General features: G+C 68.5%; 52 protein-coding genes (2 of these 52 only partly in view). 23 read left to right on the top strand and 29 right to left on the bottom strand.

Going from position 1 to position 56,241, the window contains the following annotated elements:
• The 3 genes from IB228_RS17170 to IB228_RS17160 form a co-directional block, all read right to left on the bottom strand.
• Window positions 1-1,215, bottom strand: partial view of a pitrilysin family protein gene (locus IB228_RS17170; RefSeq protein WP_192199313.1) — the 5' portion only. 159 nt of this gene lie to the left of the window's left edge; 1,215 of the gene's 1,374 nt are visible here — the first part of the coding sequence; its start codon is at window positions 1,213-1,215; its stop codon lies off the left edge, out of view.
• Window positions 1,216-1,302: 87 nt separating this feature from the next.
• Window positions 1,303-1,728, bottom strand: a complete 426-nt coding sequence (locus tag IB228_RS17165; protein ID WP_183638337.1) for a GNAT family N-acetyltransferase — start codon at window positions 1,726-1,728, stop codon at window positions 1,303-1,305.
• Window positions 1,712-3,049 (bottom strand): dicarboxylate/amino acid:cation symporter, encoded by a 1,338-nt coding sequence (locus tag IB228_RS17160; RefSeq protein ID WP_192199312.1) that lies wholly within the window; start codon window positions 3,047-3,049, stop codon window positions 1,712-1,714. Before IB228_RS17160 ends, IB228_RS17165 begins: the two co-directional genes overlap by 17 nt.
• Window positions 3,050-3,189: 140 nt before the next feature.
• Here IB228_RS17160 and IB228_RS17155 point away from each other — a divergent pair, with 140 nt between their 5' ends.
• Window positions 3,190-4,893 (top strand): alkaline phosphatase, encoded by a 1,704-nt coding sequence (locus tag IB228_RS17155; RefSeq protein WP_192199311.1) that lies wholly within the window; start codon window positions 3,190-3,192, stop codon window positions 4,891-4,893.
• A 412-nt stretch (window positions 4,894-5,305) separates the two neighbouring features.
• Here IB228_RS17155 and IB228_RS17150 read toward each other — a convergent pair whose 3' ends face one another.
• Complete coding sequence (locus IB228_RS17150; protein ID WP_328805089.1) at window positions 5,306-5,767, bottom strand: CopD family protein; 462 nt, start codon at window positions 5,765-5,767, stop codon at window positions 5,306-5,308.
• 144 nt (window positions 5,768-5,911) lie between these two features.
• On the opposite strand from IB228_RS17150, the gene IB228_RS17145 reads away from it, so the two are divergent.
• Window positions 5,912-6,508: a class I SAM-dependent methyltransferase gene (locus IB228_RS17145; protein ID WP_183638349.1), complete on the top strand. Its 597-nt coding sequence runs from the start codon at window positions 5,912-5,914 to the stop codon at window positions 6,506-6,508.
• Between the two features lie 80 nt (window positions 6,509-6,588).
• Window positions 6,589-7,839 (top strand): polyhydroxyalkanoate depolymerase, encoded by a 1,251-nt coding sequence (gene phaZ / locus IB228_RS17140; RefSeq protein ID WP_183638352.1) that lies wholly within the window; start codon window positions 6,589-6,591, stop codon window positions 7,837-7,839.
• A gap of 66 nt (window positions 7,840-7,905) precedes the next feature.
• Here the strand turns inward: phaZ and IB228_RS17135 are convergent, their stop codons facing one another.
• Window positions 7,906-8,124 carry a DUF6289 family protein gene (locus IB228_RS17135; RefSeq protein WP_183638355.1) on the bottom strand — a complete coding sequence of 73 codons (219 nt, stop codon included), beginning with the start codon at window positions 8,122-8,124 and terminating at the stop codon, window positions 7,906-7,908.
• 431 nt (window positions 8,125-8,555) lie between these two features.
• Between IB228_RS17135 and IB228_RS17130 the strand changes: the two genes are divergently transcribed.
• The 5 genes from IB228_RS17130 (at window position 8,556) to IB228_RS17110 (ending at window position 17,068) form a co-directional block, all read left to right on the top strand.
• A complete protein-coding gene (locus IB228_RS17130; protein ID WP_183638358.1) occupies window positions 8,556-9,131 on the top strand; it encodes an RNA polymerase sigma factor in 576 nt (191 codons plus the stop codon).
• Window positions 9,128-10,219 carry a FecR domain-containing protein gene (locus IB228_RS17125; RefSeq protein WP_192199310.1) on the top strand — a complete coding sequence of 364 codons (1,092 nt, stop codon included), beginning with the start codon at window positions 9,128-9,130 and terminating at the stop codon, window positions 10,217-10,219. Before IB228_RS17130 ends, IB228_RS17125 begins: the two co-directional genes overlap by 4 nt.
• Window positions 10,220-10,234: 15 nt before the next feature.
• Complete coding sequence (locus tag IB228_RS17120; protein ID WP_192199309.1) at window positions 10,235-12,601, top strand: TonB-dependent receptor; 2,367 nt, start codon at window positions 10,235-10,237, stop codon at window positions 12,599-12,601.
• A 136-nt stretch (window positions 12,602-12,737) separates the two neighbouring features.
• On the top strand, window positions 12,738-14,876 hold the full coding sequence (locus IB228_RS17115) for a TonB-dependent receptor (protein ID WP_192199308.1): 2,139 nt from the start codon (window positions 12,738-12,740) through the stop codon (window positions 14,874-14,876).
• A gap of 47 nt (window positions 14,877-14,923) precedes the next feature.
• Window positions 14,924-17,068, top strand: coding sequence for a prolyl oligopeptidase family serine peptidase (locus IB228_RS17110; protein ID WP_192199307.1), 2,145 nt, complete (start codon window positions 14,924-14,926; stop codon window positions 17,066-17,068).
• Between the two features lie 83 nt (window positions 17,069-17,151).
• Here IB228_RS17110 and IB228_RS17105 read toward each other — a convergent pair whose 3' ends face one another.
• The 4 genes from IB228_RS17105 to dmeF form a co-directional block, all read right to left on the bottom strand.
• Window positions 17,152-18,063 carry a sensor domain-containing protein gene (locus IB228_RS17105; RefSeq protein ID WP_183638371.1) on the bottom strand — a complete coding sequence of 304 codons (912 nt, stop codon included), beginning with the start codon at window positions 18,061-18,063 and terminating at the stop codon, window positions 17,152-17,154.
• Complete coding sequence (locus IB228_RS17100) at window positions 18,060-18,422, bottom strand: PadR family transcriptional regulator (RefSeq protein WP_183638373.1); 363 nt, start codon at window positions 18,420-18,422, stop codon at window positions 18,060-18,062. The genes IB228_RS17105 and IB228_RS17100 overlap by 4 nt, the downstream gene beginning before the upstream one ends.
• Window positions 18,423-18,567: 145 nt before the next feature.
• Window positions 18,568-18,885: a hypothetical protein gene (locus IB228_RS17095; protein WP_192199306.1), complete on the bottom strand. Its 318-nt coding sequence runs from the start codon at window positions 18,883-18,885 to the stop codon at window positions 18,568-18,570.
• Between the two features lie 128 nt (window positions 18,886-19,013).
• Window positions 19,014-20,033, bottom strand: a complete 1,020-nt coding sequence (gene dmeF, locus IB228_RS17090; RefSeq protein WP_192199305.1) for a CDF family Co(II)/Ni(II) efflux transporter DmeF — start codon at window positions 20,031-20,033, stop codon at window positions 19,014-19,016.
• 63 nt (window positions 20,034-20,096) lie between these two features.
• On the opposite strand from dmeF, the gene IB228_RS17085 reads away from it, so the two are divergent.
• The 4 genes from IB228_RS17085 to IB228_RS17070 all read left to right on the top strand — a co-directional run bounded on the left by IB228_RS17085 (window position 20,097) and on the right by IB228_RS17070 (window position 23,294).
• Window positions 20,097-20,369, top strand: a complete 273-nt coding sequence (locus IB228_RS17085) for a metal/formaldehyde-sensitive transcriptional repressor (RefSeq protein WP_183638380.1) — start codon at window positions 20,097-20,099, stop codon at window positions 20,367-20,369.
• A 66-nt stretch (window positions 20,370-20,435) separates the two neighbouring features.
• Window positions 20,436-21,350 carry a peptidylprolyl isomerase gene (locus IB228_RS17080; RefSeq protein ID WP_192199304.1) on the top strand — a complete coding sequence of 305 codons (915 nt, stop codon included), beginning with the start codon at window positions 20,436-20,438 and terminating at the stop codon, window positions 21,348-21,350.
• A gap of 183 nt (window positions 21,351-21,533) precedes the next feature.
• Window positions 21,534-21,848: a metalloregulator ArsR/SmtB family transcription factor gene (locus IB228_RS17075; RefSeq protein ID WP_183638387.1), complete on the top strand. Its 315-nt coding sequence runs from the start codon at window positions 21,534-21,536 to the stop codon at window positions 21,846-21,848.
• Window positions 21,849-21,884: 36 nt separating this feature from the next.
• A complete protein-coding gene (locus tag IB228_RS17070) occupies window positions 21,885-23,294 on the top strand; it encodes a DUF2867 domain-containing protein (protein WP_192199303.1) in 1,410 nt (469 codons plus the stop codon).
• Between the two features lie 18 nt (window positions 23,295-23,312).
• On the opposite strand, the gene IB228_RS17065 is transcribed toward IB228_RS17070, so the two are convergent.
• From IB228_RS17065 to IB228_RS17055, 3 genes are all read right to left on the bottom strand, one after another.
• Complete coding sequence (locus IB228_RS17065; RefSeq protein ID WP_192199302.1) at window positions 23,313-24,116, bottom strand: SGNH/GDSL hydrolase family protein; 804 nt, start codon at window positions 24,114-24,116, stop codon at window positions 23,313-23,315.
• Window positions 24,117-24,183: 67 nt separating this feature from the next.
• Window positions 24,184-24,426 carry a cyclase gene (locus tag IB228_RS17060; protein WP_192199301.1) on the bottom strand — a complete coding sequence of 81 codons (243 nt, stop codon included), beginning with the start codon at window positions 24,424-24,426 and terminating at the stop codon, window positions 24,184-24,186.
• On the bottom strand, window positions 24,423-25,283 hold the full coding sequence (locus tag IB228_RS17055; protein WP_183641137.1) for a DMT family transporter: 861 nt from the start codon (window positions 25,281-25,283) through the stop codon (window positions 24,423-24,425). The genes IB228_RS17060 and IB228_RS17055 overlap by 4 nt, the downstream gene beginning before the upstream one ends.
• Before the next feature lie 158 nt (window positions 25,284-25,441).
• On the opposite strand from IB228_RS17055, the gene IB228_RS17050 reads away from it, so the two are divergent.
• Window positions 25,442-26,368, top strand: a complete 927-nt coding sequence (locus tag IB228_RS17050) for a LysR substrate-binding domain-containing protein (RefSeq protein ID WP_192199300.1) — start codon at window positions 25,442-25,444, stop codon at window positions 26,366-26,368.
• A gap of 21 nt (window positions 26,369-26,389) precedes the next feature.
• Here IB228_RS17050 and IB228_RS17045 read toward each other — a convergent pair whose 3' ends face one another.
• The 4 genes from IB228_RS17045 to IB228_RS17030 form a co-directional block, all read right to left on the bottom strand.
• Window positions 26,390-28,801 (bottom strand): TonB-dependent receptor, encoded by a 2,412-nt coding sequence (locus IB228_RS17045; protein ID WP_225562515.1) that lies wholly within the window; start codon window positions 28,799-28,801, stop codon window positions 26,390-26,392.
• A 178-nt stretch (window positions 28,802-28,979) separates the two neighbouring features.
• Entirely contained in the window at window positions 28,980-29,864 is an 885-nt protein-coding gene (locus IB228_RS17040) for a DUF2785 domain-containing protein (RefSeq protein ID WP_192199299.1), read from the bottom strand.
• 43 nt (window positions 29,865-29,907) lie between these two features.
• Entirely contained in the window at window positions 29,908-30,693 is a 786-nt protein-coding gene (locus IB228_RS17035) for a DUF4349 domain-containing protein (protein ID WP_225562514.1), read from the bottom strand.
• Window positions 30,694-30,701: 8 nt separating this feature from the next.
• On the bottom strand, window positions 30,702-31,049 hold the full coding sequence (locus IB228_RS17030) for a GFA family protein (protein ID WP_141455997.1): 348 nt from the start codon (window positions 31,047-31,049) through the stop codon (window positions 30,702-30,704).
• Window positions 31,050-31,171: 122 nt separating this feature from the next.
• Between IB228_RS17030 and IB228_RS17025 the strand changes: the two genes are divergently transcribed.
• Window positions 31,172-32,989 carry a DUF885 domain-containing protein gene (locus tag IB228_RS17025; RefSeq protein WP_192199298.1) on the top strand — a complete coding sequence of 606 codons (1,818 nt, stop codon included), beginning with the start codon at window positions 31,172-31,174 and terminating at the stop codon, window positions 32,987-32,989.
• A gap of 146 nt (window positions 32,990-33,135) precedes the next feature.
• Here IB228_RS17025 and rraA read toward each other — a convergent pair whose 3' ends face one another.
• Together rraA and IB228_RS17015 are read right to left on the bottom strand one after the other, a co-directional pair.
• A complete protein-coding gene (gene rraA / locus IB228_RS17020) occupies window positions 33,136-33,612 on the bottom strand; it encodes a ribonuclease E activity regulator RraA (protein WP_192199297.1) in 477 nt (158 codons plus the stop codon).
• A gap of 20 nt (window positions 33,613-33,632) precedes the next feature.
• Complete coding sequence (locus IB228_RS17015) at window positions 33,633-34,634, bottom strand: lipid A deacylase LpxR family protein (protein WP_141456031.1); 1,002 nt, start codon at window positions 34,632-34,634, stop codon at window positions 33,633-33,635.
• 177 nt (window positions 34,635-34,811) lie between these two features.
• On the opposite strand from IB228_RS17015, the gene IB228_RS17010 reads away from it, so the two are divergent.
• Window positions 34,812-35,237, top strand: a complete 426-nt coding sequence (locus tag IB228_RS17010; protein ID WP_183638418.1) for a VOC family protein — start codon at window positions 34,812-34,814, stop codon at window positions 35,235-35,237.
• Window positions 35,238-35,254: 17 nt separating this feature from the next.
• On the top strand, window positions 35,255-36,073 hold the full coding sequence (locus tag IB228_RS17005) for a DUF72 domain-containing protein (protein WP_192199296.1): 819 nt from the start codon (window positions 35,255-35,257) through the stop codon (window positions 36,071-36,073).
• A gap of 78 nt (window positions 36,074-36,151) precedes the next feature.
• Here the strand turns inward: IB228_RS17005 and IB228_RS17000 are convergent, their stop codons facing one another.
• The 3 genes from IB228_RS17000 to IB228_RS16990 form a co-directional block, all read right to left on the bottom strand.
• The gene (locus IB228_RS17000; protein WP_192199295.1) at window positions 36,152-37,435 is read right to left on the bottom strand and encodes an MFS transporter; all 1,284 of its coding nucleotides are present in this window, start codon (window positions 37,433-37,435) and stop codon (window positions 36,152-36,154) included.
• A gap of 300 nt (window positions 37,436-37,735) precedes the next feature.
• Complete coding sequence (locus IB228_RS16995) at window positions 37,736-38,383, bottom strand: Pr6Pr family membrane protein (protein WP_192199294.1); 648 nt, start codon at window positions 38,381-38,383, stop codon at window positions 37,736-37,738.
• Window positions 38,384-38,619: 236 nt separating this feature from the next.
• Window positions 38,620-38,961 carry a TfoX/Sxy family protein gene (locus IB228_RS16990; RefSeq protein ID WP_192199293.1) on the bottom strand — a complete coding sequence of 114 codons (342 nt, stop codon included), beginning with the start codon at window positions 38,959-38,961 and terminating at the stop codon, window positions 38,620-38,622.
• 66 nt (window positions 38,962-39,027) lie between these two features.
• Between IB228_RS16990 and IB228_RS16985 the strand changes: the two genes are divergently transcribed.
• Window positions 39,028-39,984: a DMT family transporter gene (locus tag IB228_RS16985; RefSeq protein ID WP_192199292.1), complete on the top strand. Its 957-nt coding sequence runs from the start codon at window positions 39,028-39,030 to the stop codon at window positions 39,982-39,984.
• Window positions 39,985-40,129: 145 nt separating this feature from the next.
• Here IB228_RS16985 and IB228_RS16980 read toward each other — a convergent pair whose 3' ends face one another.
• The 5 genes from IB228_RS16980 to IB228_RS16960 form a co-directional block, all read right to left on the bottom strand.
• Entirely contained in the window at window positions 40,130-40,552 is a 423-nt protein-coding gene (locus tag IB228_RS16980; RefSeq protein WP_183638435.1) for a universal stress protein, read from the bottom strand.
• A 103-nt stretch (window positions 40,553-40,655) separates the two neighbouring features.
• Entirely contained in the window at window positions 40,656-41,816 is a 1,161-nt protein-coding gene (locus tag IB228_RS16975) for an AAA family ATPase (protein WP_183638438.1), read from the bottom strand.
• Window positions 41,817-41,821: 5 nt separating this feature from the next.
• Complete coding sequence (locus IB228_RS16970; protein WP_183638442.1) at window positions 41,822-42,541, bottom strand: pseudouridine synthase; 720 nt, start codon at window positions 42,539-42,541, stop codon at window positions 41,822-41,824.
• A gap of 39 nt (window positions 42,542-42,580) precedes the next feature.
• A complete protein-coding gene (locus tag IB228_RS16965) occupies window positions 42,581-44,971 on the bottom strand; it encodes an EAL domain-containing protein (protein ID WP_192199291.1) in 2,391 nt (796 codons plus the stop codon).
• Window positions 44,972-45,225: 254 nt separating this feature from the next.
• Entirely contained in the window at window positions 45,226-45,633 is a 408-nt protein-coding gene (locus tag IB228_RS16960; RefSeq protein ID WP_192199290.1) for an MliC family protein, read from the bottom strand.
• A 238-nt stretch (window positions 45,634-45,871) separates the two neighbouring features.
• Here IB228_RS16960 and IB228_RS16955 point away from each other — a divergent pair, with 238 nt between their 5' ends.
• From IB228_RS16955 to IB228_RS16940, 4 genes are all read left to right on the top strand, one after another.
• Window positions 45,872-46,450 carry a nuclear transport factor 2 family protein gene (locus IB228_RS16955; protein WP_192199289.1) on the top strand — a complete coding sequence of 193 codons (579 nt, stop codon included), beginning with the start codon at window positions 45,872-45,874 and terminating at the stop codon, window positions 46,448-46,450.
• Between the two features lie 78 nt (window positions 46,451-46,528).
• On the top strand, window positions 46,529-47,620 hold the full coding sequence (locus tag IB228_RS16950; protein WP_192199288.1) for a histidine kinase: 1,092 nt from the start codon (window positions 46,529-46,531) through the stop codon (window positions 47,618-47,620).
• Window positions 47,617-48,381, top strand: coding sequence for a LytTR family DNA-binding domain-containing protein (locus IB228_RS16945; protein ID WP_192199287.1), 765 nt, complete (start codon window positions 47,617-47,619; stop codon window positions 48,379-48,381). The genes IB228_RS16950 and IB228_RS16945 overlap by 4 nt, the downstream gene beginning before the upstream one ends.
• 321 nt (window positions 48,382-48,702) lie before the next feature.
• A complete protein-coding gene (locus tag IB228_RS16940; RefSeq protein WP_192199286.1) occupies window positions 48,703-50,001 on the top strand; it encodes an acetamidase/formamidase family protein in 1,299 nt (432 codons plus the stop codon).
• 25 nt (window positions 50,002-50,026) lie between these two features.
• Here the strand turns inward: IB228_RS16940 and ligD are convergent, their stop codons facing one another.
• Window positions 50,027-52,612 (bottom strand): DNA ligase D, encoded by a 2,586-nt coding sequence (gene ligD / locus IB228_RS16935; protein ID WP_183638460.1) that lies wholly within the window; start codon window positions 52,610-52,612, stop codon window positions 50,027-50,029.
• Between the two features lie 64 nt (window positions 52,613-52,676).
• On the opposite strand from ligD, the gene IB228_RS16930 reads away from it, so the two are divergent.
• Window positions 52,677-52,877: a hypothetical protein gene (locus tag IB228_RS16930; RefSeq protein WP_183638462.1), complete on the top strand. Its 201-nt coding sequence runs from the start codon at window positions 52,677-52,679 to the stop codon at window positions 52,875-52,877.
• Between the two features lie 40 nt (window positions 52,878-52,917).
• Here the strand turns inward: IB228_RS16930 and IB228_RS16925 are convergent, their stop codons facing one another.
• A complete protein-coding gene (locus IB228_RS16925) occupies window positions 52,918-53,832 on the bottom strand; it encodes a Ku protein (protein WP_183638464.1) in 915 nt (304 codons plus the stop codon).
• Between the two features lie 194 nt (window positions 53,833-54,026).
• Here IB228_RS16925 and IB228_RS16920 point away from each other — a divergent pair, with 194 nt between their 5' ends.
• On the top strand, window positions 54,027-54,416 hold the full coding sequence (locus tag IB228_RS16920) for a hypothetical protein (RefSeq protein WP_183638466.1): 390 nt from the start codon (window positions 54,027-54,029) through the stop codon (window positions 54,414-54,416).
• 59 nt (window positions 54,417-54,475) lie between these two features.
• On the opposite strand, the gene IB228_RS16915 is transcribed toward IB228_RS16920, so the two are convergent.
• Window positions 54,476-56,241: the 3' portion of a DEAD/DEAH box helicase gene (locus IB228_RS16915; RefSeq protein ID WP_192199285.1), read on the bottom strand. The gene runs 151 nt beyond the window's last position; only the last 1,766 of its 1,917 coding nucleotides appear in the window; its start codon lies off the right edge, out of view — the gene reads right to left on this strand; the stop codon is at window positions 54,476-54,478.

Here is a 56,241-nt window from a genome sequence, read left to right as displayed (position 1 = left end):
CCATAGCGTCTGCAGCTTGGCCAGGGTGTCGGCGCGATTGAGGAACATCTCCAGGCCGTTGTACCAGTCGGCCAGCAACTGGGTCTTGATGCGCGCCAGGGTCGCGTCGTCGGCGCCTTCGCGGGCGATGCGTGCGATTTCCTCGTCGATGCCCTTGAGCACCGTGTCCGCATCGGTGGTCGGCTTGTACAGCGCGAACACGGTGAACAGCGTGGGGCCGTCGTATTCCCATTCGCTGGTCAGGCCGTACAGCGATTCCACGTTGAGCGCGAGTTCGCGGCCCTTGACCAGGCCCTGGTACAGCCGCGAGGCGTCGCCGTTGGCGAGCAGCGCGCCCAGCACCGCCATCGGCGCCTGATCGCGGCTGCCGCGATCCGGCATCTTCCAGGCCGCGGCGATCGCCGGCACCTGCGCCAGCGCGTCGCTCTGCTGCACGCGCTTTTCCTGCATGTTCAGGCCTTCCTTGTAGTCCGGCGCGGCCGGGGTGGCGCGCGCGGGAATGCCGCCGAAGTACTTCTGCGCCAGCGCGAAGCCCTGCTCCGGGGTGACGTCGCCGGCGATCGCCAGCACCGCGTTGTTGGGGCCGTAGTAGTCACGGTGGAACGCCTTGACGTCCTCCAGGCTGGCGTTCTCCAGATCCTCGAAGCTGCCGTAGCCGTCGTGGTTGTTCTCCCACTTCTGGAACGCCTGCTGGCCGATGTCGATCCACATGAAACCGCCGTAGGGCTGGTTCTTCACGTTGACGCGGATTTCCTCCTTGACCACATCCTGCTGGTTCTTCAGCGTCTCGGCGTTGAAGTCCAGGGTCTTCATGCGATCGGCTTCCAGCCACAGGATCGCGTCCAGCGAGGACACCGGCGCGGTCTCGATGTAGTTGGTGAAGTCGGCGCGGGTGGAACCGTTGTTGTTGCCGCCGCCGCCGGTGATGACGCTGTCGAACACGCCCTTCTTCGCGTTCGGCGTGCCCTGGAACATCAGATGCTCGAACAGATGGGCGAAGCCGGTGCGGTTGCGCGGCTCCAGGCGCATGCCGACATGGTAGACCACGCTCACGCCAACCACCGGCGAGCTGTGATCCTCGGAGATGACCACGGTCAGGCCGTTGTCGAGTTTCTTGACGGCGACCGGGACGGTCCAGCGGTCGGTGTCGGCCCCCATGGCCGGCAACGCGAGCAGCAGGCCGGCCAGGAAACCGGCGGCGGTGCGGATGCGCATCGGGAATCTCCCCAGTAGAGTCCCCGCAGCCTACGCCGCCCTGTCACGCACGCCCCGGCCCGGAAGTCATGGCCTGGCCCGCTTGCCTCAGCGGCGGACGACGTAGTGCATGCCCACCGAGGCGGGGCCGACGTCGGCGAAGCCGTATTGCGCGTACAGATGTTTCGCCTCGCCGTCGGCGATCAGCGAGACGTGCGCGCTGTCCAGAGTGTTGGCCTTCAGCCAGGCATCCAGCGCGTTCATGATGCGCTTGCCCAGCCCGCGCCCCTGGTGTTCCGGCTCCACCGCGATGTCCACCACCACGAACGACAGGCCGCCGTCGCCGATGATCCGGCCCATGCCGATGGCGCGGCCCTCGTGCAGGAGGCTCACCCCGTAGAGGGTGTTGGGCAGGCCGCGCTCGGCGGCCTCCTGCGACTTCGGCGACAGCCCGGCGACCGCGCGCAGCCGACGGAAATCCTCGACGCCGGGGAAGCGCTCGACCAGCACGTAGGGATCAGACGGCGCGTTCATCGGAACCCTCGCCCTCTTCCAGCCCGAGGTTGGTCGGCGCGGCCTCGTAGACGTTGCGATCCAGCAGGCCGGTTTCCTTGGCCACCAGTACCGGTACCACCATCTGCCCGGTCACGTTGGTCATCGTGCGCATCATGTCGAGCACGCGATCGATCGCGTACAGGTAGCCGATGGTTTCCAGCGGCAGGCCGGCCGCGGTCAGCACCACCGTTGCCATCACCACCGCGGTGCCGGGCACGCCGGCGGTGCCGAAGCTGCCCAGCACCGAGGCGATCAGCACGACGAAGTACTGGTCCGCACTGAGCGGATGCCCGGTGTATTGCGAGATGAAGACCGCGCACAGCGCCGGATAGATCGCGCCGCAGCCATCCATCTTGATGCTCGCGCCCAGCGGCACCGCGAACGAGGCGTAGTTCCTGTCCACGCCCAGGTTGTGGGTGACCGCGCGGATCGCCGCCGGCATCGAGGCGAAGCTGGAGGAACTGACGAACGCCACCTGCATCGCCGAAGCCGCGCCGCGGAAGAACTTCCACGGGTTCAGGCCATGGCTGAGCAGCAGCAGGCTATAGGTAATCACGATATGCAGGGCGCAGGCCAGGTACAGCGCACCGACGAAACTCGCCAGCGGCAGCAGCTTGCCGAAGCCATAGGCGCCGACCAGCGAGGCGATCAGGCCGAAGGTGCCCAGCGGGGTCACTTCCAGCACGAAGCGGGTGACCTGGATCATGATTTCGCTGCTCTCGCCGGCCAGCTTGCGCGCCGCGGCCACGCGATCGCCCAGCTTGACCATCGCGAAGCCCAGCAGCGCGGCGAAGAAGATCACCGGCAGGATCGAGCCCTTGCCCGCCGCCAGCACGGTTTCACCCGCTGCGTTCTTGGTGGTGCCGATGCCGGTCAGCGCATGGAACGGATTGGACGGCACCACGTCCAGCAGCACCTTGATCGGACTGGGCACGTCCTTGGGCACGTAGTTGGGATCCACCTGCAGCGTGGTCACGCCCACGCCCGGCTGGACGATCACGCCCACCGCCAGGCCCACGCCCACCGCCAGCGCCGCGGTGACCACGAACCACAGGAAGGTCCGCCCGCCCAGCGCGGCGACCGATTGCTGGCCATGCAGGCTGGAGACCGCGTTGATGACCGCGAAGAACACCAGCGGCACCGCGATCATCTTGATCAGGGTGACGTACAGCGTGCCCAGCGGACCGAACCAGGTGTCGGCGGCGGGTCCCAGCAACCAGCCGGCCAACGCGCCGAGCACGAAGCCCCCGACCACCCGTTGCCAGAACGGGATCCTCAACCACGCGGAGACCAGCTTCATCGGCAGCCCTGAAAATACGGAATCCCGAACGATAGCCCAGCGCCGTCCCATACGCGACGGCATGGCTGGAAAGGCCGCGTGTCATGAACAGGACACTGTCACCGGGCCATAATGCCCCGTTGCCTTGCCTGGAGTCCCTGATGCGTCGTACCGCCGTCCTGCCCGTCCTGGGCATGTCCCTCGCCACCCTGCTCGCCGGCTGCGCCACGACGCCCGCGACCTCCTCCGCCCCGACGGCGGCACCCCGCATCGATGTCCCGGTCGTCGCCCATCCTGGCGGCGAGACGCCGGCCTGGTGGTATCGCAACGGCGCCGCCCGCGCCGCCGCCAACGGCGCCATGAACGGACGCGCGAAGAACGTCATCCTGTTCCTTGGCGACGGCATGAGCCTGACCACCGTCGCCGCCGCGCGCATCCTCGACGGCCAGCGCAAGGGCGGTTCGGGCGAGGAGAACCTGCTGAGCTGGGAGCGCTTCCCGCACACCGCCTTCAGCAAGACCTACAACACCGATTCGCAGACGCCGGATTCGGCCGGCACCATGACCGCCATCACCACCGGCGTGAAAACCCACATGGGCGCGATCGGCGTCAGCGCCGGACGCCGCGACGACTGTGCCGACAGCCTCGGCAAGGCCGCGCTCACCTGGCTGGAACTGGCCGACAGCGCCGGCCTGGCCACCGGCATCGTCAGTACCGCGCGCCTGACCCACGCCACCCCGGCGGCGACCTACGCGCACGTACCGGATCGCAACTGGGAAAACGACACCGACCTGCCCAAGGCCGCGGTCGAACAGGGATGCCGCGACATCGCCCAGCAACTGTTGACCTCCTCGCGCTTCGGCCACGGACCGACCGTGGCGCTGGGCGGCGGCCGCGCCGAATTCACCAGCACCGAGCAGCGCGACCCGGAATACGACGACAAGGTCGGCGAACGCCTCGACGGGCGCGATCTGCCGGCCGAGTGGCTGAAGGCCAATCCGGGCGGCCAGTACGTGTGGAACCGCAAGCAACTGGAAGCGGCCAAGGACGCGCCGCGCCTGCTGGGCCTGTTCGAGCCGGATCACATGCAGTTCGATCATGACCGCTCGCGCACCGACACCGGCGAGCCTTCGCTGGCCGAACTGACCCGCGCCGCCATCCACACGCTGTCGCGCAGCCAGGAAGGCTACGTGCTGATGGTCGAAGGCGCGCGCATCGATCACGCCAACCACTACGGCAACGCGTTCCGCGCGCTCGACGAGACCATTGCCATGTCCGAGGCCGTGCAGGCCGCGCTGGACGCGACCTCGCGCGAGGACACCCTGATCGTGGTCACCGCCGATCACTCGCACACGCTGAACTTCGTCGGCTATCCGGTGCGCGGCAACCCGATCCTGGGCAAGGTCCGCGGCCAGGGTGGCGAGGACGACGTGCCCGGCGATCTGGCGCGCGACCAGACCGGCCTGCCGTTCACCACGCTCAGCTACGCCAACGGCCCCGGCTACACCGGCGAGAGCAACCAGCAGAAGGCCGGTCCGAAGCGCTTCATCCATGCGCCCAGCAACGTCGAGACCAGCGAAGGCCGGCCCGACCTGACCGCCGTGGACACCGAGCATCCGGACTACCTGCAGGAATCGCTGGTGCCGCTGAAGTCCGAATCGCACGGCGGCGAGGACGTGGGCATCTGGGCCATCGGCCCGGGCAGCGACGCGGTGCGCGGCACCGTCGAGCAGAACACCATCTACCACTTCATCGTCCAGTCCACGCCGAAGTTGCGCCAGCGCCTGTGCGCGGCCAACACCTGCAACGCCGACGGCGTACCGGTGGAACTGCCGAAACCAGCGGATTTCGAGAAGAAGCCATGAACCGAAACGCCCGGGCCAAGCCCGGGCGTTTTCCCTTGCAGGAGCGACGTCAGTCGCGACCGTTGGGCTGCACGTTCGCGGAATTCTCCCGGTCGCGACTCACGTCGCTCCTACAGACATCCCGATTGTGGGAGCGACGTGAGTCGCGAGCTTTTCGGGTGAATCGACGGGCATCGCGAATCGCGACTGACGTCGCTCCCACAAGTGGGTGTCGCTGAAGCCCTGGAATTGCCGAAGCCTGCGGATTTCGAGATGAACCGCCAATCAGAAAGCCCGGGCTGATTTCCCTTGTAGGAGCGACGTCAGTCGCGACCGTTGGGCTGCACGCGCGCGGAATTCTCCCGGTCGCGACTCACGTCGCTCCTACTGACATCCCGGTTGTGGGAGCGCTGAAGCCTGCAACGCCCTTGATTCAGAACGGCTTGGCCAGCACCAGCCAGACGATGCCGATCAGGACGATCACCGGAGCTTCGTTGAACAGGCGCAGGGTGAAGGAGGACGGCAGCGTGCGGCCCTTCTCCACGCCCTTGAGCCAGCGGCCGGCAATGATGAAGTGGGCCAGCACCAGCACCACCAGGGTCAGCTTGGCGTGCAGCCAGCCGGCGCCGGGTGCGGCCATCGTCGGAAAGCCCGGAATCACCTTGTAGCCCAGCCACAGCACCAGGCCCAGGATCACCGCCAGGCCGAACATGTTGTGGCCGAAGCGGTACAGCTTGCGTCCCATCAGCAGCAGCCGCGCCTGCACGTCCGGCTGTCCCGTCGTCTCGGCGAGATTGACCAGGATGCGCGGCAGGTAGAACACCGTCGCCATCCACGCGATCACGAACACGAGGTGGAAGGTCTTGACCCAGAAGTAGAGGCTGGCTTTGTCCACGCGGGACTCCGGTGCGGGCGAAGGGTGCGCGGATTCTCCGCCATCACGCGGACCGCTGTCCAACCGAAACACCATCGCCGCCCCTTTTACTCCGCCTCGCAAACCGGGATCCTTGCCGATGAGCTTGCCGAGGTTTCCATTCCGATGAAGAAGTACGACGCCCATTATTTCCAACGCTGGTATCGCGACGGCGAGATCGGCGGACCGCAACGCCTCGCGCGCAAGGTGGCGCTGGCGGTGGCCACCGCCGAGTACTACCTGGAGCGCCCGATCCGCACCGTGCTGGACATCGGCTGCGGCGAAGGCCCCTGGCGCGCGCCGCTGCTGAAGCTGCGCCCGCGCCTGCGCTACCTGGGCTTCGACAGCAGCGAGTACGCGATTGCCCGCTACGGGCGCAGCCGCAACCTGCACCTGGCCACGTTCGCCGATTTCGAATACCTGCGCCCCTGCCCGCCGGTGGATCTGCTGGTCTGCGCCGACGTGATGCATTACCTGCCCACGCGCGATCTGCGCCGCGGCCTGCCGGGGCTGGCGGAACTGTGCGGCGGCGTGGCCTTCCTGGAAACCTTCACCCGCGAGGATGAATACGAAGGCGACCACGACGGCTTCCAGTCGCGCCCTGGCCGCTGGTACCGCCGCCAGTTCGAGGCCGCCGGCCTGCGCGCGGTGGGCTCGCACTGCTGGCTGGCGCCCGCCCTGGCCGCGGAAACCGCCGCGCTGGAGATCCCGGGCGCTGGCTGAACAGGCCGATTCCGGGTGGTCCCGGATTGCGCTATGCTGCGCCGCAGCAGACTGCACCAAATCCGGGATTCCCGTTGCCCATGACTCTCCTGTACCAGTGGCATGAACTTGGCCGTGCCTGGATGGCGCCGCTCGCCTACATGGCCGAAGCCAACGCGCGCATCTTTTCCGCGCCCGGCAGCTGGCTGTCCAACCTGCCCGGCGCCGAGCGCATCGCCGCCGGCAACGAACTGATCTACCGCATCGGCAAGGACTACGAGAAGCCGGCCTGGGACATCCACGAGGTGGAAGTCGAGGGCCGCACCGTGCCGGTGGTGGAGCAGGAAATCATCAAGAAGCCGTTCTGCCGGCTGCTGCGCTTCAAGCGCTACACCGACGACGCCGACAGCATCAAGGCGCTGAAGGATGATCCGGTGGTGCTGGTGGTCGCGCCGCTATCCGGCCATCACGCCACCCTGCTGCGCGACACCGTGCGCACCCTGCTGCGCGATCACAAGGTCTACGTGACCGACTGGGTCGACGCGCGCATGGTGCCGACGTCCGAGGGCGCCTTCAGCCTGGACGACTACGTCGCCTACGTGGAGGAGTTCATTCGCCACATCGGCGCCGACAACCTCAACGTCATCAGCGTTTGCCAGCCGACCGTGCCGGTGCTGGCGGCGGTGTCGCTGATGGCCGCGCGCGGCGAAGCCACGCCGCGTTCGCTGGTGATGATGGGCGGTCCGATCGATGCGCGCCGCAGCCCGACCGAGGTCAACAGCCTGGCCACGCGCAACCCGCTGTCGTGGTTCGAGAACAACGTCATCCACAGCGTGCCGATGCCCTATCCCGGCCAGGGCCGGTCGGTGTATCCGGGCTTCCTGCAGCACGCCGGCTTCATCGCGATGAATCCCAGCCGCCATTTCATGTCGCACTGGGATTTCTACGCCAACCTGGTCAAGGGCGACCTGCAGGACGCCGAATCGCACCGTCGTTTCTACGACGAATACAACGCGGTGCTGGACATGCCGGCCGAGTACTACCTCGACACGATCCGGGTGGTGTTCCAGGAATTCCTGCTGCCGCGCGGCAAGTGGAAGGTCAACGGCGAACTGGTCAATCCGGCCGCGATCAGGAAGACCGCGCTGCTGAGCATCGAAGGCGAACTGGACGACATCTCCGGGCTGGGCCAGACCGCCGCCGCGCACGACCTGTGCACCGGCATCCCCAAGGCGCGGCATGCGCACATCACGGTTGAAGGCGCCGGCCACTACGGCATCTTCAGCGGCCGCCGCTGGCGCGACAAGGTGTATCCGCAGGTGCGCGACTTCATCGCCAGGTACGCCGACTGATCCCCCGCGCGACCACTCGCCTGCAAACAGAAAGCCCCGCGCGAGCGGGGCTTTTTGCTGCTGCCGTCAACTCTCGTCGCGGCACCCCTGTATGAAAACCTTGTTGTCGGTGACCACGCCCCAGCGTCCATCGGCGGCGCCGCATCCGGCGGTCCACGAACCCACCAGCACGCCTTCCTCGTCGTAGTAGTGCCACGTCCCCTGCCAACCGGCTGCCGCGTTGAAGGACACCAGCGCCAGGAATCCCAGCGAAGCCGCTACTGCAAGAACACGGTTACGAGCCATAACAATCATCTCCATGATGTTCGCGGCGGAAGACCGCGCCGACACCGTAGACATTCCCGCACGCGGCTTCTGTTAACCATGCCCCAAGTTGGCGGATGGCTGCATTCAGGGATGTGCAGGATGCGTCACACACTGCCGCGCGGGCGCCGGCGCGGAATCCCGGCGACCTTCGCTGCTTTCCGATCCCGATGCCACCGTTGGTGCGCGATGCATCGATGCCGTGGCGGGGAAACCTCCGCTTCCACCATCACCGCCGGTCAACCCGCCTCCGGAACCGCCATGCGCCATCACCCGGGACCAGGACCGCGGGTACGCGAACCGCGCCGGCCTGCGACCACCCGCTATGCTTGTCCCGGCCTCGTGCGGCCGGGCCGGGACGGCCGCCAGGACCGGGCATTTCACTTTCGACTCCCCGCTTCGTCTCTACCGGCATGGCTGAATCCAGAAACAAGTTGCCTCCCGGTGCACCGGTCCCCGACGGGGCCGGCGCGCGCGCCTCCGCCGAGGATCTGGTCCGCGACTTCAACCAGTCGCTGGTGCGCATGCTGCAGTTGCGGCTGGGCTCCTACGACGACGCCTGGGAGGTCGCGCAGGAGGCCTATGCCAAGCTGCTGAACCTGGGCAACGAAACCACCATCAGTTTCCACCGGGCCTACCTGTTCCGGATTGCGCAGAACCTGGCAACCGACCTGCTGCGCCGCCGCGCCCATACCGAGCAGCCCGCGCCGGACGGCGTGGACCTGTGGCCGGATCCGGGCACCAGTCCGGAACGCTCCGCCAACGCGGCGCAACTGGTGGAACGGCTGCCCGCCCTGCTGGCGGAGCTGCCGTACAACTGCGCCGAGGCCTTCCGGCTGGTGAGGGTGCAACAATTGAGCTTTGCCGATGCGGCAGGCGTACTGGGCCTGACCGAGCGCATGGTCCGCATCCATGTGGCGCGCGCACTGACGTACTGCCAGGAACGCCTGGACGGCATCACGGACGAGTGGGAGGAAGAACAATCATGAACCCGACATCCACGGAGCCGCGCAAGACGGCCCTGCGCGAGGCCGGCCACTGGCTGCTTCGCATGCAGGAAGAGGATGTGCCGTCGAAGGAACTGGAAGCCTGGTGCGACTGGATGGCCTCGCCGGCCAACGCCGCGGCCTTCGACGATCTGGCCGCGTTGTGGGAAGCGGCGGGAACGCTGGATTCGGACACCGTGTTGCGCGCGCGGGCCGCGCGCAGCGTCCAGCCCGCGACGTCCCCGTCCCGGTCCGCGCCTCCCGTCACGGCGCCGGCCCGGCCCTTGCGTCGCCGCTCGCGTCGCGGCTGGGCATGGGCCAGCGCCGCCTGCGTGGCGTTGGCCGTGACGCTCGCCTGGTTCCTGGTCCCGCACGGTGCGCCGGAAGACCCGTCGCAGTCCTTCGCCACCGGCATCGGCGAACGCCGCCAGATCACCCTCGCCGACGGTTCGATCCTGGAACTGGATGCGGCGTCCGAAGTCAGCGTCCGCTACCACCCCGACCGGCGCGACATCGAATTGCGCAACGGCCGCGCTTACTTCCAGGTCGCGCACGCGCCCGATCGGCCGTTCGTGGTCGATGCCAAAGGCGTCCTCAGCCAGGCGCTGGGTACCCGCTTCAGCGTGGCCGAACATGGCGATCGCGAAGTGACGGTGGTGGTCGACGAAGGCCGCGTCCAGGTCAGCGCAGCCGGGGACGGGCGTGTTCGCCGCTACCTGGCCACCGGCAACCAGCGGATCCGCTACAGCCTCGCCAATGGCCTGCAGCCCCCGCAGGCCGTCAACGCGCCGCTCGCCACTGCGTGGCGGCAAGGCGCCGTGGTCTACCAGGGCGAACCGCTGGACAGCGTGATCACCGATCTCAACCGCTATTCGCGCGTCCCGATCCGCCTGCAGGATCCCGCCCTGGGGCAACTCAAGGTCACCGGGCGCTGGGAGGTTGCCAGCATCGACCGCTGGATCGACGGCCTGGCCAAGGCGCTGCACCTGGACGTCCGGCGCAGCGAAGGCGAGATCTTGCTGTCCAGCGACGAACCGCAGAACAATCCGGTGAAGCGTCCCGCGGTGCCTCCCGGAGACGGCGCTCCCTGATCCGGAACACAGTCCTTGCCAGCCGCCGTTGCCGCCACCGTCCGCCATTGCATGCGCCCTCCGGCGCCGGCGTGGTGGACGGAGCTTTCCGGCTGGCGGCGGCGGGGCGGACTGGCGCTGCTGTGGCTGGGCTTCTGCCTGTCGGCGTGGGCGGCGCCCTCGCCACGCGTGGCCTTCCGTATTCCCGCGCAACCGCTGGACGAGGCCCTGCTGAGCTTTTCACAGCAAGCCGGCCTGCCGCTGGCGGCCGTCGGCGATCTGGGTGGCGCGCGCCGCAGCCCCGGGGTCAGCGGGGTAATGACGGTGGAGGCGGCGCTGGAACGCCTGCTGGAAGGCAGTGGCTACGCTTTCAGCGTGGAAGGCGGGGTGATCACCGTATCGCCGCGCGCACCGGCACGCGCGGAACAACCCGCGCCGCAGCCGATCGCGCTGGTCGCGCCCACCCGTACCCTGGCGCCGCTGGTGGTGTCGGCGCGCAAGCGCGACGAGCGCTGGATGGACGTGCCGATGGGATTGTCGGTGCACGAGGGTGAACGCATCGAGGCGCTGGGCCTGCAGAACGCCACCGACGTACTGCGGCTGACGCCCGGCGTGGCCGCGGTCGACGCCGGCGCCGCCTTCACCCAGGTGCAGATCCGCGGCATCTCCAGCTCATTGGGCGGCAACGACAACGGCTACTACCTGGACGACATTCCCTTCACCGGCGTCACCGTGCCGTGGCATCCGGACACGCGCGCGTTCGATCTGGAACGGGTGGAAGTGTTGAAGGGCCCACAGGGCACGCTGTTCGGCGAAGGCTCGATGGGCGGCACCGTGCGCATCCTCACCCGCGCGCCGGAACTGGATCGGTTTTCCGCCGCTGTGCAAGTAGGAGCGTCCAGCACCGAAGGCGGCGCCGACGGCGGCATGGGCAAGGCGATGGCCAACCTGCCGCTGGTGCCGGACAGGCTCGGCCTGCGCCTGGTCGCCACCCGCGAAACGCTGGCCGGCTGGGTGGACACGCCCGACGGCGGGCGCGACATCAATCCGCAGCGCGTCACCACCCGACGCGCGCGCCTGCGCTGGTCGGCCAGCGACACCTGGATGACCGATTTCAGCCACATCGGTTCCACCACCCTTGCCGAGGGCGGCGGCTACGCGGCCACCGATGTCCTGCAGACCAACGCCTATCAGGACACGCGGTCCCGCTGGCGCGCCAACAGCATCAACAGCAGCCTGGAACTGCCCGCCTCGCGGCTATTGCTGGTGGTGTCGGATGCCCGGCTCGAATACGTGATCGACGGGATGCTCACGCCGACGTCCACGCTCCGGGGAACCCTCGACATCGACGTGGACAGCACGGAGCTGCGCTGGAGCTCGCACGGTGCCGGCCCGCTGGAGTGGATCGTCGGCTATTCGCATCGCGAAGCACTGCGTCGCGATGCGCTGTTCGTCGATGGCGAATACGCGGTGGCCCGGCAGTCCAACCGTGCGGACGCATTGTTCGGCGAACTCACGCTGACACCCCGGGATTCCGCCTGGTCGACCACCGCCGGATTGCGCTACTTCACCGACGAGGTCAACGGAACGGCACTGTCCTCGACACGCGACACGCGCCTGCGCTCGACCTTCCATCGGCTCACGCCGCGGATGAGCGTCAACCGGCGGTTCTCGGATCAACGCACGGTTTATGCCAGCGTCGCCGGCGGATTCCGCTCGGGTCAGTTGCAGCCGGCCGACTCGCAGGCCGCCGCGCTCGCCGCCGGGATCACCCTGCCCTCCACGCTGCCACCCGATTCGCTGGTGTCCTACGAAATCGGACTCAAGCAGATCACCGCCGGTGGCCGCCTGCTGGTGCAGGGCGCTGCGTTCCACACCCGTTGGCATGATCTGCCGGTGCGAGTTCCGATCGACGGCACCCACAACGGGTTGATCAATTCGAACGGCGCGATCGTGCGGGGCGTGGAACTGGGGATGAGCTACGCGCCCGCGGCGCAACTGCGGCTGGAATTGGGCGCGACCTGGCTGGACGCCCACTATGCCGCCGACGTGCCGGGCACGCCGCTGCGCCGTGGCACCCAGATCTACAACGTGCCCCGCACCAGCCTCTCGGGCACCGCCACCTACGCCTGGCCGGTCGGACCGGACATGAACCTGACCGCGGCCAGCCGCGCCAGCTACCACTCGCGCCGCCAGACCGGCCTGGTCGAAGGCGACGAAGGCGACGCGATCCTGGATCTGGGCCTGCGCCTGGGCCTGGAGTCCGCGCGCGGATGGAGCAGCTATCTGTACGCGGACAACCTGCTCGACGAACAGGGCGCGGTGGATGGCCGCGCCCCGTACGGCAATGCCACCCGCCTGCGTCCTCGCAGCTACGGCATGGAACTGCACTACCGCTTCTGATCCTGCCGCCGGCGCCTGCGCGCCGTGCCCATTTCACTTTTGTTGCACCGGTTCGTCATGGCATCGAGTGACCGGCGGGCGCGGGGGGATATCCGCGCATGCCGGCCTTCCGACCGTCATCAACCGGAGTCCATCCATGTCGTCCACGAAGCCACGTGCCACGTCGCGTCCCGTTTCTCCGATCCGCAACCATCTGGCCGCCGCGATCCTGCTGTCGCTGATCGGCGCGCCTGTCCATGCCCAGCAGGCCACCGCAACGCCCGATGGGCAGGCGTCGGCGCAAGCCTCCGATGCCGTCGATCTGGGCGCGGTCACGGTCACCGCGCGCAAGCGCGACGAGCGCCAGATCGACGTGCCGATTGCCATCACCGCGGTGACCGGCGAGCAGATCGATGCGATGGGCCTGCGCAACGTGGTGGACGTCATCAACATCACCCCCGGCGCTTCCTCCATCGACACCGGCGGTGCCTTCACCCAGGTGCAGATCCGCGGCGTCTCCAGTTCGCTGGGCGGCAACGACAATGGCTACTACGTCGACGAGACGCCGTTCACCGGCGTGACCGTGCCCTGGTATCCGGACACGCGATCCTTCGACATCGACCGGGTGGAAATCCTCAAGGGTCCGCAGGGCACGCTGTTCGGCGAGGGCTCGATGGGCGGCACCGTGCGCATCCTCACCCGCAAGCCGGAATTCAACCGTTTCGGCGCCGGGGTGGAACTGGATGGTTCGCGCGTGAGCGGCGGCGGCGATGGCCGCGGCGCCAAGGCCTACGTGAACATCCCGCTGGTGGACGACCGCCTGGCCCTGCGCCTGGCCATCACCGACGAGCGCACGCCCGGCTGGATCGACAACACCAACACCGGCGCGAAGAACGTCAACGACAACGACATCCGCACCTGGCGCGCCAAGGTCCGCTTCGCACCGACCGAGCGCTGGAACATCGATCTCGCCTACTGGAAGTACCGCTCCGATTCGGAGGCCGCCAGCAACAGCGCCTACGACGACGGCACCAACAACTCGTTCCTGGCCAGCCACAACGAATGGGACTCCGCCAGCCTGACCAGCACCTACGACCTGGACGCCTCGCAGATCGTCTACACCTTCTCCGACGGCAACCTCAGCTATCCGCAGACCGGCGAGCTGTCGGCGGGCATTCCGCTGGACGCGGCGATCGACATCGGCGTGCGCACCCACGAATTGCGCTGGGCCTCGACCGGCGAGCACCGGCTGGACTGGACGGTCGGCTACTACCTGCGCAAGGCCGAACGCGCGGATGTGCTGGACATCCCCGGCATCGTGACCAGCAACTCGCGCCAGACCAACGACGCCCACGCGATCTTTGGCGAGGCCACGCTCAAGCTGCCCAATCCGGCCTGGGCGGTGACCGCCGGCCTGCGCTACTTCAAGGACAAGGTGGACGCCGCCGACGCGGCTTCCGATGGCAGCGTGTCCACGCTCAACGCCACCTTCGACAGCTGGAATCCGCGCTTGAGCCTGTCCTACAAGCCGTCGGACAGCACTACCTTCTATGCCTCGGCCGCGCGCGGATTCCGTTCCGGACAGTTGCAGCCGATCGGATCCATCAAGCTGGCCGAACAGTACGGTGTGGACCTGCCCTCGCAGATCTCCGCCGACTCGATCTGGACCTACGAACTGGGCGCCAAGTCGGTGCTGGCCGATGGCAAGTTGCTGCTGGAAGGCGCGGTCTTCTACAGCGACTGGGAGGGCGTCGCGGTGCGCGTGCCGATCACGCCGGAGATCAACGGCCTGACCAACTCCGACGGCACCCGCAACAAGGGTGTCGAACTGAGCTTGACCTACAACCCGATCCGCGCGTTGACCCTGCAGTTCGGCGGCAGTTGGGTCGATGCGACCTATTCGGCCGACGTGCCCGGCACGCCGTTGCATCGCGGCACCGCGGTCTACAACGTACCCAAAACCAGCCTGAATGCCTCGGCCGCCTACAACTGGGACGTCGGCGCGAACCTGCGCGGCGTGGCCTCGGTCAACGTGCACCACGACTCCGCGCGCGAAACCGCGCTGACCGCCGGCACGCCGGGCGACGCCCTGACCCTGGCCGGCGCGCGCATCGGCCTGGAATCGCCCGCCGGCTGGGGCGTGTACCTGTATGGCAACAACCTGACCGACGAGGACGGCGCGATCAACGCGCGCGGCGCGAGCGAGTTCGATTCGGACGGAAATCTGATCCGACTCGGTGCATCCAATCGCCCGCAGCCGCGCACTTTCGGCGTGCTGTTCCGCTACGACTACTGATGCGCCCCATTCCCCATCACACACTCGCTCACCGGAGATCCGATCCCATGACGTTCACGCAACGAATGCTGCCCGCGCTCGCGCTAGGCCTCGCGCTTTGCCTGCCCGCGGCATCCCGCGCCGCCGATGCCGACGCGCTGCAATGGCTGGAAGATCCGCACGGGGCCCAGGCCTTGGCCTGGGCCCGCCAGGCCACCGCCCAGGCGCGCGCGCGCCTGGGCGCGCTGCCCTCGCATGCCACCGTCAGCCGTGAACTCGGCTCGGCGCTGGCGCAAGCGCCGGCCGAACCGGATCAGTACCTGCTGGGCGAACGCGCGGTGCGCCTGTATCGCGACGCCGCGCATCCCTACGGCCTGCTGCAGACCGCCGCGCGCGACGCGCAAGGCGTGGCCGGCGAGTGGAAGACCGTGCTGGACGTGGCCGAGTTGCGCAAGCGCGAAGGCATTCCGTTCGAACTGCAGGTCTACAGCTTCGGCTCCAGTTGCCTGGCGCCGGAGTACGCGCGCTGCCTGCTGCGGCTCTCGCCCGGTGGTGGCGACGAGGTGGAAATCCGCGAATTCGATCTCACCACCGCGCGCTTCGTCGATGGCGGCTTCCGGGTCGGCAAGTCGCGCGCGTTCGCCGAGTGGATGAGCGCGGATCAAGTGCTGGTCGGCCACACGCTGGGCGATCAGCCGAAATCGCTGGCCGGCTGGCCGGCCGCGTTCGGCCTGTGGAAGCGCGGCCAGGCGCTGGCGGACGTGAAGCCGGCGTTCCAGGGCCAGCCGGGCGATGCGATCGTGCAGGCCACCACCGTCGGAACCGACCGCGTGCAGGCCGTACTGACCCGCGCGATCGACTATTCGACCTTCGAAGTCAGCCTGGTCGATGCCAGCGGCGCGTCCCGCACGTTGCCGCTGCCGCAGGCGATCAAGCCGTTCGGCGTGCTGGCGACCTCCGCGCGCCACATCGTGGTCCAACTGGCCAAGGACGCGACCATCGAGGGCCAGCCGTATCGCGCCGAAACCGTGATCGCCTATGACACGGATCCCGCCACGCCGGAAGGCAAGCGCGTGTCGGCGGTATACGTGCCGGCGGCGGACGAGTTTGTCGATGCCGGCTTCGGCGGGCTGGCGGCCACGCGCGACGAAGTGTTCCTGATCATCAACCAGCACTTGCGCCAGCGCGTGGTCGCCGCGCGCGACGACGACGGCGATGGCCGCTGGTCCACCCGCAAGGTATTGGACGTGGCGGCCGGCGACACCGTGAGCCTGCGCGCGGACGAGCGTGACCGCCGCGAACTGGCAATCTCGGTCGCCGGTTTCGTCACCCCCCGCAGCCAGTACCTGCTGCGCGACGATGAGCCGCGGCGCCTGCTCGCCCAGGACCCGGTGCTGATGGACGGCGCCGGTTTCACCACCGAAATCGGTTCGGCCACCTCGCGCGACGGCACCTCGGTCGACTATTTCCTGCTGAAACCGCGCCATCCCAAGCCCGGCCCCCAGCCGCTGCTGATGACCGGCTACGGCGCCTTCGGCATCTCGGTGCGTCCGGGTTACTTCGACGCCATCGTCGGTGGTCCGGCCCTGAAACTGTGGCTGGAACGCGGCGGTTCGCTGGCGATTCCGGCGATGCGCGGTGGCGGCGAGCGCGGCGCGGCCTGGCACACCGCTGCGATCCGCGAGAAGCGGCAGAACTCGTACGACGATTTCATCGCCGTCACCGAGCACCTGATCCGCAGCGGCTTCACCGCGCCGGACCGGATCGGCATCTTCGGCATGTCCAACGGCGGCCTGCTCACCGCGACGCTGGGCACGCAGCGGCCGGACCTGTTCGCGGCGGTGGTCAGCGACGTGCCGCTGACCGATCTGGTGCGGATGCGCCACATGGGCATGGGCGCGGCATGGATGAACGAGTACGGCAACCCCGACGTGCCGGAACAGCTCGCCGCGATGCTCAAGTATTCGCCGTACCAGAATGTCCGCCCGGGCACGCGCTATCCGCCGTTCCTGGTCACCATCTCGACCGAGGACAACCGGGTCGGTCCCGGCCATGCGCGCAAGCTCGCCCACCGGCTGGCCGATGCCGGCGCCACCACCTACTTCTACGAGGACGAGGAAGGTGGACATGGGGTCAGCGATGCTCTGCGCAATCCGGAACTGATGGCGCTGCGGATGAGTTTCCTGATTGACCGGCTGATGCCCGCGAACTGACAGCGCGCGCCGCATTCGACCGAAAAAAAGGGGCCCGCGCGATGCGGGCCCCTTTCTGCATTTGCGGCAGGAACCGGGTGGGCTCACACCACCGGCGTGCGCACCAGCAACTGCTTGGCGAGCCAGCCGTGCACCTTGCCCACGCCGCGCGCCAGATGCAGGGTGGCGAACAGCAGCAGCACGCCGGACGCGCAGACGAAGGGCAGCAGCCAGGGCGCGTCGTAGGCCAGGTTCCAGTCGTCGAACCAGATGCCGGCGTGCGGCAGCAGTAGCGCCAGCGGAGCGGCGGCCAGGCCCAGCGACAGGCTCAGCAGGGTCACCGCCACGCTGAAGTACAGCACGCCCAGCGGTTGCATCAGCAGGAAGTACAGCATCGCCGTCCAGGTGCCGCCGTCGGTGAACATCTCCTTGATCCGGGTCAGCCAGGGCTTGTCGCGCTGGGTGTACAGCGGCCGGCGCGGCATGCGTTCGCCCAGCAGCGCTTCGACGATGCGGCCCTCCACCAGCGACAGCACCCGCACCGAGGCCAGGAACAGCATCAGCAGCGGGATGCCGATGATCAGGATCAGCAGGCCGACCGACAGGCTGGCACCGGTAACCACCCAGGTGAAGTAGAAGACGCCGGTCGCCAGCGACAGCAGCATGTAGAACAGCGCGCCATAGGTGCGCGGATCCGCCGCCACGCCGAAGAAGCGTCCAATCGCCGAGCGGCGCTTCGGCGGCGCCGGCGGCTTGAGCGCGCGGGTCACCGTCACTTCGGTCTCGCGATAGATGTCGGCGACCTCCTCGGGTGCGCCGTAGCTGCCGGCCACCGAGGCGATCACCTCGGCCTCGCTCTTGCCGGCTTGCTCGGCCAGTTCCGAACGCAGGTACTCCTCGGCGTCGTACAGGGCGTCCTGGATCAGCGCCGGATCCGCGCCGGCCAGCGCGGCCCGCAACTGCTCCAGGTATTCGGGGATGGAAGTGGGAAGACGCGGCGTGGTGGTGGTGTTCATGCGGTTATCCCCGACAGGACGGAATCGACGGAATCACGGGTGGCGCGCCAGGCGGCCGCCCAGGTCTGCAGGGTCTCCCGCCCTGCCTCGGTGATGCGGTAGTAGCGTCGCGGCGGACCGGCGATGGAAGGCTCGACGAAGCTGTCGAGCAGGCCGGCGCCCTCCAGGTTGCGTAGCACCGGATACAGCGCGCTCTGCTTGCCGCTGAGCACACCGTCGCCGACGCGTTCGAGCTGCTTGGCGATCAGGTAGCCGTACATCGGTTCGCCGGCCTGGGCCAGCACGGCCAGCAGGGCGAGCGACACCGTACCGGCGCTCAGCTCCTTCTGGAACTTCTTCAGGTAGGTATCGGCTTCCACCTTGGCGGTCTCCGGGGACTAGCGTGGAGACGATGCTATTGCGAAGTTGACTATAGCGAATGTGCTATTAGTCACTGGGCCGGATGACCGGCCTCACCACCCGGCCAGCAAGCATTCGCGTGGCCGGAAGCGCTGATGACGTCGTTCAAACGCGGCCGCGGCGCCGCCAGCTCCGGCCGCAGGCGCGGCAGACGCAGCGCAGTTCCCCGCCGCGTCCCGGGCGCTCCGGGCCCAGCAGCCCGCCACAGCGGCACAGCAGATCGGCGGTCCGCCGCGTCCTCCACAGGCGGGCGGTCGTCCACAGCCCCAGCGCCCCGGCCAGGACGAACAGCGCATAGGGCGTCCAGTCCCAGCCGGCCGGCGTGGCGGCCGACACGGGTTGCGCCCGCGCCTGCGATACCGCCAGCGAAGCCACGAACGCGGCGGCCAGCGCCGCCGCCGTCGGCGCGTAGGCCCGCGCCACACTCCAATCCCATCGATCCTGCATCGGCCATGTCCCCGTCGTCGCGTGGAGGCCGATTGTCCGCAGCGCGGTCGCGCCGGTTGAGACGCGCGATCAGGAATACCTGGCGCCGGCGTGCCCCGCCTCCCTCAACCCGGCGGACGCGCCTCATACACCTCGACGGTGACGTGGACCAGTTCCTCGTGCACCTGCAACGCGTGCCGGTAGTGATCCGGCGAATGCGGCCGCGCGGCGACCAGCGCCACCTCGCAGGCGTACTTGTCCCGGCCAACCCGCCAGACATGCAGGTCGGTGATTTCGGTATCGGGTTCGGCCGCGATCACCTCGCGGATCTCCTCCACCACCGGCGCGTCCATCTCCGCGTCCAGCAGCACCCGCCCACTCGCGCGCAGCAGGCCCCAGGCCCAGCTCAGCACCAGCGCCGACCCGATCAGTCCCATTACCGAATCCATCCAGCGCGCGCCCCAGATCCAGCCCGCCGCCAGCGCGACGATCGCCAGCACCGAGGTGGCGGCATCGGCGACGACGTGCAGGTAGGCGGCGCGCAGATTCAGATCGTGATGGCCGGGATGCGCGTGGTGGCCATGGGAGTGCCCGTCATGCGCGTGCGCTGCGTGGTGATGTCCAGCGTGACCGTGGTGGTGATCCCCGTGATCGTGCGCATGAGCATGCCCGTGGTGGTGGTGCGCGTGTCCGTCCTTCAGCCACCAGGCGCAGAGCAGGTTCACGCCCAGGCCGACGACCGCGATGACGATGGCCTCGCGGTAATGGATCGCCACCGGATGGATCAGGCGTTCGACCGACTGGATCGCCATCAGGGCGGCCACGCCGAGCAGCAGGATCGCACTGGTGTAGCCCCCCAGCACTTCAACCTTCCAGGTGCCGAACGCGAAGCGGTGGTCCTGCGCATGGCGGCGCGCGAACCGGTAGGCGAACACCGACAGTCCCAGCGCCAGCGCGTGCGAACTCATGTGCCAGCCATCGGCCAGCAGCGCCATCGAGTTGAAGTACCAGCCGCCGGCGATCTCCACCACCATCATCGCCGCGGTCAACAGCACCGCGCGGCGGGTGTTGCGTTCGGCCAGCGGGTTGCCTTCATCGAAGACGTGTTCGTGGCGACGGGCGGCGGCGGCGGCTGACAGGGTCATGGTGGCGGAATGGGGACGAGGGAAGCACTCGCATTCTATACCCCCCGGGGGTATATTCGTTCCATGTCGCATATCAGCCGTGATCGCAGCCGCCTGCAGACCCGCGTCCGTCGCCTCAAGGGGCAGGTGGAAGCGCTCGACAAGGCCATCGCCGAAAGCACCGACTGCCTCGCGGTATTGACCCAGGCGGCCGCCGTGCGCGGCGCGGCGCAATCGCTGATGCTGGCCCTGCTCGACGATCACCTGCACGAGCACCTCGTCGCCGAAGACGACGCCGGCACCCGGCAGGCCGAAGCCGAGGCCCTGGCCGGCATGCTGCGCAGCTACTTCAAGTAGGCCGCGCGCGACGAAGCACCGACTGTGCGTAGAATCCGGCCATCCCATCACCGGAACGCATCGCCCATGTCCCTGCGCACCACCCTGCTGGCCTCCGCCGTGGCGCTGGCCGCCGCCCTGCCGCTGTCGGCCGCCGAACCGGCCAAGTACCGCAGCGCCCAGGAAATCCTCGACGCGTCGCCGGCCGGCGACTGGCGGACCCTGGATCCGGCCAACACGCTGTACATGGAGCTGGAAAGCGGCCGGGTGATCATCGAGCTGGCGCCGGCGTTCGCGCCCGAGCATGTCGGCAACATCCGCACGCTGGCGCACGAGGGCTTCTGGAACGGCCTCAACATCTACCGCTCGCAGGACAACTGGGTGGTGCAGTTCGGTGATCCGACCGAGGACGAAGCCAAGCGCAAGTCGATCGGCAGCGCCAAGGCCAAGCTGCCGGCGGAGTTCGAGCGCAAGGCCGAAGGGCTGCGCTTCGATCGCCTGCCCGACGCCGACGGCTGGGCGCCGCAGGTCGGTTTCGTCGACGGCTTCCAGGCCGGACGCGATCCGGCCACCGGCCAGGCCTGGATGGCGCATTGCTACGGCACCCTCGGCGCCGGCCGCGACACCGCGCCGGACAGCAGCAACGCCACCGAACTGTACGTGGTGATCGGCCAGTCGCCGCGCCAGTTGGACCGCAACATCACCGTGGTCGGCCGGGTGGTGAAGGGGATGGAACTGCTGAGCGTGATCAAGCGCGGCCCGGATCCGATGGGCATGTACGACAAGCCCGCCGACTACACGCCGATCAAGGCGATCCGTCTGGCCAGCGACGTGCCGGAAGCCGAGCGCACCGCGCTGCAGCTGCTGCGCACCGATTCGAAGACCTTCGCCGACGCCACCGAGGCGCGCCGCAACCGCCGCGATGCCTGGTACGTGCGGCCGGCCGGCCACATCGACCTGTGCAACGTGCCGCTGCCGGTGCGCGCACCGAAGCAGGGCTGACGTTTCTCCGGAGCCGGCTCGCGCCGCCGGCCGACGGCCCCTCTCCCTTCCGGAGAGGGGCTTTGCATTTCAGGGAGGGAGCACCGCCGCGCCTGCATTCCGACCAACGGCCGGGAGCGGGCTTGACAATGCCGGTGGACGCGCCCGATATTTAACCAATACGTTAATTGGTTAAATCATTACATGGCCGTCGATCGCATCTTCGAAGCGCTGGCTTCCCGCCCCCGCCGGGAAATCCTCGCCTACCTGTCCGCGCAGGAACTGACCGCCGGCGAGATTGCCGAGCGCTTCGAGATGAGCGCCCCGGCCATCTCGCGGCATCTGTCGGTACTCGAGAACGCCGGGCTGGTCAGCAGCGAGCGGCGAGGCCAGTACGTGTTCTACCGGCTGGTGCCGGACAGCCTGGTCAATACCCTCACCGGCTTCGCCTTCGAGATCTGCCCCACCGCCGGGCCGCTGAAACGCGAAGCGCGCCGGCGCACCGCCAAGGCCCGCTGAGTTCCCCTCGCCCGCAGCACGACAGGATTCCACACCATGGCCAGCACCACCGAACCGGTCGCCACCTTTCCCCATGCGCGCATCCGCTCGCGCACGGGAGGACTTCCGGTGGAGGTGTTCCTGATCGCGCAGCTAGGTCACGGCGCCGGTGACCGCATGTATGCCGAAGCCACCGCGCGCCAGCGCGCCCATCCCCATTTCATCGACGAACTCGACGAACCCTCGACCAAGCTGGCCGGTACCGATTTCGACAAGGGCGACGCCACCGCGCTCTATACCTTCGCGGTGGGTCCGCAGGGCCATCCCTTCCACCGCCACGCCGGCCACCGGGTATTCACCGCAGTCACCGGCAGCGCGGGCGCGCTGCTGCGCTTCTCCACCGCCTCCGACGCGCAGATCGCCGCCGATCCGCACAGCTTCATCGACGCGCTGCACCACGTGCGGCTGCCGCCGGACAGCCTGTTCACCGTCCGCTTCGGCGACGGCGCCTGGCATCAGTTCGCCGCGCCGCACGCCGGTTCCACCCACCCGGTGTTCTTCGCGCTGTCCTGCCACACCGACGAACTGGGTGGTCCCTTGCCGCAGGCCGAACGCGATCGCGTGCTCAGCGGCGACGCCAACCTCGCTTCGCTGACAGAGCTGCTGCCGGATGCGGTGCTTGCGTTGCTGGAAGACATGCCGCCGGACGCCGCCGCCATCCCCACCGTCGCGCTGGCCTTCGACGCCGCCCCCGGCAGTTCCCGGCAACGCCTGTGCGCGCGGGTGCGTGGTGTGCTGGGCAACCTGCGCGGCGCGATATCCCGCTGGCGGCATGCGCGCGGCTACATCGCCGGACGCGGTCCGCGCGTGAGCGCGCTGGCGGAACCTCCCCCGCACTCGCTGCTGCACGAGGAACTCGCGGGTGAATTCCACCATCAGGGCACCTTCGTGCTGAGCGTGCGTGGAGAGGGATTCATGGGCCTGCGCGCGTCGCGGGTGCTGGCCGATGTGCTGGACGGTTTCCTGCAGCATCGGCCCGCGGGCGTCAGCGCGCTGATGACACTGCGCAACGTACTGGTCAGGCCGCTGCGGCTGCGCACCTCGCCGCTGGGCTGCCCGGTGTCATCGCTGCTGTCGCCGCAGCGTGATCGGTTGTTCCTGGACCGCTTCCCGGTGCTAGCGCAGCAGGTGATACAGGGCGATCGCCTCGCCGAAGTGGTGCTGGGCGCGGACGATCGCCATCTGGTATTCCGCTCCTGCGTGGGTGTGCGGATCGTGTCCGACGATCGCATCGACATCAGCCTCGGCACGCGCGTCCGTTGCAGCAACCCGTTCGGCCACCTCTACCTGGCCCTGATTGACCGCGTACACCGCACCTACGTGGCGCCGGCCATGCTGCGCGCGGCGGTGGAAAAGGCGGCCGAGCACAGTGAAGCGCTGGTCGCCAGCGACGGTCTGTTTGCCTGACTTCCGGTCCAGGCCCGGTTACTTCGCCAGCGCCTCGTCGATGGCCCGCTGCGCCAGTGGTGCCATCAACGCATAGCCCGCGGGAGTCGGATGCACGCCGTCCGCCGCCAGGCGGGCGTCCAGTCCACCTTCGGCATTGCTCATCGCGCCGTGATAGTCGAGGTAGACCGCGCCGGTGTCGCGCGCGTAGCCACGCATCCAGGCGTTGAGATCGCGGACCTTGCCGGCCGGATGCAGGCCCGGTTGCCATGGATAGTCGCTGACCGGCAGCACCGAGGCCAGCACGACGCGAATGCCGTTGGCCCGCGCGAGTTCGGCCATCGAACGCAGGTTGTCCTCGATCATTTCCAGCGTGGCCGGGCCGGTGTTGCCGGCGATGTCGTTGGTGCCGGCGAGGATGACGACGGCGACCGGCTTCAGGGCGATCACGTCCTGGCGGAACCGCACCAGCATCTGCGCGGTGGTCTGCCCGGAGATGCCGCGATTGACGTAGGGCTTGCCGGGAAAGAACACGGTGCCGTCCACGCGTCCCCAGCCATCGGTGATCGAGTCGCCGTAGAACACCACGCGCTGTTCGCCGGGTGCCGGTGCCGGCAGCGCCGCGTTGTCCTCGCGGTAGCGCGCCAGTTGCGGCCAGTCGGTCAGCGCCTGCTTGAGCGGAACCGAGGCGACCTGTTCCGGGTTCAAGGGCGCGCTTGGCGCCACGGCCGGTGAAGCGGCCGCCCGCGCGCTCGTTTCCTTCCCGTCCTGCGCGTTCGCCGGCACCTGCGCCAGCGAAGCGAGCGCGAGCACCGTCCATCCCCCTGCCAGCCAACGTTTCATCGCATGTCCCGGAAACCGAATCCGCCAGCAGTGTACGTCGGCGCGAGCGAAACGGTCAGGCCAGGGTTCAGGCGTCGCCTTCGGTCCGTTTGTGCGCTTCCCGGATGATGCGCTTGTTGCGGATGCGCACCGCGCCGACCATCAGCAGGCGCAGGTCGCGCACGATGTAGTCGGCCAGCGCGGCGTCTTCGATGTCGTCGCCGTGCAAATCCAGGCGGAAGTCCTGCCCTTGCAGGCCGCCGCCATTGCTGAAGTCGATCTCGAAATCGAATACCACCCGCTTCTGCGCGGCCGTCGCGATGTCGTTCATGGCTTCGGCGCCCGCTGGCTGAAGGCGACGCTGCCCAGGATCAGCAGGCCGGCGGCCAGCATCGCCGGGGTCACCGGCTCGCCCAGGAACAGCCAGGCGAAGGCCGCGCCGAACAGCGGCACCAGGTAGGTCACGGTCGCCGCGCGGGCGGCGCCGATGCGCTGGATCAGGCGGTAGTACAGCAGGAAGGCATAGCCGGTGCAGAGCACGCCGATCGCGATCGCGCTGCCCCAGGCCAGCGGCGAGATGGCGTTCGTCGGCCAGTGGGTGGCGGCGAACGGCGCCAGCAGCAGCGCCGAGCAACCCAGTGTGGCCGCGGCCGCGGCCGCTGGCGGAATGCCGCCCAGGTGACGGCGGACCAGGTTGACGCCCACGCCGTACAGCAGCGCCGCGGTCGAGCCTGCGACCACCGCCATGCCGACGCTGATGCCGCCGGCCTTGCTGGTCGCCAGCAACACCACGCCACCGAAGCCCACCAGCAGCGCGATGGCACGGCGGGTACCGATCTTTTCGCCGAAGAACAGGAAGCCGATCAGCGCGGCGAACAGCACCGTCATCGCGTTGCAGATCGCACCGATGGCGGCCGGCGAACGCTGCGCGGCCCAGGCGAACAGCAGGAACGGGATGGCCGAGTTGATCAGCCCGATGATCGCCAGCTTCGGCCACATCGCGCGGGTGAACACTGCGCGGTCGCGCCACAGGAACGGCAGCAGCACCAGCGCGCCCAGGGTCAGCCGGATATCCACCAGCGCGAACGCGCCGAAGGGCTCGGCCGCGATGCGCATGAACAGGAACGAGCTGCCCCAGATGGCGCCCAGGACCAGCAGTTCGATCGGGGTTCGCCAGTCACGTGTCATCCCGCCTCCCAGCGAATCCGCCTTGCCCGCATCCGCCACCGCGCCGTTGCCCGCCATCGCCGTTCACCTGTTTTGTGTCTCGGCCATTCTGGCGCGCGCCACAAGGCCCGCAAGCGCATATTATGCACGCGAGCCACAAATCTGGTTGATGTCTCCCCATGAATCTGCGCCCCGCCCTGCTGCCCGCCCTGGGCGTGTTCGCCGCCGCCGCCCGGCACCAGAATTTCGCCCATGCCGCGGAAGAACTGCACCTGACCGCCAGCGCGGTCAGCCACCACATCCGCAAACTGGAATCATTGCTGGGCGTGGCCCTGTTCCAGCGCCACGCGCGCGGGGTCAAGCTGACCCAGGAGGGCCGGCAACTGGCGGACGCGGCCACCGCCGCGCTGACCGACATCGAGGGAGTCGCGGCCAACCTGCGCCATGCGGACGGCGTTTCGGTGCTGCGGGTGACCACCCTTCATTCGCTGGCCTATTGCTGGCTGGTGCCGCGGCTGCCGCGCTTCACCGCCCTGCATCCGCATATCCGCCTGCAACTGGACACCGGCATCGCGCTCACCCGCTTCGACGAGGGCGGCCCCGACCTGGGCATCCGCCACGGTCCGGGCCAGTGGCAGGGGCTGACCGCGCACCACCTGATGGATGACGAGCTGTTCCCGGTCGCCTCGCCGGGCCTGCCGGGTGTCGAGGCGGTGAGGACGCCGCGCGACATCGCCCGCCTGCCGCTGGTCACCGATCTGGCCCTGCAGGGTTGGCGCGACTGGTTCCGCGCGGCCGGCGTGCGCGGCCTGCGACTGCCGGAGATGCACAGTTTCAGCGACAGCACCGACGTGATGCGCGCCAGCGTCTACGGCGTGGGCGCGGCGCTGGCGCGCAGGGTCATCGCGCAGCCTTACCTGCAACGCTACGAACTCATCCGCCTGCCCGGCCCGTCGTTGAAGGCGCGCTTCGCCTATTACGTGGTGCATCCATCGCACAAGGCGCCGCGTCCGGCCGCGCTGGCCTTCATCGACTGGCTGAAGGCCGAGGCCGAGGACGAGCGCACGCCGTTGCCGCCGATTCCGGCGGATCTGCTGGGACGCTGAAATCCACCCGCCCGTTCCGGCTCAGAAGCGATACCAGAAGCGCGCGAAATAGGACGCGCCGTTCAGGCCGAACTGCACGCTCTCGTAGATGTGGCCGTTGTCGGTCTCGTTGGGGTCCTGCCGGGTCGGAAACACGTCGAACACGTTGGCGCCGCCGAGGGTCAACTTGGCGTTGTCGGTGAAGCTGTAGGTGATGCTCAGGTCCGCCGAGGTCTTGGCCTTGTAATGCTGGTCCGGCACCGGCGGGCCGGAGAACGTGCCCAGCGTCTGCGAGCCGAAGTGGATGATCTTCATGCCGAAGTCCCAGCGATCCAGCGCGTAGTCGAATCCGAGCACCGCCTTGTTGCGCGGCGCGCCGTTTTCCACGAACAGGCGATCCCGCAGCGACAGCAACACCTCCTCCCGACCGGCGAGCGCCGGCGGCGTATGCACCTGGGTCACCTCGGTCTTGCTGTAGTTGGCGGCCAGGTAGGTGCTGAGCTTGCCCGCGCCAGCCTGCGCCTCCCACGACAAGGTCAGATCAACGCCGGTGGTGCGGGTGTCCACCGAATTGAAGAAGAAGCGCGCCAGGCCCACGTCCAGCGCCTCCAGCGCCGCGCCGATGACCGGATCGCTGGTGTCGAACTCGCCGCTCAGCACCACCCGGTCGTCGATCTCGATGCGGTAGGCATCCAGGGTCATCGATACCGCCGCGGTCGGCGACCAGGTGAAGCCCAGGGTGCCGCCGCGCGAGGTTTCCTCCTTCAGCGCGGGAATCCCGGCCAGGTTGGCGAGCGCACCGCCATTGGGCGCGATCACCACGTCCACCGGTTCGCCGCTGATGAAATCGGTGATGGTGGAGGAGAAATATTTCTGTTGCAGCGAGGGCGCGCGGAAACCGGTGCTCACCGAGCCGCGCAACAGGAACGCGTCGCTCACCCGGAAAGCCATCGCCAGCTTGCCGTTGAGGGTGTTGCCGAAATCGCTGTAGTCCTCGTAGCGCGCGGCCAGGCCGAGCATCAAGCGCTCGGTGAAGTCGATTTCCACGTCGGCGTACGCGGCCCAGCTGTCGCGATGCTTGTCGGTCACGTCGCCCGGCTGGAATCCCGGAAAACCCTGGCTGCCCGGATTGCCGCCCTCGCCCGCGCCATCCACGTCGAGATAGGAACCCGGTTCGCCCGCGCGGATACGGTAGTCCTCGCGCCGGTGCTCGGCGCCGAAGGCCAGGTTGAGGCCGTGCAGTACGTTGTCGAAGTAGCGCGACACGTCCGCGTTGATGGTCTTCTGCTTGAACGAGAAACCGCCGGCGTCGAAGCGGCTGGGGCTGATGCCGGCGCCGCCATTGAGAAGATCCTGGTTGGCGATGGACGCGTTGAGGGTATGGTCGATGGTGTAGCGCAGTTCGTTGTAACCGTAGGTGTGCGAGACATCCCAATGCCACTGGCCGATGTCGCCGCGCAGGCCGGCGATGCTGTAGCGATCCTGCAGATCGCCGTTGATGAAGGGCACGAAGCCGTCCGGATACATCGCCGCCGAATTGCGCGAGGGAATGTCCTCCGAACCGATGCCCTCGCGCGCGAACGCCGCCGATGACGCATCGCGATCCTGCATGCCGGCGGTGAAGTAGAACTCGGCGGATTCGGTCAGCGGAAGATCGCCGTTGAGGTAGAGGGTTTTGTTCTTGACCTGGCTGTCGCCGATGATGCGCAGCGGATTCTCGGCGGTGGCGCGGTTGGAGCGATCCCGGTCCTGCCATTCGCCGGTCACCGCGAAGTGGCCGCCGTTGGACAGGGCCAGGCCGCAGTAGGCCGAAGCGATCCAGTTCTCGCCGTCGCCACGCGAGTATTGGCCCCAGCCGGCGATCGCCTCGCAACCGGGACGACGCTTCAGGGCGATGTTCATCACCCCGGCAATCGCGTCGGAACCGTACTGGGCGGCCGCGCCGTCGCGCAGCACCTCGACCCGGTCGATGGCCAGCATCGGCAAAGAGTTCAGGTCGGTGCCGGTGTTGCCGCGATCGCGCGCGCCGTAGATGTTCACCAGCGACACCGTGTGCCGGCGCTTGCCGTTGACCAGCACAAGGGTCTGATCCGAACCCAGCCCGCGCAATGCGGCGCCGTCGATCAGGTCGGCGCCGTCGGCGCCGGTCTGGCGCGTGGAAATCAGCGAGGGTGCGGTGTATTGCAGGGTCTGGGCGAGGTCGAACTGGGCGCCCTGCTCTGCCGCCTGCGCCATCGGGATCACGTCCACCGGCACCGGCGACTGCGTATCCGAACTGCGCACCACCCGGCGCGAGCCGAGCACGGTGACCTGATCCAGGGTGGTCGCTTCCGTCTGTCCGGCGTCCGGCGGCGCCTGCTGCTGCGTGGTGGCGTCCTGTGCGGCGACGCCCTGCGTGGCCGCCATCAACACCAGGGAACAACGCACGAAGAAGGACAGACGGTTCCGTTGCATAGGCGATCCCCGGTTGGCGTATGGAAGCGCGTTGCGCGCCTGCCCGAATCTACGCCCGGGTCCGCATGAGCGACCAGAGACAAAACCGTTTCCACGCGAGAACGTAACCCGCGCTACCGCACCGGCGCGGCGTACCTCACAACCTGATCGCGACCGGCTTTGCGAACTCACACCGCCTTCACGGCACCGCCTTGATCCCCGCCACCACTGCCGGCTTGAGCGCCTGCACCTTCGCATCGGCGGACTGATCCGCTTCCAGGTAAAGACTGCCGAGGAAGGCGATCAGATCATGCCGGCGCGCCAGCCAGGCGACGTCGCGATACGCCTGCTCCTGATTGCCCAGGCGCTGCGGCAGGCCGGTGAACCAGGCCTGCCATTCCGCATCGCTCAGTACGCCACGACGGGCGATGAAGATCACCGGCCGGGCCAACCGCCCGGGTTCGCCGAACACGTAGGCATGCGGTTGCTCGGGCACGATCTGCAAGGTGAGCGCCGCCAGGATCTGTTCGACCTGATCGCGATTGACCTGATCGTTGGACGCCAGTTGCAGCAGCCAGTCGGCGCCGTGCGCCACGCCATGGCGCCAGCCTTCCTTCGCGTCGAATCCGCGATAGTCGTTCACCGAGGCCAGGTAGCGGGTCGCGCGCTTGACCATGTCGGCGCGCTCGTCCGCGCTCAACCAGGGTTGCAGGCGATCCGTGCGCGCGACCTCGGACAGCATCAGCGCCGCGAACGGATGGGTGAAGCCTTCGGGATCCTTGCCATCCAGTTGCGCGTACAGCCGCTCCAGCAGTTGCCGGCGCACCGGTTCGGCCAACTGGTCGCCGCGCAACCACGTCGTGATCGCCTCGTAGGCGATGCCGTCGCGGACTTCGGGATCGGGATCGGACAGGCAATCGACCAGCCCGATCGCCAGCGCATCGCGCACGGCCGCGTCCTCCATCGCGAACTTCTGCTCTTTCAGCAGCCGAAGCGACGCCGCGTCCGTGCCTTCCGGCGGGCAGCCGGCCCAGGCCGGCGTGGACAAGAGGAATGCTGCCGTCAACGCGATGCGATGCCACATGTCCGGTTCTCCGTGAAAGATGAAAGGCGAAGCGAGGCTCCGATCAGGCTTTCCTGCGCCGCCAGCGCCGCACCAGGCTGATCAGCACCCACAGCACCAGCCCGACCGGGATCAGGAACGCCACCGCCCGGATCGTCCATGCGGTGCCGGTGGACAGGGTGGCGGTGAAATCGCGCAGCGCCTGGCGGATCTCGCCGCGCCCGCTCTGCCCGCCGGGCGGGACGAATCCGAGGGTCACGCGCTGGGTGTCGATGCGGTGGCGATGCTGCGCGCCTTCCTGCTGCGCCGCCTGCAACTGCGCCTCGACCTGGGCCAACTGCTGCGACAACGCGATCATGTCGGCCACCGCCAGATCGCGGCGCTGCTGGAATTCGAGCAGGCGCTCGCGCTCGCGGCCAAGCCGGTCCTGCAGCAGGTGGTTGTCGCCGACCGCCCGCGCCAGATCCTCCGCCCGGGTATTGCGGCTGCCGATGTCTGCGCCCTTCGCCGCCTGCGCGATGAAAGGCTCCACGCCCTCCGGAACGATGCGCACGGTCAGGCTGGCGCGCGGATGGTCGCCTCCCTGCTGGCTGACCTCCAGCACGCTGCACTGGCCGAACTTGCCGCTGCCGCAGGCCTGCTGGCTGGCCTTGAGGCGGTCGGGAATCGCCTTCTCCTCCAGCAGGATTTCCACGTCGTGTTCGTACGCCAGCATCGCGCCGTCGGAATTGCGCACGGCGGATGCCGGCGCGGCGGCGGCGCCACTTTCGTGGCGCGCGCATCCGGCCGCAAGCAGCAGCGCCAGCATTGCTCCCGCGCCCACGCGCAGGACAGGTTTGCTGGTGATCATGGGCGTCCTCAGAAGCTCGCGCCGTCGATCGGCACCACTTTCAGCGTCGCTAGCTCCACATCGGGCAGGCAGCGCACGTTGATGGCGATCATCGGCCCGCTCTTCGGGTTGTCACCCTCGCCGTAGACGGCGATGCCGCAGTTCGGGCAGAAGCGGTGCTGGATGGCGTGCTTGTTGAAGGTGTAGGTGCCCACGTCGCCTTCCCCGCGGGTCAGCTGGAACGCGGACCGCGGTCCGAACCACAGCAGCCCGCCGCGGCGGCGGCACATCGAACAATTGCAGTCGTAGACCTCGGCGATGTCGCCTTCCACCTCGAACGCGATGCGGCCGCAATGGCAACTTCCCTGGTGTTTCATCTTTCGTTTGCTCCTGCTGGTGGGCATCGGAGCCACAAGGGTAATCGAATGGCAGATGCGGCGGGGCGGCCCAGCGGCTAAGGTGTCGGCCCCGTCCTTTGTGCACTGCCGCGAGAATGTCGATGCGCCACAGCCTGCTTGCCCTTGCCCTCCTGACCAGCCTGGCCGCCTGCCAGAAGACCGATGCACCCGCCCCCGGCGATGCCCCCGCGGCCACGGCCGCCGCGGCCGCCGCGGCTGACGCGCAGGCCGACGCGCGTTTCGCCGACCTGTCCAAGCGCGCGCTCGAAGGCTGGCTGCAACTGTCGCCGGTCAGCGCCACCCAGATTGGCGAACACCGCTACGACAGCGAGATCGACGACCTGAGCGCCGAAGGCCGGCAGAAGAGCCTGGAGTTCAGCCGCAAGATGCTGGCCGAACTGGGCGCGATGGATGTTTCGAAGCTGTCCCGCGAGAACCAGGTGGACGCGGCGATCCTGCGCAACCAGTTGGAATACGACGCCTGGGGCAACGAGACCCTGCAGTCCTGGGCCTGGGATCCGCAGGTCTACAGCGGCCTGGCCGGTGGCGCCCTGTACAACCTGATGGCGCGCGAGTTCGCGCCGTTGCCGGATCGCCTGAAGTCGGCGATCGACCGCATGGAGAAAATCCCGACCCTGCTGGCGCAGGCCCGCGCCAACCTGGATCCGGCGCGGGTGCCGAAGATCCACGCCGAGACGGTCGCCAAGCAGAACGCCGGCATCCTCAGCATCGTCGACAGCTTCATCACCCCGCACGCGAAGGAACTGCCGGAAGCCGAGCAGCAGCGACTGGCCGCGGCCACCGGGACCCTCAAGAAGGCGGTGGAGGAACACCAGCAATGGCTGGACAAGACCCTGGTGCCCAACGCCAAGGGCGATTTCCGGGTCGGCGAGAAGATTTACGACCAGAAGCTCAAGTTCGCCCTGCTCTCCTCGTTGTCGCGCGCGGAGATTAAGCAGCGCGCCGAGGGTGAGCTCAAGCGTGTGCGTGGCGAGATGTACGCGATCGCGCAGCAGGTGCTGAAGGACAAGCCGGGTGCGCCCGCGCTGCCGGCCTCGCCCAGCGACGAGCAGCAGCAGAAGGCCATCGAGGCGGCGCTGGAACTGGCCTATGCCGAGCGCCCGGCGCGCGACAAGGTCGTGCCCGATGCCGAGGCCGCGCTGAAGTCGGCCACCGACTTCGTCCGCGCCAAGGATCTGGTGACCCTGCCGGACGCGCCGGTCGATATCATCCCGATGCCGGAATTCCAGCGCGGCGTGGCGGTGGCGTACTGCGATTCGCCCGGTCCGCTGGACAAGAACCTCAAGACCTTCTACGCGATCTCGCCGATTCCGGAAGACTGGAGCCAGGCGCAGGTCGACTCGTTCCTGCGCGAATACAACAGCCGGATGATCCACCTGCTGAGCATCCACGAAGGCACGCCGGGGCACTATCTGGAAGGCTGGCATTCGGCCAAGTTCCCCTCGACCCTGCGCGCGGTGCTGCGTTCGGGGCTGTTCGCCGAAGGCTGGGCGGTCTACACCGAGCGGATGATGGCCGACGCCGGTTACCTGGACAACGATCCGCTGTTCCGGCTGGTGCAGCTGAAGTTCTACCTGCGCACCATCGGCAACGCCATCCTCGATCAGGGCGTGCACGTGGACGGCTGGAGCCGCGAACAGGCGATGGACCTGATGGTCCGGCAGACTTTCCAGCAGGAACGCGAGGCCGCCGGCAAGTGGACCCGTGCGCAGCTCAGCTCGGCGCAGCTGCCGACCTATTTCGTCGGCGCGCAGGAGCATTTCGATCTGCGCAAGGCGATGGAAGCCAAGCTCGGCGACAAGTTCAACGCCAAGGCCTACCACGACCAGGTGCTGTCCTACGGCGCACCGCCGATGCGTTTCGTGCGCGAACTGATGCTGGACGAACCGATCCAGTGATCGATGGCGGGCGGGAGGGGTTTTCCTTCCGCCCCTTTCTCTCGGGAAACCGATGATCGTCCCTGTGGGAGCGACGTAAGTCGCGAACCCTTCATTTCAAAGAATCGCGACTTACGTCGCTCCCACAGGGGGGCGCCTGCACGCGCTCATACCAACTTCCGCGCACTGACAATCACGCCATTGGCATCCGCGTACAGCCAGTGGCCGGGATGGAAATCGACGCCGGCAAAGCACACCGGCACATCCACTTCGCCCAGGCCGCGCTTCTCGGTCTTCATCGGGTGCGCGGCCAGCGCCTGCACGCCCAGATCCAGTTGCGCCAGCACCTCGACATCACGCACCGCGCCGTGGATCAGGAATCCGGCCCAGCCATTGCGCGCCGCGGTCGCCGCGATCTGATCGCCCAGCAGCGCGCGGCGCAGCGACCCGCCGCCATCCACCACCATCACCCGTCCCTGCCCCGGCGTGCCGGCCAGTTCGCGCACCCGCGAATTATCCTCGTGGCAGCGCACCGTGGCGATGGCGCCATGGAAAGCCACCCGGCCGCCGTACCCACGGAACAGCGGCTCGGCGACCTGTACGTGGGGGTGGGTGTCGCAGAGATCCGGCGTGGTCCAGTCCATCGCTGTCTCCGTGGCGCCGCTCAGAAGGTGCGGCTGATGGTGAAACTGCCAAACACCGGCCGTTCCTTCTGCCCGTCGAACTCACGGGTGCTGTGGTAGCGGGCCAACGCGAATTTCCAGCGACCGTACATGAAGGCCAGGCCATAGCCGTACTCGCCGACGAAGGCCCGCTTGTCCACGCTGTGGCTGTCCTTGAAGGTGTTGCCGTCCAGGGTAATGTCGCGCAGCACCCAGCGCGCGTCGGTGGTCAGGAACATGTGGAAGCCCAGCACGTCCGGTGGAATCCGGCTGCCGGTCGGCGCGGTGTTCTCGCCCGCCGGCCGCAGCGGCGTGCTGCCGAAATCGTTGGGCAGGTAACGGCCGAAACGCACTTCGCCACCGACATTGGCATAGGTGGTCAGCGTGCCAAGCGTGCCGCCGTAGTGGCCGACCGCGTCCCAGCTCCAGATGCCTTCCTGTTCCGGGGCGAACCGGCGCATGCGCTCGTGCACGATGCGGAACACCGGCTCATCCCGCAGCTGGTTGTCCCAGCCCTCGAACTTGTCACCGCCGGTAATCTTGTGGACCTCGTTCTGCACCTGCTTGCCCAGCGCGGACGGGCCGACGATGCCGAACTGCAACTGGGTGGTGCGCAGGTGGTCGCCATTGCGGGCGTTGTAGCCCAGGCTCGCCAGCAACACGCCGGCATACGGTCGGTCATCGGGAATCACGTCACGACGGGTCGGATCGGTCGGAGTGAAGATGCCGTGCGCGAAGCTGACCACCATGTTCTGCTGCTCGAAGCCTTCCGGCGTCAGCGCGTCCAGATGGCGGTTGATCCAGCGGGCCAACCGCGGCAGGCAGGGATCGTCGGTGTAATCCTTGAGGTTGGGTGAAACCAGCGTGAGCATCACGCCGTTGCTGTAGCCCTGGTCCTGGTGGCCGAACAGATCGTTGTCGACCCGGAAGTTGACCGTGGGCGGAAGATCGGTGGATTCGTTGCAATAGTCGCGGGCGGCGGCGGAGAAGCTGCACAGTGCCATCGCAGCCAGCAGGAGGGTTCCTGTCGAGCGCATGGGGGAGTTCCGGTACGGGAGGGAGACCGGGCGATGGGTGGGGGCGTCCGGGACGGCGACACGATAACGCAAACTGAATGCTTTCACAGGGGTCCCGGCGGCACGGACTATCCTGCCGGTCGCCCCTTGTCCCCGGAGCACCGCATGAGCCTGGCAGCCTCCACCACCTCGACCATCATCCCCTGCCTGCGCTATCGCGACGCCCGCGCCGCCATCGACTGGCTGTGCGAGGCGTTCGGGTTCGAGCGCCAGGCGGTCTACGCCGACGGCGACACCGTCCACCACGCCCAGCTCACCTTTGGCAACGGCATGATCATGCTCGGCTCCGCCTCCGGCGGCGGCGAGTGGGGGCGGCATATCGTCCAGCCCGGCGACGCCGGCGGGCGCGAGACCCAGAGCCCCTGCGTGATCGTCGCCAACGCCGACGCCCACTACGCCCGGGCCAAGGCCGCCGGCGCCGAGATCGTCATCGAACTGGCGGATCAGGACTACGGCGGGCGCGGCTATGCGTGCAAGGATCCGGAGGGTCATCTGTGGTGGTTCGGCAGCTATGATCCCTGGAAGACCTGACCGGACCGGCTGCCCGCATGACTGATCTGTTCTCCGGCGCCCACGGCGCCCCCCAGGCCATCCGGGTCGGCATCGGTGGCTGGGTGTTCGCGCCTTGGCGCAACAATTTCTATCCCGCCGGGCTGGTCCAGCGGCGCGAACTGGAGTTCGCCAGCCGCCACGTCACCGCCATCGAGATCAACGGCACCTACTACGGCGCGCAGCAGCCGGCGACCTACGCCAAGTGGCGCGACGAAACCCCCGACGGCTTCCTGTTCTCGGCCAAGGCGCCCAAGCGGATCGTGCAATCGCGGGTGCTGGCGAAGACCCGGGTGCAGGTGGAGGATTTCATCGGCGGCATCGCCGAACTCAAGGACAAGCTCGGCCCGCTGGTGTGGCAGTTCGAGGCCGGGCGCAAGCTCGAGGCCGACGACTTCGCCGCGTTCCTGGACCTGCTGCCGCGCGAGGCCGCCGGCCGGCGCCTGCGCCATGTGCTGGACGTGCGCGATCCGGCCTTCATCACCCCGGACTTCCTCGCCCTCGCCCGTCGCCATGGCATGGCGACGGTGTTCACCGATTCGCCGGACTATCCGCGCTTCGCCGACCTCACCGCCGACTTCGTCTACGCGCGGCTGATGGGCACCCAAAGCGACATCGCCAGCGGCTATCCGGACGCGGAACTGGATGCCTGGGCCAGGCGCGCCCGGCAATGGGCCGAAGGCGGCGATCCCGCCGACCTGCCGCACGTCGAAGCGCCCCGCTCCGGCGATGCGCCGCGCGACGTGTTCGTCTACTTCATCAGCGCCGCCAAGGAGCGCAACCCCGCCGCCGCGATGGCGCTGATCGAGCGGCTGTAGCGCCGTCTTGCAACCTGTGGGAGCGACGTAAGTCGCGATACTCACCGATTCGCGACTTACGTCGCTCCCACAAGAAGGTCAACCGCGCCGCATGGACAGCAGCGCCACCAGCACGCCGATGCCGCAGGCGAAGGCCACGTAGTGCGCCGGCGCGGTCTTGCCCAGATGGGTGGACAGGTAGGCCACCAGCGGTGGGGTCAGTCCACCGAACAGCGCATACGCGACGTTGTAGGAAAACGACACGCCGGAGAACCGCACCGCCGGCGGGAACGCCGCGATCATCAACGCCGGCACCGCGCCGACCACGCCGATGCAGAAACCGGCCAGCGCATAGCGCGGCACGAACTGCGAGGCATCCCCCGCCGCCAGCGGCAGGTACAGCGCATAGATCGACGCGGCCAGCGCGAGCGATCCGACCAGCAGCGTGGCCGCCACGCCGAAGCGGTCCACCGCCCAGCCCGCCGCCAGGCAACCGAAGATCAGCGCGGCCGTAGCCACGCTGCCCCCCTGGAACGCCAATGCCGGCGGCAGTCCGAACGAGGACTGCACCAGGTTGGGCGTGAGCAGCACGCCCACCACGATCGCGGCGGTCAGCAGCCAGGACGCCAGCATCGAACGCAGCACCGCGCCCGCGTGTCCGGCCAGCGCCTGCCGTACCGGCAAACCCTCCGCCAGCTGCCGGCGCGCGCGCATCTCCACGAACACCGGCGTCTCCTGTAGCCAGCGGCGCAGGAACACCGCGAACAGGCCGAACGCACCGCCAAGCAGGAATGGCAGCCGCCACCAGCCGCCGGCGACCTCGGCCGGGGTCATCGTCGTATTGATCCAGGCCGCCAGCAGCGAACCGATCAGGATGCCGGCGGTGAGTCCGGCGGTCAGGCTGGCACAGGCGAAGCCCACGTGTCGCGCCGGCACGTGCTCGGCCACGAACACCCACGCGCCCGGCACCTCGCCGCCCACCGCGATGCCCTGCACGATGCGCAACAGCAACAGCAGCAGCGGCGCCAACAGGCCAATCTGCGCATAGGTCGGCAGCAGGCCGATCAGCAGGGTCGGCACCGCCATCAGCAGCACGCTGAGGGTGAACATGCGCTTGCGCCCGCCGCGATCGCCGAAATGCGCCATCACGATGCCGCCCAGCGGACGCGCCAGGTAACCGGCGGCGAAAATGCCATACACCTGCAACTGCGCCAGCCACGGCTCGGTGCCCGGCGGGAAGAACAGCTCACCCAGGACGCGGGTGAAGAACACGAACACCACGAAGTCATAGAACTCCAGCGCGCCACCGAGCGCGGCCAGCCCGAGCGTCTTGCCGTCCTGCCGGTTGAACGCCCGGTGATGCTGCCCTTCGATGGAAGTCATGCGCGGTCCCGCGTTCGCCGAAGGCGGCGAACATGGCATGCCCGGCGGCCCCTCGTCCACCGCCTCCCCAAGGACGGAAACGCGCCCCTCCTGTAGGAGCGACGTAAGTCGCGACCCTTTCGAAGGGTCAACTCAAAAGCCAGGAGCATCGCGACTCACATCGCTCCCACAAGGGCGGGGATGGGCGATTTCCCATCCTGTGGGAGCGACATGAGTCGCGAGCTTTTGCCTTCGCTTGTTGTCCGTCCGTCGCCACCTGGAGTGATGCGGTCGCGGCTTCCGTCGCACCTGCAAGGGATTTCAGGTATTCGGGGCCTGCCGGCGTCGCGACAGCAGGCGATCCAGGGCCAGCAGGATGCCGCCCAGCAGCAGGAAGACGACCAGGATGCTGGTCGCGTTGACCGCGGTGCGGGCGTAGCCCAGCTTGCCGGCATCGATGAACGGATACGGGTACTCGCCCAGCCAGGCGCCGCGCAGCAGCACCCACGCCAGATACAGCAGCGGGAACAGCAGCCAGGCCACCGCGTCGCGCAGGTTCAAGCGGCCATGCGGCGCGGCCGCCAGCCACCACCCGACATACAGCAGCGGGGTGGCGTAGTGCAGGCCGGTGTCGGCCCACCATTGCAGTCCCTGCGGCTGCCACAGGTGGCGCAGGATCAACAGGTAGATCAGCCCGGTCACGCCGATGTACAGCGCGATGGCGCCACGCACGCGCGGCCGCGAAAAGAATCCGTCGGCGCCGCGCAGCGCGGTCACGCACACCGCGATCACGCCCAGGTTGCTGAGGATGGTGAAGTAGCTGAGGAAGCGCAGCGTGCCCAGCGCCACCCCGACATTGTCGCGGGTCAACTCGAGCAGAAGCAGGTACTGCAGCACCACGGATGCCGCCGAGACCACCGCGACGATGGCGGCGAACGCGCGTCCTTTCGGGGTCGGGCCAGGTTCCATCGGCGAAGTGGTATCGGGAGACGGGCGACAGCCTGTCATAAAACCGGGCGGAACTGTGCGGCTTGCCGTGCGTTTGCGGGCTGGGAGCGCGGGCCTGTCCGTGGATGAAGGATGCGGGCTTCGGATTGTTGTCCGGTTGTCAGAGGGTATCGGCTTCGGTTGCTCCCACCCCAGCCCTCCCCCGCTTGCGAGGGAGGGGGCGGGGGTGATGTGGGCAAAAGTCCGCCGGCTGGGGATCAGCGTCTTCGGGCGGGCCGTCGTCGCGCGGCCTCCAGCGCCCGCTGCGCCCACGGCCGCATCGCCGCCGCCGACTCCAGTGCCTCGGCCGGGGGCGTCCAGTAGCCGGGCACATGGCCGTCCCGCACCGGCCGATAGACGAAAGGTTCGCCGCCGGCGTCACGGAACGCGTCGACGCTGGCCGGATCGGTCTTCAGATACAGGGTTTCGTCCATGACCAGCCCGAACATGCAGTCGTCCAGGTAGACGCCGAGGCCGCCGAACATCGGCCGCAGCCGCACCGCGCCCAGGCCGGCCAGCAGTTCGCGCAGGTGTTCGGCGAATTCGTGATGCGCGTGCATGGTGCCTCGTGCGGACCCGGGCGTGGCGGCGTCGCCAGTGCGCGTCGCTTCGGCCACAATACGCGCATGCCGATGACCCCGCACGCCAGAGCGCAACTGCAAATCCACTTCTGCGTGCTGCTGTGGGGCTTCACCGCCATCCTCGGCAAGCTCATCACCTTGCCGGCGCTGCCGCTGGTGTGGTGGCGCATGTTGCTGGTGGTGGTCGCGCTGGCGCTGCTGCCGCGGGTCTGGCGCGGCCTGCGCGCCATGTCGCCGCGATTGATGCTGGCCTACGCCGGTATCGGCGCGCTGGTGGCGCTGCACTGGTTGACCTTCTACGGCGCGATCAAGCTGGCCAACGCCTCGGTGGCGGCAACCTGCATCGCGCTGGCGCCGGCGTTCACTTCGGTGCTGGAACCGTGGCTGGCGCGGCGTCCGTTCTCCGCGCGCGAACTCGCGTTCGGCGTGGCCGTGCTGCCCGGCGTGGCGCTGGTGGTCGGCGGCGTGCCGGACGGCATGCGCCTGGGCGTCGCGGTGGGCGCGGTGTCGGCCCTGTTCGTGGCGCTGTTCGGCTCGCTCAACAAACGCTTGGTCGAACACGCGGATCCGCTCACCGTCACCGCGCTGGAACTCGGCGCCGGCACCTTGCTGCTGACCGCGCTCGCGCCGCTGATGCCGCTGCTGTTCCCCGCCTTCGCCGGTGATTTGCTGGTGGTGCCCGGCCTGCGCGACGGCGCCTATCTGGTCGCCCTGTCGCTGCTGTGCACGCTGCTGCCATTCGCGCTGTCGCTGGTGGCGCTGCGCCACCTGACCGCCTACGGCGTGCAACTGGTGACGAACCTGGAACCGATCTACGCGATCCTGCTGGCCATCGTGCTGCTGGGCGAACAGCGCGAGCTGACCCCGCTGTTCTATCTGGGCGTGGCGATCATCCTGGCCGCCGTGTTCCTGCATCCGCTGCTGGAACGACGCAAGGCCATCGGCGCGGTGCATCACCCGGAAGTGCTCGGAACTTCCGAGGCCAAGAACCTGGTGGATTGAGCAGTCGCCTTTGCGTTCGATAGCCCCCCTTTTTTCAAAGGGGGGCGGTCACCTGCGGAGCAGGTGACCGGGAATTTGCTTTTTCGGGTCACTCGCCCGGAAGGATCATTCAGACACGCCAGCAAGGCGCAGGCCGAACGAACCCTCAGCGCACCACCATCACCGGCACCGGGCTGGTGGCGATGACCTTGCTGGCGACGGAGCCGAGCAGCAGGCTCTTCAGGGTGCCGCGACCGTGGCTGCCCATCAGGATCAGATCGGCGCGATCGGCCTTGGCCAGCCGCACCAGGGTCTCGGCCACCGGCCCCACCGCGCGGTGTTCGGTGAACGGCAGGCGATTGCGCTTCATCGCCGCGCGCACCTTGCGCAGCACCGCCGCGGCGGTGTCGGCGTAATAGGCTTCCGAGCCATCCACGCCCAGTTCCTTGGCCACCGCCTTGGGCAGCGGCAGGTTGACATAGACCAGGGCGATCGACGGCGGCGCCGACAGTTGCTTGGCCAACTGCGCGGCATGCTTGACGACCTGCAGCGCGGTCTCGCTTTCATCGACGGCCAACAGAATCTTCATCGCGCGGCTCCTTGGGAAAGATGCCGGTGGGATCCCGGCCCATCCAAGTTATCGGGTCCGCGCCGGCGCGACCTTGATCGCGATCAAGCGGCGCTGCATGTATTCAGCGCTCGGGCCAGTGCCAGGCCGGCCGGTCCAGCAGGCCCTGCCCCGCCACGCCGGTCTGGCCCAGCGCCTTTTCAAGCTGGACCGTGTGGCAGTCCTCGTGTTCCTCCAGCGCGGCGATCAGCCGCGAAGCGTGCGACACCACCCACACCTGACCACGTTGCGCCGCCTGCGCGATCAGCCGCGCCAGCGCCGGCAGCAGGTCCGGATGCAGGCTGGTCTCCGGCTCGTTGAGCACCATCAGCGGCGGCGGGCGCGGCGTGTGCAGGGCCGCGATCCACAGCAGGTAACGCAGGGTGCCGTCGGACAGTTCGGCCGCCGACAGCGGCCGCAGCAGGCCGTGCTGGGCGAACACCAGCTGGAACCGTCCGTCGCGGACGTCCACCTCCACCTGCGCGCCGGGAAAGGCATCCTCGACCGCCGCATCCAGCGCCGCGCGATCGCCGATCTCGCGGATGGTCTGCCAGGCCGCCGCCAGATCGTGGCCGTCGTGGCTCAGTACCGGCGTGCGGGTGCCCAACTGCGGCAGCCGCGCCGGCGCTTCGGCGTCGGTGCGGAAATGATCGTAGAAGCGCCAGCCGCGAATCCGCTCGCGCAGGTCCAGCACTTCCGGCGCGCTGACCGGATCGGCGATCTGGGTGAACAGGCTTTCGAACGTGGTCAGGTGTTCGGCCACGACCCGCCATCCACGCCCTTCGCGGATCCGCGCCATCGGCCCGCGACGATCCACCAGCGCGTTGGCCTCGCGCAGGAACGGCCCGCTCCAGATCACCTCGCGCTTGATTTCCGGATCCAGCGCGAACGCCGACATCGACGGAACCGGCAGTCCCAGATCGATGGCATAGCCGAAGTCCTCGCCGGCGAATCCCAGCCGCAGCGCCACCGGCGCCTGCCGCGGTCCACCCTGCACCGGCACCTCGCCGCGGCGCATGCCGGCACTGAACTGTTCCGGCCCCGCCCACAGCACTGACGGCAGGCCGCCTTCCCGCGCCAGCGCGCGCACCACCCCGCCCTGCGCGGTCTCGGCCAGCAGGCGCAGCGCGCGATATAGATTGGACTTGCCGCTGCCGTTGGCGCCGGTGATCAGGTTGAGCCGCGCCAGCGGCATCTCCAGTTCGCGCAGCGAACGGTAGTTGCCGATGGCCAGCGTGCGCAGCACGGCGGCTACCAGTCCTGGTGCTGCGGCAACAATCCGCGCAATTCGGCGTCGGTCAGGTTGCGCCACTGGCCGGGCTTGAGCGCGCCCAGCTTGAGGTTGTCGATGCGCACGCGGCGCAACTGGGTGACCCGGTAGCCGAACTCGGCCGACATCAGCCGGATCTGCCGGTTCAAGCCCTGGGTGAGGATGATGCGGAAGCCGAACTTGGCGATCCGGCTGGTCCGGCACGGCAGGGTCATCTGCCCGTGGATGCGCACGCCGCGCGCCATCCCGCGCAGGAACTCGTCGGTGACCGGCTTGTTCACCGCCACCAGGTATTCCTTCTCGTGGCGATTCTCCGCGCGCAGGATCTGGTTGACGATGTCGCCGTTGCTGGTCATCAGGATCAGCCCTTCGGAATCCTTGTCCAGGCGGCCGATCGGGAAGATGCGCTGCTCGTGGCCGACGAAGTCCACGATATTCCCCTTCACCGACCCCTCGGTGGTGCAGGTGACGCCGACCGGCTTGTTCAGCGCGATGTAGACATGCCTGCGCTTGCCGGCCTTCACCGTGCGCGCCTTCAGCGGCTGGCCGTCCACCCGGACCTCGTCGTCCTCGCCGACCACCGCGCCCACGCCCGCGGGCTGGCCATTGACGGTGACGCGGCGCTCGGCGATCAGGCGGTCGGCCTCGCGGCGGGAACAGAAGCCGGTTTCGGCGATGTGCTTGTTGAGGCGGGTGTTCATGCGCGAATTATCGACGATTCCCGGCCCGGCCACAGCGGTTCAGCCGGACATCGCCCCGATCGGATCCGGCCGGGTCGCCTTCCACTCGCGGATCAGTCCCGCCAACGGCATCGGCGCGTGGATGGCGTAGCCCTGGGCGTAGTCGATGCCCACTTCCGCCAGCCGCACCATCGCCGCCTCGTTCTCCACCCATTCGGCGATGGTGCGCTTGCCCAGCGCCCGGCCGACCTGCGCCATCGAGCGGACCAGGGCGAGATCGACGTTGTCCCGGCCCAGGTCGCGGATGAAGGCGCCGTCGATCTTCAGGATGTCCACGTCCAGGCTCTTGAGATAGGCGAACGAGGACAAGCCGCTGCCGAAGTCGTCCAGGGCGATGCGGCAACCGCGCGCGCGCATGGCCTCGATGAACAGGCAGGCATCGGTGAGGTTGCCGATCACCGCGGTCTCGGTGATCTCGAAGCACAGCTTGTTGGCCACGCCGGGATGGCGATCCAGTTGCTCGGCGGCGAACTGGCGGAACAGCGGATCGGCGATGGACTGCGCCGACACGTTGACGTGGCACAGATCCAGGCTGAGCAGGTGGCGGGTGTCGCGGCTGATCAGCTCCAGGGTGGAGGCCAGCACGTGGCGATCCAGCATCATCGCCTGGCCGTAGCGCTCCAGCGGCGGCAGGAAATAGCCCGGGCCGTGGATGCGGCCCTCGTGATCGATCATCCGCACCAGTACTTCGTACTGCAGCCGTTCCTCGCCGCGCAGCGGCTTGATCCGCTGGGCGTACAGCAGCAGGCGGTCCTCGGCGATGGCCAGCTGGATGTGCGCCACCCAGTCCAGTTCGGTCTGCCTGCGCGCGAACGCCTCGTCGGTCTCGCGATAGCAGCGGATGCGGTTGCGGCCTTCCTCCTTGGCCAGGTAGCAGGCGGTGTCGGCCGCGCGCAGCAACCAGTCGGCGTCGCTGGTATCCGGATTGATCTCGACCACGCCGATGCTGCAGCCCAGGCCGAACTTGCGATCGTTCCAGTGGAAGGCCGACTGGGCCAGGCGGGCGTGGATGCGCTGCGCCACCCGTTCGGCATCCTCCAGGGTCGCGTGCGCCAGGAAAATCGCGAACTCGTCGCCGCCCAGCCGTCCCACCCAGTCCTCGCCGCGCAGCTGCGAGGCCAGCGCGTGCGCGAACTGGCGCAGGAAGCGATCGCCGGCGGCGTGGCCGCAGGTGTCGTTGACCAGCTTGAGCTGATCCAGATCGACGAAGCACAGCGCATGCCGGGCCGGCTGGCGCTGCACCGCCAGGGTGATCTGGCCCAGCCGGCGCTCGATCTCGCGCCGGTTGATCAGGCCGGTGAGATCGTCGTGGCTGGCCTGGTGGGCAATCTCGCTGGCCAGCTCGCGCGCTTCGGACACATCCTCCACCACCGCGAAGATGCGCTCGCCCTCGCGGTCGCCGCCGGTGATGACCGAGGCACTCCAGCGCACCCAGCGGCTGCTGCCGTCGCTGCGGCGCAAGCGGCGTTCGCCCGGTTCGAGCATCCGCGCCCAGTCGGGACGGCCGTCGGCATCGACATGCAGATCCTCGGCATGCAGCAGATCCTGCAAATGGCCGCGCCGCAATTCCTCCAGCGGCCGCGCCAGGATCTGCGCCAGCACCTCGTTGGCCTGGGTGATGCGGCCCTCGCGATCCAGCTTGAGCATGCCGACCGCGGCCTGGTGGAAAGCCGCGCGGAACTCGGTCTCGGTGCGGCGGATCCGGCGCAGGGTGTGGCGCATGACCGCCAGCGCATACGCCGCCAGCGCGAAGAAGGCGAGCACCGCCAGCGCGGTCAGCGCGCCGCGCAGGAAGCGCGCGCCGTCCACCAGCGACTGCGAGAACGCGAGCTCGGCCACGCGCAGGCGCGCATCCATCGCCAGCAGCGTGCGCTGGTGGTGGCGGATTTCGGCGGCGTCGATGCGGCCGGCGCGGCGGCGGCGCTCGATGTCGTCGGCCAGCGCCTGCAGGTGCAGGATGTCCACTTCCGCCTGCTTCCACAGGCGCACGGATTCACGGAAATACGGCGCGCGCGCGAACAGCCGGTACATCCGGATCAGGCGGTCGATGTCGGCCGGCGCGTTGCCGCCCTCGAGGAATCCACGCCGCGCGGCGGGAATATCGATGGGACGTCGATCCAGCGCCTCGCGGCCGGCGCGATCGCCCAGCGGCACCCGCAGCGCCTGGCGGACCCGGGCCAGATCCGCCGGATCGCCGTGTGCCGCGTAACGGTACAACGCGGACACCGCGGTCTGCTGGGCCTTGGACCAGTGGCTTTCGCCGACGATATAGGCGGTGGCCCCGGCCTGGATCTCCAGCACCGTCGCGGTCAGCAGCGCACCCAGCGCGGCGAACAGGATGATCGCCGCCACCCGTGCGGGCAGGCCCTTGCCACCGTCGTCCCTGACCATCTCGTGACTCGCGCGCGAACGCCCCTTCACCACATCGCTTCCCCTACGATGCCCGTCCCGACCTTACGTGCCACGATCACGACACGCAAGCTCGCCCCCGGCCATGCCACCTCGCCTGCGCCACGGATCCGGGATCCGCCGGCGCCGTCCCCTGGCGACGGCGGTATGGTCGCCATGACATCGGCGTCCGGAGCCAGGACTTTAACCGTGCCGCCACCGCCGGGGAGGATCGCGCCGCCCATCGAGGGTGCCGCTCATCGGAACGCCGGCGGCGGCCGGGTGCAGCGACGGTCCGCCTGCCCCTGCAGGCTCAGCAGCGCCTCGCCTTCGCTGACCACCCAGAACAGGTTGCCGGCCCCGTCGGCGTAGCGCGCGCCCGCGCCCGACGGCCGGCGCGGCAGTTCCAGCACGCGTCCATTGAACGAGATATCGACCCTTTCCTCGCCGTCGAAGTTGGCGGTGACCTGCCAGTCCTCGCATTGGTACAGGTAGGTGGTGATGGCGTCCGCGTCGGCCGGCGGCTGCGCCCGCGTCGTCACCGGCGGCACGGGTGTTGCCGGCGCTTCCGCATGCACCGCCTGCCGCGCCTCCCGGTCCTGCCCGCAACCGGCAAGTGCCAGGGCGATGGCGAGCAGGGCCGGCGGCATGATGCCCGTATGCATCGCGACCTCCTGGAGGATGCCCGACGCAGGAGCGTATGCGCGCCGCGTTCGCGCGGAGTGAAGGCGGGCGAGAGGGTATATGCAACGGCCGGACCACGCGCCGGCCCGCACGCGGATGTGTCCGCCTCACCGTTCGGCGCAACGGCCTACCCGTTGGCCGCATACCGCCCGCCAGGCCCTGACGTTCCCGTGCGCCTGCCCGTGTAATGGCGCTTCCCTCCCTTGCACGGAACCACCCATGATCCCGCAACGCACCCGCCTGGCCTGCCTGCTGTCGCTGGCCGTCTTGGCCACGCCTTTTGCCGCCGGCGCGCAGGCGGCCCCGGCGTCGGCTTCCACCGCCGGATCCTCCTCCATGTCCGCACCGATGTCCGCCGCCGACAAGGCCGCGATCGAGCAAGTGGTCGAACGCTTCCGCACCGCCATCATCGCCAAGGACAAGCCGGGTTTCCTGGCCCTGTTCCTGCCCGGAACCGTGGCGTGGGAAAGCGCGATCGGCGACGAAAGCCTGCAACGCCTGCGCGGCAAGCGGCCGGAGACGCAGAAGGTCAAGCCAGACCCGCAGCACAATCCGGTGTCCTTCATCGACGGCATCGTCACCGAACCCCAATCGACCGAGGAGAAGTTCCGCAACCTGCGCATCGACGGCGATGCCGATATCGCCTCGGTGGTGTTCGACTACTCCTTCCACGAGGATGGCCGCGAAACCAACAGCGGCGTGGAGGCGTGGCATCTGGTGCGCACCGAACAGGGCTGGCGGATCGTGTCGGTGATCTGGTCGATGAACCTGCCGCCGAAACCGGCGACCGCCGGCTGATGCCGGCGCAGGGGGCGGCGATGGCATCATGGCGCCGCCCGCCTCCGCCCCCCTTTCGCCATGGCAGTCGCCGAGCCCATGACCATCCGCCCTTCCGCCGAACCGCCTTTCTGGCTGCCATTGCTGGCCGGCCTGCCAATCGGCCTGTGCCTGGTGGTGATGGCGCTGCCGGCGCTGGGCCACGGCCACGCCACCGCCTATCGGACGCTGTACCTGCTGGCGTTCCTGGCCTGGCTGCCGCCGCTGGCGGCGCTGCAACGCGGACTGTGGCGACGGCGCCTGCCGATCGCCCTGACCGCCGGCATCCTGTTGCTGGCGACCTACGCGATGTCGGTGTTCAACAACCTGCTCGGCGATCTGATGGCCTTGTCCGCCGGCTGGTCGCGCGCGGACGAATTCCGTTTCGCGGGCCTGTTCAACGGGCTGGAGAGCTGCTGGCTGGCGCTGATCGCGTTCTGCGCGATGCACGCCGTCATCGCCTACTACGTGGAGCTCAAGCACGAGAAGCAGCAGCGCGAACAGGCGCATCTGCTGGCGCGCGACGCGGAACTGCGCGCGTTGCGCTACCAGTTGCATCCGCACTTCCTGTTCAACACCCTCAACGCCATCTCCACCCTGGTCGCCGAGGAACGCGGCCATGACGCGCGCCGCATGATCAGCCAGCTGGCCGGGTTCCTGCGTGCCAGCCTGGAAGGCGGCGGCCAGCACGAAGTCAGCGTGGCCGAGGAAATCGCCCTGACCGATGCCTATCTGGACATCGAGAAGGCGCGCCTCGGCGAACGCCTCCAGCTGGCCTGGCGCATCGACGCCGAACTGCTGCACGCGGCCATGCCGTACCTGCTGCTGCAACCGCTGGTCGAGAACGCGATCCGGCACGGCATCGCGCCACGCGCGACGCCGGGACGGCTCGACATCCGGATCAGCCGCCACGCCGAGCGCCTGCTGCTGCAACTGGACAACGACATGGACGCCGCCATCGCGCCGACCGCGCCACGCGATGCCGCGGTCGGATTGCGCAACGTCGCCGAGCGGCTGGCGCGGCTGTATCCCGACGATCACCATTTCCACGCCGGCCCGCGGCCCGACGGCCACGGCTACCGGGTCAGCCTAGATTTGCCATTCCGCGTGGCCATCACCGCGCCGCAGGCGCAGGCGCAGGCCGCCGCATGATGCGGGTGGCCGTGGTCGACGACGAACCGCTGGCGCGGCGCGGGGTGATCGCGCGGCTCGCCGCGCATCCGGACATCGTGCTGGCCGGCGAGTACGCCGATGGCCGGCAGGCGCTGGAAGGACTGGGCCGGGAGCCGGTGGACGTGGTGTTCGTCGACGTGCAGATGCCCACCCTGGACGGCCTGTCGATGCTGGCGGCGCTGCCCGCCGGCCGCCAGCCGCTGAGCATCCTGCTGACGGCGCATGATCGCTTCGCCCTGCGCGCATTCGAACTCAGGGCCATCGACTACCTGCTCAAGCCGATCGACGACGAACGTTTTGCCGAAGCACTCGCGCGCGCGCGCCAGCTGCATCACTGGCGCATGTCGGGCGCCGACACGACCGGCGCGGATGAAGCCGCGCCGGATGCCGACCACACACCGCCGCCGGCACGCCGCTTTTCGGTGCGGGTCGGCCGGCGCCTGACCTTCGTCGAGGTCGACGAAGTGGAATGGATCCAGGCCGACGGCGATTACGCCGTGCTGCACGCGCGCGGCCAGCGCCACCTGCTGCGCGAGTCCCTGCAACGGCTGGCCACGCGGCTGGATCCGCTGCGGTTCCTGCGCGTGCACCGTTCGGCCATCGTGCGCGTCGACTGCGTGAGCGAACTGCAGGCGCTGCCCAATCGCGACGCCCTGCTGCGCCTGCGCGACGGTACCCCGCTGCGTGCCAGCCGCACCTACATCGACGCCTTGCTGGCGCATCTCCAGCCTGCGGGCTGAGGACCTGCACAGGCCGATGCGTTCGACGGTGCCGCCGCGCAGCGAGTGAGGAGCGTTTCCGCTTCGCGCAAGAAGCAAATCCCCCGTCACCTGCTTCGCAGGTGCCCGCCCCTTTTTAAAGGGGGCTCACTCTCCGGACTCCACGGTGGCGGAAGCACTCGCATTCCGGCTGTGCGTCCCCCTTTGAAAAGGGGAATTGAGGGGGATTTTCTCCAGGTGCCAGGCACGACAGGCATCCCCTGCAACAGGAATCCAAACCGACCCGCAACGATCCCGCCCCCTCGCCGCATCTCCTCCGGAAGATTCCCTCGGAGCCCGCGCATGTTCGCCCGCCTCGTCCTGCTGTGCTGCTGCCTGTGCTGGTTTCCCGCCAACGCCACCGAACCCGAACGCTGGCGGGTGGTGATCGATCTGTGGGGCAATCCGGTCTATCAAACGCTGGAACTGACCCGCGTGGGCGCCCGGCTGGACGGCTCGCTGGACGGCGACCCGCTGACCGGCAGTCTCCAGGACAACCGGTTGCGGCTGACCGCCATCGCCGGCGACCGGCGCTACCACCTGAGCGGCATGCAGACCGGCGACAGGCTGGCGGGAACGGCGGACTTCCCGGATCCCAACCAGCCCGGGCGCCGCGCCGAACATGCCTTCACCGCGACCCGCCTGCCAGCGCGGCCCGCGACCGCGCGCATCCTCGATTTCGTACCCACGGACTATGCCAACGAATTCAGCGCGCATCGTGCGCCGGTGTTGCTGCTCTGGCCCGGCGACACGGTGCGCACGCGCACGCTCGATTCCGGCGGCGTGGACGAACACGGCGTCACCCGCGCGCTGTTCGGCAATCCGCAGGTGGGTCCCTTCTATGTCGATGGCGCCGAACCCGGCGACGTCCTCGCCGTCACCCTGCACCGCCTGCGTCCCAACCGCGATCACGCCGACAGCCTCGACGCATTGGTGGGACGCGCGCAGGGACTGGCGCTTGCGGCGCAGGCGAACGGGCTAGGCAAGCCGGTACGCTGGCGGCTGGATCGCGAGCGCGGTTTCGCCCACCCGCCGGCGGACGGTGGCCTGGAAGGGCTGTCGATTCCATTGCGGCCGATGCTCGGCGGTATCGCGGTGGCGCCCGGTTTCGGTTTTCCACCCATGTCGGCCGGCGACAGCGGCCGCTTCGGCGGCAACATGGACTTCAACCAGATCGTCGAGGGCACGACCGTCTACCTGCCGGTCGCGCAACCCGGCGCGCTGCTCTACCTGGGCGATGCCCACGCCGCGCAGGGCGACGGCGAGACCTCGCAGTACGGCCTGGAAACCTCGATGGACGTGGAATTCAGCGTGGCCGTCATCAAGAAGCGGGCGCTGGCCACGCCACGGGTCGAATCGGCCACCCGGCTGATGGCGATCGGCCAAGCTGGTTCGCTGGACGAAGCGGTGCGCGCCGCCACCCAGGGCCTGATCCAGTGGTTGCAGCAGGATTACCGGCTCGGCCTGTCCGAGGCGAGCCAGTTGCTGGGCGCGGCGGTCGAATACCGGATCATCACCTTGGCCGGCCGCAACGCGGGCGTGGCGGCGATGCTGGACAAGGCCAGCCTGGCCACGCTGCGCGCGTCGCCCAGGGGCGAGTGAAAAAATCGCGGCACGGTCGCCGCGTTCAATCGCCGCGCGTCAGTCCCGCCAGGTTCTGGCGAATCCGTTCGATGCCGGCCCAGGGGTGCTGCTTGAGCCGGCGCAACCGCGCCGGCGCCGAATCGATATCGAAGGCGTTGCCGCCCTTCACCCGTCCCAGTTCTTCCCAGCGCAACGGCATCGCCACCGGCGCGCCCGGGCGCGCGCGCAACGAAAACGACGCCACGCTGGTGGCCCCGCGCCCGTTGCGCAGGTAGTCGATGAAGATGCGCCCCTTGCGCAACCGCTTGCTGGAAGTGGCGACGTACTTCAGCGGCTCCATCCGCGCCATCGATTCGGCGAAGGCGTGCGCGAACGGCTTGACCTGATCCCAGCCGCAGGCCGGTCTCAGCGGCACCACCACGTGCAGCCCCTTGCCGCCGGACGTGCGTACGAACGACTGCAGGCCCGCTTCCTCCAGCAGGCCGCGCATCTGTCGCGCGGCGGCCACGATTTCAGCCCACGATACGTCGGCGCCGGGATCGAGATCGAACACCACCCGATCCGCGCGATCCGGATCGTCCGCGTGCGCGCCCCACGGATGGAACTCCAGCGCGTTGAACTGGACCAGTTCGCGCACCGCCCGCGCGTCACGCGCCACCAGGTAATCCTCGGTCTGTCCGCTCTCCTCCTCGACCGGCACGCTGTCCACGTACTGCATGCCGGCGGCCAGATGCTTCTGGAAGAAGCACGGCCGCGTCGACCCCTGCGGACAGCGGATGATCGACAGCGGCCGTCCGCTGATTTCCGGCAACAGCCACGCCATCACCGTGTCGTAGTAATCGGCCACGTCCTGCTTGGTCTTGCCGGTGTCCGGATAGACCACCCGGCCCGGATGGGTCAGTTCGATGCCGTCGTCCGCGGCCGATGCGCGCCGGGTACCCCGCTTGCCCGTCGTGCCGGTCTTCCCACCCGCCGTCTTGCCGTTCGCCTTGTCCGCCATGTCCGCCTTCCGGTCCGATGAGCGCAGATCCGCCGCGGTCTTGTCCGGCCGCAGCCCCTTCAGCGATGGCTGCCGCAGCAATCCCTGGTTGCCGACACCGCGATAGAACACTTCCACCACCACTTCCGGCGGGAACCAGCGCGCGCCGCGCAGATCGGTGTCCAGCCCTTCGGGGATGTCGACGGTGGGCGTGGCGCGTGCACGCCGGCCCAGCCTTTCCCCGAGTTCGGCCAGGGTGGCCTGGCTGAAGCCGGTACCCACCCGTCCGGCGAAGCGCCAACCGCCGCGGCCGTCGGGCCGGGCCAGCAGCAGCGAGCCGAAGCCGGCGCGGCTGCCCTTCGGCGGGGTCATGCCCGCAACCGCGAATTCGTCGCTCTCCTGGCGCTTGCTCTTGCGCCAGTCGTCGCCACGCCCGGCCCGATACGGAGCGTCCGCACGCTTGGAGATGATGCCTTCCAGGTGGCGTTCGGCCGCCGCGGCGAACGCCAGATCGCCGTGTCCCTGCACATGCGGGCTGTAGGCGATGGGCGGCCTGGCCTTTTTCAGCACGGTTTCGAGCAGGTGCTTGCGATCGACCTGCGCGACGCGGCGGGTGTCCACGCCCTCCAGATGAAGCAGATCGAACAGCACGTACGACAGCGGTGCGTTCTTCTCGCCGGAGAGCGTGGCCTGCAGCACGCTGAAGTCGGCCTGGGTACCGGCGCCGGCGATCAGTTCGCCGTCCAGCGCGGCTTCCTGCAATCCCAGCTGCGCCAGCGCATCGACGATCTCGGGCACCTTCGCGGTCCACTCCAGCGCATTGCGCGACCAGATCCGCACCTGTCCCGCGCGAATGACCGTCAACAGGCGATAGCCATCCCACTTGGCCTCGTGCAGCCAGTCATCGCCCATCGGCGGCGCGCTGCCCAGCATCGCCAACTGGGGTTTGAACGGTCCATCCACCAGGCGCGCGCGGCGCGCGCCGGCAAGCGCCAGCGCGCGCTTGCGCCGCTGTTCGATGGTGCGCGGGGAAACACGCGCGCGTGTTCCGGTGGCGGCCTTGCGCGACGCCGTCTTGCGCGCTTTCACGCCTGGCTTCACCACCCGCCCCCGGCGCGTACCCGCGGTAGGTGCCGCCACGTCGTCCAGCATGTCGTCGGCCTCACCGGGTGCCGCGTAGTCGTCCTCGTCCTTGAACAGCAGCCACTGCGGTCTGGCCGAGGCGCGTCCGGTGCGCACCAGGTGCCAACCGCCCTTGAGCTTGTCGCCGAACAGTTCGAAGCGCAGGTGACCCTTCGCCAGCTGCGCCTCGGGATCGCCGCGGGTGGCCCATAGCCCGCGATCGAACAAGGCGACGTGGCCCGCACCATATTCGCCTTCCGGAATCTCACCCTGGAAGTCCGCATAGGCAATCGGATGATCCTCCACCTCTGCCGCCAGCCGCTTGACCTGCGGATCCAGGCTCGGCCCCTTCGGCACCGCCCAGCTCTTGAGCGCGTCACCGACCTGCAGGCGGAAGTCGTAGTGGCGATGGCTGGCATGGTGCAACTGGACCACGAAAATCGGCCGCGCCGCGCGTCCGGTACGCCCCGGGGCCGGCTCGCGGGTGCGCCCGAAGTGCCGCTTGCGCTGGTACTCCACCAGACTCATCGGTGAACCTGATCATCACACGGGGTCCACTATGGTCGGGATTCCGTCAACGGGATGTATGAAGATGACTCCACTGGACAAGCCCCTGCGCCGTGAGTTGCTCCTCAACGATGTCGCCTACACCCTGGTGATCGATCCGGTCGGATTGAAGCTGACCGAAAAGGGCCGCCGGCGCGGCGTCGAACTGCGCTGGACCGAACTGGTGTCCGGCGACGCCGGCCTGGCCGCCGCGTTGCAGGCATCGGTGGAAGACGAACGCGGCTGACCGCCGCGCGGCGCCCCGGCGTGCCGCGCATCCGGGACGATCAACGCTTGCGCGTGGCCGCCTTCTTCGTCGCGCGCTTGCCGGCGGCCTTGGTCGCCGTCTTGCGTGCGCGCTTGCGCGCGGGAGCCTTCTTCGCCGCCGATTTCTTCGCCGGGGTGCGTTTCTTTTCCGCCAGGCTTTTCTGCAGCAACGCCATGAAGTCCACCACGTTGGTGGTGGCCTCTTCCTCGCGCTCCGGCTCCTCGACGCGCGCCGTCGCGCCCTTGGACTTGATCCGCTTGCGGATGATCGCCTGCAGGCGTGCGCGGAATTCGTCATGGTAGGCGTCGGGTGACCAGTCGCCGGCCATCGATTCCACCAGTTGCCGAGCCATTTCCTCTTCCTTGGCCGAAATGCGGTAGGACGAGGCGCTGCCGGAGGGCAGCTTGTAGTCGTCCGGATCCACCAGTTCCTGCGGATAGCGCAGCAGCATCAGCACCAGCGCGTCGCCCAGCGGCATCACCGCGGACAGGTATTCGCGGGTGCGGATGACGACCCGGGCCACGCCGATCCGGCCGGTCGATTCCAGCGTGCGGCGCAGCAGCACGTAGCCCTTCTCGGCCTTCTTGCCGGGCACCAGCACGTAGGGCTTCTCGAAGTAGCGCGGATCAATCGCGTCGCGCTCGATGAAGGCCTCCACCTCCACCGTCTCGTGGCTCTCCGGCGCGGCGGCGCGGATGTCCTCCTCTTCCACCACCACGTAGTTGCCCTTGTCGTACTCGTAGGCCTTGACGATGTCCTTCCACGGCACTTCCTCGCCGGTCTCGGCGTTCACCCGCTCGAACCGGATCGGCTTGCGGTCGCGCGAGTCCAGCATGCGGAAGTGCAGATCGACCTTGCGCTCGCCGGACATCAGCGAGACCGGTACGTTCAACAGGCCGAAGGAAAGCGTGCCTGTCCAGATGGGGCGTGCCATGGCGCGTCCTCGCGGGCGATTGTCGCTTTCCTTGTTAGTGCCTGCGCGATGATGGGCAAGTGAACGAAAGCCCTCCCTGGAGCGCCGCAGAAGCGCGACGGACGTCAAGACTTAATGCTTTCTCCATGCGTTGTTTACATTCGTGACGAGCGCGACGGCCATGATGGGCGCTCCCGTCAGAAAGGAGGACATGCATGGGCAGCATCCATCGGTATCCCCCGCGGCAGGCCGTCCCCGGCAAGTGCGAGGTGGTGGACGTGAAGGCCGAACTGGAAGAATGGCGCGAAGGGATTCCCTCATCCGGGTTCTACCAGCCGGGGACCTCGTTCAGCCGCTACGAACCCAGCCTGATGTTCGCGTACGACAGCTACCTGCAATACCACCAGGTGCCGCTGGAGGGATTGCTGCATACGCTGGAACAACGCTACGAGGAACGCTTCGATCACTTCGAGCGGCTGGACTGGCACCACATGGAAAACCTGCTGCGCGAAGTCTGGCAGCGCATGGGCGCCCCGCTTGGCGATGACGGACAGGCGCGCACGGCCGGCATGCGCCCGCTTCCGCTGCGCCAGCCCTACGGCTGACCCGCCTTACGATTGACCAGCCGTACGTTGATGAACACCCGCGCCGTCCGCCGCGACGCTCAGTCGCGGCGCGGCGCCGGCTTTCCCTTGCGGTGCGGCTTCGGCGCACCGTCGCGCGCCTTCTTGGCGAAACCACCGCCCAGCTTGCCCGGCGGGCGTCCTTCCGGACGCTGGCGGCGCGGCGGCGCGTGGCCGCTGTCCTCGCCCACGCGATGGATACGCAACTGCTGGCCGGACACCCACACCTTCTTCAGGTGCGACAGGATCTCGGACGGCATGCCTTCGGGCAGGTCCAGCACCGAATGGTCGTCGTGGATGTCGATACGGCCGATGTAGCGCGCTTCCAGGCCCGCCTCGTTGGCGATCGCGCCGACGATGTTCGCCGGCTTGACGCCGTGCATGTGACCCACCTCGATGCGGAAGGTCTCCATGCCGACCTCGGGTTCGGTGCGCGGCGGCTTGTCGAAGCGCGGACGCTCGATGCGCGGCGCGGCCGCCTCGTCATGCGCGCGCTCGTGCGTGTGTTCGTGATGCTCGCGACGGGCCGGCCGCTCGCTGCGTTCGGCGCGTTCCGGACGCGGTTCGCGCACCGGTCGTTCCTCGCGCACGGGACGTTCGCCGCGCGCACGCGCGTCGCGCCGCTGTTCCGGCGGCAGCAACAGCGGCGTGTCGCCCTGTAGCAGGCGCGCCAGGGCGGCGGCGATGTCCACCGCCGGCACGTTGTGCTCCTGCTCGTAGGCTTCGACCAGGCTGCGGAACTCGCCGGTGTCGCCGGCGGCCAGGGTGTCGGTGATGCGGCTGAGGAACTTCTGCACCCGGCGATCGTTGACCGCCTCGACGCTGGGCAACTGCATTTCCTGGATCGGCTGGCGGGTGGCGCGCTCGATGGCGCGCAGCATGCCCTTCTCGCGCGGGGTGACGAACAGGATCGCATCGCCACTGCGGCCCGCGCGGCCGGTGCGGCCGATGCGGTGCACGTAGCTTTCGGTGTCGTACGGAATGTCGTAGTTCAGCACGTGGCTGATGCGCTCCACGTCCAGGCCGCGCGCGGCCACGTCGGTGGCCACGAGCACGTCCAGCTTGCCATCCTTCAACTGCTGGATGGTCTTCTCGCGCTGCGCCTGCTGCATGTCGCCGTTGATGGCGGCGGCGGCCAGGCCGCGCGCCTGCAACTTGCCTGCCAGTTCCTCGGTCGCCGCCTTGGTGCGGGCGAAGATGATCATGCCGTCGAACGGCTCGGCTTCCAGGATTCGAGTCAGCGCATCGAGCTTGTGCAGGCCGCTGACGAACCAGTAGCGCTGGCGGATGTTGGCCGAGGTGGTGGTCTTGGCCGCGATGGTGACCTCGACCGGATCCTTCAGGTAGGTCTGGGCGATGCGCCGGATCGCCGGCGGCATGGTCGCCGAGAACAGCGCGACCTGGCGCGATTCCGGGGTCTTCTTCAGTACCGTCTCGACGTCGTCGATGAAGCCCATGCGCAGCATTTCATCGGCTTCGTCCAGCACCAGCGTGGTCAGGCCGGACAGATCCAGCGAGCCGCGCTCCAGGTGATCGATCACCCGCCCGGGGGTGCCCACCACCACATGCACGCCGCGCTTGAGCGCCTGCAGCTGCGGGTAGTAGCTCTGGCCGCCGTAGATCGGCAGGACGTGGAAACCGGGCATCTTCGCCGCGTAGCGCTGGAACGCCTCGGCGACCTGGATCGCCAGTTCGCGGGTCGGCGCCAGCACCAGTGCCTGCGGCTTGTCGGCCGCCAGGTTGATGGAGGACAGCAGCGGCAGCGCGAAGGCCGCGGTCTTGCCGGTGCCGGTCTGGGCCTGGCCCA

It is taken from the genome of Pseudoxanthomonas sp. PXM04 (assembly GCF_014851695.1).
GTDB lineage: Bacteria > Pseudomonadota > Gammaproteobacteria > Xanthomonadales > Xanthomonadaceae > Pseudoxanthomonas_A > Pseudoxanthomonas_A beigongshangi.
Note: the sequence above shows the minus strand (reverse complement) of the source record. Positions and strands in the feature narration are given on the sequence as shown.

Excerpts from the sequence above, each read along its gene's own strand:
- IB228_RS17165 (WP_183638337.1), bottom strand. The coding sequence starts at position 1,728 with ATGAACGCGCCGTCTGATCCCTACGTGCTGGTCGAGCGCTTCCCCGGC.
- IB228_RS17160 (WP_192199312.1), bottom strand. The coding sequence starts at position 3,049 with ATGAAGCTGGTCTCCGCGTGGTTGAGGATCCCGTTCTGGCAACGGGTG.
- IB228_RS17155 (WP_192199311.1), top strand. The coding sequence starts at position 3,190 with ATGCGTCGTACCGCCGTCCTGCCCGTCCTGGGCATGTCCCTCGCCACC.
- IB228_RS17145 (WP_183638349.1), top strand. The coding sequence starts at position 5,912 with ATGAAGAAGTACGACGCCCATTATTTCCAACGCTGGTATCGCGACGGC.
- phaZ (WP_183638352.1), top strand. The coding sequence starts at position 6,589 with ATGACTCTCCTGTACCAGTGGCATGAACTTGGCCGTGCCTGGATGGCG.
- IB228_RS17135 (WP_183638355.1), bottom strand. The coding sequence starts at position 8,124 with ATGGCTCGTAACCGTGTTCTTGCAGTAGCGGCTTCGCTGGGATTCCTG.
- IB228_RS17130 (WP_183638358.1), top strand. The coding sequence starts at position 8,556 with ATGGCTGAATCCAGAAACAAGTTGCCTCCCGGTGCACCGGTCCCCGAC.
- IB228_RS17125 (WP_192199310.1), top strand. The coding sequence starts at position 9,128 with ATGAACCCGACATCCACGGAGCCGCGCAAGACGGCCCTGCGCGAGGCC.
- IB228_RS17115 (WP_192199308.1), top strand. The coding sequence starts at position 12,738 with ATGTCGTCCACGAAGCCACGTGCCACGTCGCGTCCCGTTTCTCCGATC.
- IB228_RS17110 (WP_192199307.1), top strand. The coding sequence starts at position 14,924 with ATGACGTTCACGCAACGAATGCTGCCCGCGCTCGCGCTAGGCCTCGCG.
- IB228_RS17105 (WP_183638371.1), bottom strand. The coding sequence starts at position 18,063 with ATGAACACCACCACCACGCCGCGTCTTCCCACTTCCATCCCCGAATAC.
- dmeF (WP_192199305.1), bottom strand. The coding sequence starts at position 20,033 with ATGACCCTGTCAGCCGCCGCCGCCGCCCGTCGCCACGAACACGTCTTC.
- IB228_RS17085 (WP_183638380.1), top strand. The coding sequence starts at position 20,097 with ATGTCGCATATCAGCCGTGATCGCAGCCGCCTGCAGACCCGCGTCCGT.
- IB228_RS17080 (WP_192199304.1), top strand. The coding sequence starts at position 20,436 with ATGTCCCTGCGCACCACCCTGCTGGCCTCCGCCGTGGCGCTGGCCGCC.
- IB228_RS17075 (WP_183638387.1), top strand. The coding sequence starts at position 21,534 with ATGGCCGTCGATCGCATCTTCGAAGCGCTGGCTTCCCGCCCCCGCCGG.
- IB228_RS17070 (WP_192199303.1), top strand. The coding sequence starts at position 21,885 with ATGGCCAGCACCACCGAACCGGTCGCCACCTTTCCCCATGCGCGCATC.
- IB228_RS17065 (WP_192199302.1), bottom strand. The coding sequence starts at position 24,116 with ATGAAACGTTGGCTGGCAGGGGGATGGACGGTGCTCGCGCTCGCTTCG.
- IB228_RS17060 (WP_192199301.1), bottom strand. The coding sequence starts at position 24,426 with ATGAACGACATCGCGACGGCCGCGCAGAAGCGGGTGGTATTCGATTTC.
- IB228_RS17055 (WP_183641137.1), bottom strand. The coding sequence starts at position 25,283 with ATGACACGTGACTGGCGAACCCCGATCGAACTGCTGGTCCTGGGCGCC.
- IB228_RS17050 (WP_192199300.1), top strand. The coding sequence starts at position 25,442 with ATGAATCTGCGCCCCGCCCTGCTGCCCGCCCTGGGCGTGTTCGCCGCC.
- IB228_RS17045 (WP_225562515.1), bottom strand. The coding sequence starts at position 28,801 with ATGCAACGGAACCGTCTGTCCTTCTTCGTGCGTTGTTCCCTGGTGTTG.
- IB228_RS17040 (WP_192199299.1), bottom strand. The coding sequence starts at position 29,864 with ATGTGGCATCGCATCGCGTTGACGGCAGCATTCCTCTTGTCCACGCCG.
- IB228_RS17035 (WP_225562514.1), bottom strand. The coding sequence starts at position 30,693 with ATGATCACCAGCAAACCTGTCCTGCGCGTGGGCGCGGGAGCAATGCTG.
- IB228_RS17030 (WP_141455997.1), bottom strand. The coding sequence starts at position 31,049 with ATGAAACACCAGGGAAGTTGCCATTGCGGCCGCATCGCGTTCGAGGTG.
- IB228_RS17025 (WP_192199298.1), top strand. The coding sequence starts at position 31,172 with ATGCGCCACAGCCTGCTTGCCCTTGCCCTCCTGACCAGCCTGGCCGCC.
- rraA (WP_192199297.1), bottom strand. The coding sequence starts at position 33,612 with ATGGACTGGACCACGCCGGATCTCTGCGACACCCACCCCCACGTACAG.
- IB228_RS17015 (WP_141456031.1), bottom strand. The coding sequence starts at position 34,634 with ATGGCACTGTGCAGCTTCTCCGCCGCCGCCCGCGACTATTGCAACGAA.
- IB228_RS17010 (WP_183638418.1), top strand. The coding sequence starts at position 34,812 with ATGAGCCTGGCAGCCTCCACCACCTCGACCATCATCCCCTGCCTGCGC.
- IB228_RS17005 (WP_192199296.1), top strand. The coding sequence starts at position 35,255 with ATGACTGATCTGTTCTCCGGCGCCCACGGCGCCCCCCAGGCCATCCGG.
- IB228_RS17000 (WP_192199295.1), bottom strand. The coding sequence starts at position 37,435 with ATGACTTCCATCGAAGGGCAGCATCACCGGGCGTTCAACCGGCAGGAC.
- IB228_RS16995 (WP_192199294.1), bottom strand. The coding sequence starts at position 38,383 with ATGGAACCTGGCCCGACCCCGAAAGGACGCGCGTTCGCCGCCATCGTC.
- IB228_RS16990 (WP_192199293.1), bottom strand. The coding sequence starts at position 38,961 with ATGCACGCGCATCACGAATTCGCCGAACACCTGCGCGAACTGCTGGCC.
- IB228_RS16985 (WP_192199292.1), top strand. The coding sequence starts at position 39,028 with ATGCCGATGACCCCGCACGCCAGAGCGCAACTGCAAATCCACTTCTGC.
- IB228_RS16980 (WP_183638435.1), bottom strand. The coding sequence starts at position 40,552 with ATGAAGATTCTGTTGGCCGTCGATGAAAGCGAGACCGCGCTGCAGGTC.
- IB228_RS16970 (WP_183638442.1), bottom strand. The coding sequence starts at position 42,541 with ATGAACACCCGCCTCAACAAGCACATCGCCGAAACCGGCTTCTGTTCC.
- IB228_RS16965 (WP_192199291.1), bottom strand. The coding sequence starts at position 44,971 with ATGGTCAGGGACGACGGTGGCAAGGGCCTGCCCGCACGGGTGGCGGCG.
- IB228_RS16960 (WP_192199290.1), bottom strand. The coding sequence starts at position 45,633 with ATGCATACGGGCATCATGCCGCCGGCCCTGCTCGCCATCGCCCTGGCA.
- IB228_RS16955 (WP_192199289.1), top strand. The coding sequence starts at position 45,872 with ATGATCCCGCAACGCACCCGCCTGGCCTGCCTGCTGTCGCTGGCCGTC.
- IB228_RS16950 (WP_192199288.1), top strand. The coding sequence starts at position 46,529 with ATGACCATCCGCCCTTCCGCCGAACCGCCTTTCTGGCTGCCATTGCTG.
- IB228_RS16945 (WP_192199287.1), top strand. The coding sequence starts at position 47,617 with ATGATGCGGGTGGCCGTGGTCGACGACGAACCGCTGGCGCGGCGCGGG.
- IB228_RS16940 (WP_192199286.1), top strand. The coding sequence starts at position 48,703 with ATGTTCGCCCGCCTCGTCCTGCTGTGCTGCTGCCTGTGCTGGTTTCCC.
- ligD (WP_183638460.1), bottom strand. The coding sequence starts at position 52,612 with ATGAGTCTGGTGGAGTACCAGCGCAAGCGGCACTTCGGGCGCACCCGC.
- IB228_RS16930 (WP_183638462.1), top strand. The coding sequence starts at position 52,677 with ATGACTCCACTGGACAAGCCCCTGCGCCGTGAGTTGCTCCTCAACGAT.
- IB228_RS16925 (WP_183638464.1), bottom strand. The coding sequence starts at position 53,832 with ATGGCACGCCCCATCTGGACAGGCACGCTTTCCTTCGGCCTGTTGAAC.
- IB228_RS16920 (WP_183638466.1), top strand. The coding sequence starts at position 54,027 with ATGGGCAGCATCCATCGGTATCCCCCGCGGCAGGCCGTCCCCGGCAAG.